44 protein-coding genes and 1 pseudogene are annotated in these 46532 nt (G+C 60.5%); 29 read left to right on the plus strand and 16 right to left on the minus strand.

Translation table 11 applies throughout. From position 1 onward, the window contains the following. Positions 1-159 precede the first annotated feature (159 nt). The 4 genes from lpdA (at position 160) to JZY06_RS04120 (ending at position 4705) form a co-directional block, all read left to right on the plus strand. Positions 160-1578 carry a dihydrolipoyl dehydrogenase gene (lpdA, locus tag JZY06_RS04105; RefSeq protein ID WP_207118530.1) on the plus strand — a complete coding sequence of 473 codons (1419 nt, stop codon included), beginning with the start codon at positions 160-162 and terminating at the stop codon, positions 1576-1578. A 387-nt stretch (positions 1579-1965) separates the two neighbouring features. Then, positions 1966-2772, plus strand: coding sequence for an ABC transporter permease (locus JZY06_RS04110; RefSeq protein ID WP_207118531.1), 807 nt, complete (start codon positions 1966-1968; stop codon positions 2770-2772). Positions 2773-2797: 25 nt separating this feature from the next. Then, a complete protein-coding gene (locus JZY06_RS04115) occupies positions 2798-3607 on the plus strand; it encodes an ABC transporter ATP-binding protein (protein ID WP_207118532.1) in 810 nt (269 codons plus the stop codon). 24 nt (positions 3608-3631) lie between these two features. After that, a complete protein-coding gene (locus JZY06_RS04120; protein WP_207118533.1) occupies positions 3632-4705 on the plus strand; it encodes an aliphatic sulfonate ABC transporter substrate-binding protein in 1074 nt (357 codons plus the stop codon). Between the two features lie 207 nt (positions 4706-4912). On the opposite strand, the gene JZY06_RS04125 is transcribed toward JZY06_RS04120, so the two are convergent. Then, entirely contained in the window at positions 4913-6301 is a 1389-nt protein-coding gene (locus JZY06_RS04125; RefSeq protein WP_207118534.1) for a short-chain fatty acyl-CoA regulator family protein, read from the minus strand. Positions 6302-6885: 584 nt separating this feature from the next. On the opposite strand from JZY06_RS04125, the gene JZY06_RS04130 reads away from it, so the two are divergent. The 10 genes from JZY06_RS04130 (at position 6886) to JZY06_RS04175 (ending at position 17387) form a co-directional block, all read left to right on the plus strand. After that, positions 6886-7662 (plus strand): succinate dehydrogenase cytochrome b subunit, encoded by a 777-nt coding sequence (locus tag JZY06_RS04130; protein ID WP_207118535.1) that lies wholly within the window; start codon positions 6886-6888, stop codon positions 7660-7662. 32 nt (positions 7663-7694) lie between these two features. Beyond that, positions 7695-9713, plus strand: a complete 2019-nt coding sequence (locus JZY06_RS04135; RefSeq protein WP_207118536.1) for a fumarate reductase/succinate dehydrogenase flavoprotein subunit — start codon at positions 7695-7697, stop codon at positions 9711-9713. Continuing rightward, positions 9713-10462, plus strand: coding sequence for a succinate dehydrogenase/fumarate reductase iron-sulfur subunit (locus JZY06_RS04140; RefSeq protein ID WP_207118537.1), 750 nt, complete (start codon positions 9713-9715; stop codon positions 10460-10462). The genes JZY06_RS04135 and JZY06_RS04140 overlap by 1 nt, the downstream gene beginning before the upstream one ends. A 506-nt stretch (positions 10463-10968) precedes the next feature. Then, positions 10969-11319 carry a hypothetical protein gene (locus tag JZY06_RS04145; RefSeq protein ID WP_207118538.1) on the plus strand — a complete coding sequence of 117 codons (351 nt, stop codon included), beginning with the start codon at positions 10969-10971 and terminating at the stop codon, positions 11317-11319. A 539-nt stretch (positions 11320-11858) separates the two neighbouring features. After that, on the plus strand, positions 11859-13199 hold the full coding sequence (locus JZY06_RS04150) for a DUF445 domain-containing protein (protein WP_207118539.1): 1341 nt from the start codon (positions 11859-11861) through the stop codon (positions 13197-13199). A gap of 126 nt (positions 13200-13325) precedes the next feature. Next, positions 13326-13616, plus strand: coding sequence for a DUF2516 family protein (locus tag JZY06_RS04155; protein WP_207118540.1), 291 nt, complete (start codon positions 13326-13328; stop codon positions 13614-13616). 441 nt (positions 13617-14057) lie between these two features. Then, positions 14058-14657 carry a TetR/AcrR family transcriptional regulator gene (locus tag JZY06_RS04160; protein WP_207118541.1) on the plus strand — a complete coding sequence of 200 codons (600 nt, stop codon included), beginning with the start codon at positions 14058-14060 and terminating at the stop codon, positions 14655-14657. Then, a complete protein-coding gene (locus JZY06_RS04165; protein ID WP_207118542.1) occupies positions 14654-15253 on the plus strand; it encodes an MptD family putative ECF transporter S component in 600 nt (199 codons plus the stop codon). The genes JZY06_RS04160 and JZY06_RS04165 overlap by 4 nt, the downstream gene beginning before the upstream one ends. A gap of 32 nt (positions 15254-15285) precedes the next feature. Then, positions 15286-15963 carry an energy-coupling factor transporter transmembrane component T family protein gene (locus tag JZY06_RS04170; RefSeq protein ID WP_207118543.1) on the plus strand — a complete coding sequence of 226 codons (678 nt, stop codon included), beginning with the start codon at positions 15286-15288 and terminating at the stop codon, positions 15961-15963. Then, positions 15936-17387: an ABC transporter ATP-binding protein gene (locus tag JZY06_RS04175; RefSeq protein WP_207118544.1), complete on the plus strand. Its 1452-nt coding sequence runs from the start codon at positions 15936-15938 to the stop codon at positions 17385-17387. Before JZY06_RS04170 ends, JZY06_RS04175 begins: the two co-directional genes overlap by 28 nt. A 140-nt stretch (positions 17388-17527) precedes the next feature. Here JZY06_RS04175 and JZY06_RS04180 read toward each other — a convergent pair whose 3' ends face one another. Together JZY06_RS04180 and purU are read right to left on the minus strand one after the other, a co-directional pair. Next, positions 17528-17998, minus strand: coding sequence for an S-ribosylhomocysteine lyase (locus tag JZY06_RS04180; RefSeq protein ID WP_207118545.1), 471 nt, complete (start codon positions 17996-17998; stop codon positions 17528-17530). A 136-nt stretch (positions 17999-18134) separates the two neighbouring features. Then, positions 18135-19037 (minus strand): formyltetrahydrofolate deformylase, encoded by a 903-nt coding sequence (gene purU, locus JZY06_RS04185; protein WP_207118546.1) that lies wholly within the window; start codon positions 19035-19037, stop codon positions 18135-18137. Positions 19038-19157: 120 nt separating this feature from the next. On the opposite strand from purU, the gene JZY06_RS04190 reads away from it, so the two are divergent. The 3 genes from JZY06_RS04190 (at position 19158) to moaA (ending at position 21313) form a co-directional block, all read left to right on the plus strand. Then, entirely contained in the window at positions 19158-19685 is a 528-nt protein-coding gene (locus tag JZY06_RS04190; protein ID WP_207118547.1) for a MogA/MoaB family molybdenum cofactor biosynthesis protein, read from the plus strand. A gap of 107 nt (positions 19686-19792) precedes the next feature. After that, positions 19793-20221, plus strand: a complete 429-nt coding sequence (locus JZY06_RS04195; RefSeq protein ID WP_207118548.1) for a molybdenum cofactor biosynthesis protein MoaE — start codon at positions 19793-19795, stop codon at positions 20219-20221. After that, positions 20222-21313: a GTP 3',8-cyclase MoaA gene (moaA, locus tag JZY06_RS04200; RefSeq protein ID WP_207118549.1), complete on the plus strand. Its 1092-nt coding sequence runs from the start codon at positions 20222-20224 to the stop codon at positions 21311-21313. Here the strand turns inward: moaA and JZY06_RS04205 are convergent, their stop codons facing one another. The 3 genes from JZY06_RS04205 to JZY06_RS04215 all read right to left on the minus strand — a co-directional run bounded on the left by JZY06_RS04205 (position 21314) and on the right by JZY06_RS04215 (position 22805). Continuing rightward, positions 21314-21556: a MoaD/ThiS family protein gene (locus tag JZY06_RS04205; protein WP_207118550.1), complete on the minus strand. Its 243-nt coding sequence runs from the start codon at positions 21554-21556 to the stop codon at positions 21314-21316. It abuts the gene before it with no gap. Positions 21557-21563: 7 nt separating this feature from the next. Next, entirely contained in the window at positions 21564-21815 is a 252-nt protein-coding gene (locus JZY06_RS04210; RefSeq protein ID WP_207118551.1) for a DUF6457 domain-containing protein, read from the minus strand. A 738-nt stretch (positions 21816-22553) separates the two neighbouring features. Next, a complete protein-coding gene (locus tag JZY06_RS04215) occupies positions 22554-22805 on the minus strand; it encodes a hypothetical protein (RefSeq protein WP_207118552.1) in 252 nt (83 codons plus the stop codon). Between the two features lie 544 nt (positions 22806-23349). Between JZY06_RS04215 and JZY06_RS04225 the strand changes: the two genes are divergently transcribed. Continuing rightward, positions 23350-24006: a hypothetical protein gene (locus JZY06_RS04225; protein WP_207118554.1), complete on the plus strand. Its 657-nt coding sequence runs from the start codon at positions 23350-23352 to the stop codon at positions 24004-24006. 251 nt (positions 24007-24257) lie between these two features. On the opposite strand, the gene mobA is transcribed toward JZY06_RS04225, so the two are convergent. The 4 genes from mobA to JZY06_RS04245 all read right to left on the minus strand — a co-directional run bounded on the left by mobA (position 24258) and on the right by JZY06_RS04245 (position 27384). Continuing rightward, a complete protein-coding gene (mobA, locus tag JZY06_RS04230; RefSeq protein ID WP_207118555.1) occupies positions 24258-24863 on the minus strand; it encodes a molybdenum cofactor guanylyltransferase in 606 nt (201 codons plus the stop codon). Next, positions 24860-25339 carry a cyclic pyranopterin monophosphate synthase MoaC gene (gene moaC / locus JZY06_RS04235; RefSeq protein ID WP_207118556.1) on the minus strand — a complete coding sequence of 160 codons (480 nt, stop codon included), beginning with the start codon at positions 25337-25339 and terminating at the stop codon, positions 24860-24862. The genes mobA and moaC overlap by 4 nt, the downstream gene beginning before the upstream one ends. Continuing rightward, a complete protein-coding gene (locus JZY06_RS04240; RefSeq protein ID WP_330617080.1) occupies positions 25336-26565 on the minus strand; it encodes a molybdopterin molybdotransferase MoeA in 1230 nt (409 codons plus the stop codon). Before JZY06_RS04240 ends, moaC begins: the two co-directional genes overlap by 4 nt. A gap of 78 nt (positions 26566-26643) precedes the next feature. Continuing rightward, positions 26644-27384 carry a HesA/MoeB/ThiF family protein gene (locus JZY06_RS04245; protein ID WP_207118557.1) on the minus strand — a complete coding sequence of 247 codons (741 nt, stop codon included), beginning with the start codon at positions 27382-27384 and terminating at the stop codon, positions 26644-26646. A gap of 112 nt (positions 27385-27496) precedes the next feature. Here JZY06_RS04245 and JZY06_RS04250 point away from each other — a divergent pair, with 112 nt between their 5' ends. The 5 genes and pseudogenes from JZY06_RS04250 to JZY06_RS04275 all read left to right on the plus strand — a co-directional run bounded on the left by JZY06_RS04250 (position 27497) and on the right by JZY06_RS04275 (position 32029). Then, a complete protein-coding gene (locus JZY06_RS04250) occupies positions 27497-27961 on the plus strand; it encodes a macro domain-containing protein (protein WP_207118558.1) in 465 nt (154 codons plus the stop codon). Between the two features lie 72 nt (positions 27962-28033). Beyond that, positions 28034-28786 (plus strand): annotated as a pseudogene (locus tag JZY06_RS04255) (SDR family oxidoreductase). A 561-nt stretch (positions 28787-29347) separates the two neighbouring features. After that, positions 29348-30124 (plus strand): molybdate ABC transporter substrate-binding protein, encoded by a 777-nt coding sequence (modA, locus tag JZY06_RS04265; protein ID WP_207118560.1) that lies wholly within the window; start codon positions 29348-29350, stop codon positions 30122-30124. An 89-nt stretch (positions 30125-30213) separates the two neighbouring features. After that, positions 30214-30996, plus strand: coding sequence for a molybdate ABC transporter permease subunit (locus JZY06_RS04270; RefSeq protein WP_207118561.1), 783 nt, complete (start codon positions 30214-30216; stop codon positions 30994-30996). A gap of 4 nt (positions 30997-31000) precedes the next feature. After that, positions 31001-32029 carry a sulfate/molybdate ABC transporter ATP-binding protein gene (locus JZY06_RS04275; protein ID WP_207118562.1) on the plus strand — a complete coding sequence of 343 codons (1029 nt, stop codon included), beginning with the start codon at positions 31001-31003 and terminating at the stop codon, positions 32027-32029. A 63-nt stretch (positions 32030-32092) separates the two neighbouring features. On the opposite strand, the gene JZY06_RS04280 is transcribed toward JZY06_RS04275, so the two are convergent. From JZY06_RS04280 to JZY06_RS04295, 4 genes are all read right to left on the minus strand, one after another. Then, positions 32093-32230 (minus strand): hypothetical protein, encoded by a 138-nt coding sequence (locus tag JZY06_RS04280; protein WP_207118563.1) that lies wholly within the window; start codon positions 32228-32230, stop codon positions 32093-32095. A gap of 469 nt (positions 32231-32699) precedes the next feature. After that, positions 32700-33158, minus strand: coding sequence for a holo-ACP synthase AcpS (gene acpS, locus JZY06_RS04285; RefSeq protein WP_207118564.1), 459 nt, complete (start codon positions 33156-33158; stop codon positions 32700-32702). 1022 nt (positions 33159-34180) lie between these two features. Continuing rightward, positions 34181-35473, minus strand: coding sequence for a Fic family protein (locus JZY06_RS04290; RefSeq protein WP_207118565.1), 1293 nt, complete (start codon positions 35471-35473; stop codon positions 34181-34183). 644 nt (positions 35474-36117) lie between these two features. Further along, positions 36118-36396, minus strand: coding sequence for a hypothetical protein (locus JZY06_RS04295; RefSeq protein WP_207118566.1), 279 nt, complete (start codon positions 36394-36396; stop codon positions 36118-36120). Here JZY06_RS04295 and JZY06_RS04300 point away from each other — a divergent pair. From JZY06_RS04300 to JZY06_RS04320, 5 genes are all read left to right on the plus strand, one after another. Continuing rightward, positions 36380-37132, plus strand: coding sequence for a TSUP family transporter (locus JZY06_RS04300; RefSeq protein WP_207118567.1), 753 nt, complete (start codon positions 36380-36382; stop codon positions 37130-37132). The genes JZY06_RS04295 and JZY06_RS04300 overlap by 17 nt on opposite strands. An 832-nt stretch (positions 37133-37964) precedes the next feature. Next, a complete protein-coding gene (locus JZY06_RS04305; protein ID WP_207118568.1) occupies positions 37965-39212 on the plus strand; it encodes a sugar ABC transporter substrate-binding protein in 1248 nt (415 codons plus the stop codon). A gap of 150 nt (positions 39213-39362) precedes the next feature. Further along, positions 39363-40958: an ABC transporter permease subunit gene (locus JZY06_RS04310; RefSeq protein WP_207118569.1), complete on the plus strand. Its 1596-nt coding sequence runs from the start codon at positions 39363-39365 to the stop codon at positions 40956-40958. After that, positions 40959-41846: a sugar ABC transporter permease gene (locus tag JZY06_RS04315; RefSeq protein ID WP_207118570.1), complete on the plus strand. Its 888-nt coding sequence runs from the start codon at positions 40959-40961 to the stop codon at positions 41844-41846. It abuts the gene before it with no gap. Between the two features lie 792 nt (positions 41847-42638). Next, entirely contained in the window at positions 42639-42980 is a 342-nt protein-coding gene (locus tag JZY06_RS04320) for a hypothetical protein (RefSeq protein WP_207118571.1), read from the plus strand. Between the two features lie 522 nt (positions 42981-43502). On the opposite strand, the gene JZY06_RS04325 is transcribed toward JZY06_RS04320, so the two are convergent. Further along, the gene (locus JZY06_RS04325; RefSeq protein ID WP_207118572.1) at positions 43503-44024 is read right to left on the minus strand and encodes a GNAT family N-acetyltransferase; all 522 of its coding nucleotides are present in this window, start codon (positions 44022-44024) and stop codon (positions 43503-43505) included. 323 nt (positions 44025-44347) lie between these two features. Between JZY06_RS04325 and JZY06_RS12190 the strand changes: the two genes are divergently transcribed. Then, positions 44348-45448 (plus strand): ImmA/IrrE family metallo-endopeptidase, encoded by a 1101-nt coding sequence (locus tag JZY06_RS12190; protein ID WP_207118573.1) that lies wholly within the window; start codon positions 44348-44350, stop codon positions 45446-45448. Between the two features lie 487 nt (positions 45449-45935). On the opposite strand, the gene JZY06_RS04335 is transcribed toward JZY06_RS12190, so the two are convergent. After that, a partial coding sequence (locus tag JZY06_RS04335) for a transposase (protein WP_207118574.1) occupies positions 45936-46532 on the minus strand: 597 nt, incomplete at its 5' end.

Genomic DNA, 46532 nt, shown 5'->3' on the forward strand with positions numbered 1-46532 from the left:
CTTTCACCGCCGCGGCCACTCCCGGTGGGGACGGCCGGAAAGTGTCCGGGAAAACACCACCGGCCACCGCCGGGGGCGGGCGCGTTTTTTCTCTCCGCACCCCGCCCGGGGGCACCGGGGTGCCGCACGAGATGACCGGCATCCGTATTCTTGGAAGGCGTGAGTGAACATTATGACGTAGTAGTACTCGGCGCGGGCCCCGGTGGCTACGTGGCCGCCATCCGTGCATCACAGCTCGGCCAGAAGGTCGCTGTGGTGGAAAAACAATACTGGGGGGGAGTGTGTCTGAATGTGGGCTGCATTCCCAGCAAAGCTCTGCTGAAAAATGCGGAGCTGGCCCACACCTTCAACCATCAGGCCGACCTGTTCGGGATCTCCGGGGATGTGACATTCGACTTCGGCAAGGCGCACGCGCGCAGCCGCACGGTCTCGTCGAACATCGTCAAGGGTGTCCACTACCTGATGAAAAAGAACAAGATCACCGAATACGATGGTCTGGGTTCCTTCACCGACGACCACACCATCGTCGTCTCCGACGGCAAGGATGACGGCAAGGAAATCACCTTCGACAACTGCATTATCGCCACCGGTTCGGTGGTGCGGTCCCTGCCCGGCGTGGAAATCGGCGGCAATATCGTCTCCTACGAGCAGCAGATTCTCACCGACGAGCTGCCGGGGAAAATCGTCATTGTCGGGGCCGGTGCGATCGGCATGGAGTTCGCCTACGTTCTGGCCAACTACGGTGTCGACGTCACCATCGTCGAATTCATGGACCGGGTGCTGCCCAACGAGGACGCCGACGTGTCCAAGGTCATCGCCAAGGAATACAAGTCGATGGGCGTGAAACTGCTCACCGGCTACAAGACCACCGAAATCCGCGACAACGGTGATTCCGGCTGCGAAGTCGACGTCGAGAGCAAAGACGGCAAGAAAAACGACACCCTTGACTGTGACCGGGTGATGGTCTCGATCGGTTTCGCCCCCCGGGTCGACGGCTTCGGCCTGGACAACACCGGTGTGAAGCTGACCGACCGGGGCGCCATCGCCATCGACGAGCGCATGCGTACCAATGTCGACCACATTTATGCCATCGGCGATGTCACCGCCAAGCTGCAGCTGGCCCATGTGGCCGAGGCGCAGGGCGTGGTGGCCGCCGAAACCATCGCCGGCGCAGAGACCATGGAACTGGGCGACTACATGATGATGCCGCGGGCAACCTTCTGCAACCCGCAGGTCGCCTCCTTCGGCTACACCGAGGAAAAAGCCCGGGAACTGGCCGCCGACCGCGGCTGGGACGTCAAAGTCGCCACCTTCCCCTACTCCGCCAACGGCAAAGCCCAGGGGCTGGGCGAACCGGCCGGTTTCGTCAAAGTGGTCGCCGACGGTGAATTCGGGGAACTCCTCGGCGCCCACATGGTCGGCTCCAATGTCTCCGAACTGCTGCCCGAACTGACCCTGGCGCAGCGTTTCGATCTGACCTGCGAGGAAATCGGGCGCAATGTCCACACCCACCCGACCCTGTCGGAGGCCATCAAGGAGGCCTGTGAGGGCATCGGGGGCCATATGATCAACCTGTAGGTTTTTTGGGCAAAGCCGCCGACAAAAATACCTGCCCCTTCCCCCCGCCCCGGACCATTCGGGACGGGGGGCCTTTTGTCTCAATATGGGGGTAATTTGCAGGTCAGGTCCTGTGTTACCTGCGGCACACATGCGGTATCAGGTGAGCTGGTCAGGGGGTATTTTTCCGCCTGCGAGACGGTAACGTATTGGTAACGGTTGTTGGTTTTTGCAGGAATTCCTCTTCCAGGGGTACCCGGGCGCGCACAATAAAAGACACCGCCAGTGGCACACGGACAACCGGATTACGGCTCTTTCCGTACAAAAAGGCGCCACAGGCTTTGCGCACCCGGCCCGATGCGTCGACGAGGCTGAGTGCACCAGTTTCGGTCCCGAGGAGGAAAGTCGTTGAGTGCTGCCGCTGCTGGCACAGCCAGCAAAACTAACACCAAAGACGTCGAGGCCATCCGGAAACGCAACAAAATGTGGGGTATCAACACCCTGTCGCTGTTTCTCGGGCTGGCGATCTGGTGGGTTCTGCCGTATCTGGGGGTGGTGCTGCCGACCCCGCCGGAAGTCCTGGAGAAATTCATTGAACTGTGCGCATCGGGGTTGTGGTTTTCCGATGTCGGCGCATCCCTGGCCCGCGTGTTCTCCGGATTCATTCTGGGAACCCTGCTGGCTATCCCGGTGGGCTTTCTCATGGGCTGGTATTCCATTGCCCGTGGTCTGCTCGAGCCGTGGATCCAGTTTTTCCGTACTGTCCCGCCACTGGCGATGATCCCGCTGGTGCTGGTGCTGATGGGGATCGGCGAGATGCCGAAAATCTTCGTCATCTTCCTGGCCGCCTTCCTGTCGTGTGTGATCTCGACCTTCCAGGGTGTGATCAGCGTCGACAAAACCCTGATCAACGCCGCCAAAGTGCTCGGCGCCGGTGACGGACGCATTTTCGCCAAAGTGGTGGTTCCCGCATCCACCCCCTTCATCCTGGTGGGCATGCGCATCGGTTTGGGTTCCGCCTGGGCCACCGTGGTTGCCGCGGAACTGATCGCCTCCCAGGGCGGCCTGGGCTACCGCATGCAAAACGCCCAGGTCTACCTGGATACCGCCACCATCATGGTGTCGCTGATCACCATCGGCGTGTTCGGTTTGATCATGGACCGGATTCTGCTGTTCGCGGAAAACAAACTCACCGGCTGGCAGGAACGCCGCTAGAGGCGGAAAGGGGAAGAGAACAAAGATGCTTGATCCGAAGAAAATCTCGATTCAGGACTGCTCGAAGGTATTCCGGCTGGGCAAGGAAACCTTCACCGCCCTGGACCATGTGTCCCTGGACGTCGGCGAAGCCGAATTCGTCACCGTCGTCGGCCCGTCGGGCTGCGGTAAATCCACCATGATGAACCTGCTGGCCGGGCTGGACACCCCCACCACCGGGCAGGCCCTGGTCGACGGCAAACAGGTCGACGGCCCCTCCCCGGAGCGGGGAGTCATTTTCCAGCAGTACGCCCTGTTTCCGTGGCTGACCGTGCGGCAGAACGTCGAATTCGGTCTGAAGGAAATGGTCAAGGACAAAGCGGAACGGCGCAGCATCGCCGAGCACTACATCGAGATGGTCGATTTGAGTGAATTCGCCGATGCCCTGCCGAAGATGCTGTCCGGCGGCATGAAACAGCGCTGTGCGATCGCCCGCGCCTACGCCGTCAACCCGAAAATCCTGCTGATGGATGAACCATTCGGCGCCCTGGATGCGCTGACCCGGGTGCAGATGCAGAACAATCTGCTCAAGACCTGGCAGCAGGACAAGCGCACGGTGCTGTTTATCACCCACGATGTCGACGAGGCCGTCTTTTTGGCCAACCGGGTGGTGGTGATGGCCGCAAGGCCGGGCCGCATCTACGACATCATCCCCATTGACCTGCCCTATCCCCGTGACGACGAGATGAGGCTGTCGCCGGAGTTCGCCACCTTGCGCAACAAGATTTGGCAGGCCGTCTACCACCAGGACGACAGCACCTATTCCGGCCCGCTCGGGCCGCAGAACCTGGGCTAACCCCGACACACAAGGAGAGACACCGTGAGAACAACCGCCAGAAAGATCGCTGCCGTCACCGCCGCGGCCGTTATGATGGCCGCATCCCTGACCGCCTGCGGCGACTCATCGGATTCGGCTGCATCCGACAGCACGGCCGCCTCGCAGGGGGCCGGCAGCGAGCAGGCCAAAGACGCCGACACGTCGAAGAAAGAAAAGATCGACGTCAACTTCGGCTACATCCCCGACCTCAACGGCACCGCCCTGCTGGCGATCGCCAAGGACCAGGGCCTGTGGGAGAAAGAAAACATCAACGTTGATCTCAAGACCTTCACCAACGGTCCGCTGCAGATCACGGCCCTGGGCACCGGGGATTTGGACTACGGCTACATCGGCAACGGCGCTTTCTGGCTGCCGGCCAAAGGCAACGCCGACATCGCCTCCCTGATCGCGATCTCCAATGCCGACCGGCTGATCGCCCAGCCGGGCATCACCTCGGTGGCGGATCTGAAGGGCAAGAAAGTTGGTGTCCCTGAAGGAACCTCCGGTGACACGATCCTGTCGCTGGCGCTGGCCAAAGAAGGCATGACCGTCGATGACATCCAGCGCATCCCGATGGATCCCACCGCGATCACCTCCGCTTTCGCCGCCGGTCAGATTGATGCCGCAGGCATCTGGTACCCGCTGGTGGAAACCATCAAGCAGCGGGTGCCGGATCTGGTTGAACTGGCTGAAGACTCCGACTTCGAAGACCAGATGGCTTTCCCGTCGGCGATCGTGATGCAAAAGGATCTCGCCACCAAAGACCCGGACAAAGCCGCCCGTGTGGAGCGGGTTCTCGCCCAGGCGCTGGACTACCGCAAGGAAAACCCGGACAAGACCCTGGAACTTGTCGCCGACATGTCACAGCAGCCGGTCGACAAGCTCAAGGGTGAGGCCGTTCACATCAATGTCCTGTCCTCCCAGGATCAGGTGGAACTGTGGAAAGACGGAACCATTGAAAAGTGGCTGACCGCCATGGGCGACTTCTTCGTCGAGAAAGGCAAAGTCACCAAGGACGAGCTGCTGCCCCCGGCAGAATACTTCCAGGCGGAGCTTCTCGAGCAGGCAGCGAACTAAACGCTGGATGGTTAAGGCCGGTGCCGTCCCCACCACCACGGTGGGGAGGCACCGGTTTTTCCTGTGCGTTGACCACCATCCCCGCCACCCGGTGGCGCACCCACCGCCCGGCGGGCCGGCAACAGACGTTTTTGTTCCTGACCCACACCCGTGATCTGCGGGAGGTTCGACCACAGCCCGGGTGGGGGACGGTGGGGGAGGGGTCACCTAGTAGGGCGCCACCCGGGAGGTGTGCGGATCAACGGTGATGGTTTGCCCGACCGCCGGGAACGCGCGTTGGGAGCAGTCGGTGCGCGAACAGGTCCGGCACCCGGGCCCGATGGGGGTGGCTGCTGCCGGGTCGGTGAAATCCAGGCCGGTGGCATAGACGGTGCGGTGGGCGTGCCGGGCTTCACAACCCAAACCGACGGCAAATATTTTTCCCGGCTCGGCGAAACTGCTGCGGTGGTGGCGCACGGTGCGGGAAATCCACAGATAGCTTCCACCGTCGGGCATGCGGGTGAATTGCCGCATGATCTCCCCGGGATTGGTGAAGGTTTTGTAGACATTCCACAGCGGGCAGGTCCCACCGGCCCGCCCCAGGTGCAGACCGGTGGCTGACTGGCGTTTGGACATATTGCCGGCCCGGTCGACCCGCACAAAGGTAAACGGCACACCTTCCCGGCCGGGGCGCTGCAGCGTGGACAGGCGGTGGGCGACGGTTTCATAGTTCAGGCCGGTCATCGCCTCCAGCTGCTCAATGTCGTAGCCGCAGCCATCGGCCCGCGCCAAAAAATCCCGGTACGGCATGATGGTGGCGGCCGCGGCGTAACTGGCCAGTCCCTTAAGCGCCAGGGGCCTCGCCCCCGGGGCGCTGAAATGGTGGCTGTCGAGCTGGTCGTTGACAAGCCCGGACAATTCCACCAGCGCCAACTCCGCGGCCAGGCGGAAGGCCCGCTGCCCCTCGGACAGGCCGGCGGTGAGAATGATCTGGTTGGTGGCGCGGTCGAAGCGGTGCAGGAAACCGGTGGGTTGCGGGGCGACAGTGGTTGTGATGCCGTGGTGGAAAAGCCGGTCGGTCAAGCGGTCGGCCAGCCCGCCCGGCATCCCGGAGTGACCCATCTCGCAGGCGATCTGCTCGCAGGCGGTGTCAATGGAATCGAAGTAGTTGCGGTGGGCGTAGAAGAAATCACGGACCTCTTCATGCGGCAGCGCCTGCGGGGCGGCGTTCGAGTGCCCGGAAAAAACCTCCGCCTCCCGCACGTTGCGCAGCCTGGTGTGCAAATCGACCAAAACATGCGCCAGCGCCGGATGGTCGGCGGCCACCCGGATCATCTCTTCCACCCGCCCCGGATCCAGCCGGATTTCCGGGTCGGTGAGAACCTCACGCACCTCCCCGATCAAACGGGAATTGCTGTCCCGGCTGACGAAGGTGGGGTCAATGCCGAAGACTTCCGTCACCTTCAACAGCACCGGCACAGTCACCGGCCGCACATCGTGCTCGATCTGGTTGACATAGCTTGCCGACAGCCCGAGGGCCTGGGCGAGCTCCGCCTGGTTCAGCCCCCGCTCCTGGCGCAGCTGTTTGAGCCGGGAACCGGCATAAATTTTGTCCATGATGCCGTCAAGTGTAAATGCTGTGAAGCGTCGTGAAGTGCACTTTGCATCAGTTTGCTAAACCGGGATGCGGCCGGGGCCGCATTGCAGCGGGGGTGGGCGGCTGTTGTGGGGCCGGCCCCGGCCGGGCGGGCCGCCACCCGGGCCTTGCATGGCTGCCCTAAAAAAGAACACCAATCACAGTAGTGTGATTAGTTTGTGCAGCAGGCGGGGCTTTTTTGGGGGCTGTTTTTTTATCATCCGGACAGGTTGCCGCTGCGGCATTTCTTGGCGGCGCTTCAGGCTCGGCCGGCCGGGCAAACCGGCAACCCCAACTTTCGGTTGACACAGTATGGGGTAATTAAAAAGTGGCCTTAGCTGTCACGCCGCCCGCGGATGAGAAATCGTCTGACGTCGAAGTGAATTTCTGTTTAGTGGCCTGAACGGGGCAAACGTGCCCCGGGCCTATGAACAAAAATGGTAAGCCTACCCTTCAACCTATAAAAAGGGGAGAAAAACACCTTGTGTCGTGCGTCACCTGACACGAATTTGAGTGGTTCCTGGCATGTGCTGCACCGTACAGTTAAAGCGACACTGGAGGTGCCATGACTGTAAAAGACATCGATCGTGACTCAATCCGTCACGGTAAAATTACTGAAAAGCCGCTGCGCGACAAGCCGGGTTTCCCCACGTGGGCAATGAAGCTCACGATGGCGATCACCGGCCTGATTTTCGGCGGCTTCGTGCTGGTCCACATGATCGGCAACCTGAAAATCTTCATGCCGGAGATCGCCGATCCCGCCAAGCACGACGGTTTCCGCTACCACATCGACGAGTACGGGCATTTCCTCCGCACCGTCGGTGAACCGCTGATTCCCGAAGAGGGTGTGCTGTGGATTTTCCGCATCACCCTGCTGGTTTCGTTGATCCTGCACATCTGGTGCGCCTTCGCCCTGACCGGGCGTGCCCACCAGTCCCGCGGCAAGTTCCGCCGGAAGAACCTCATGGGTGGCCTGAACTCGTTTACGGCCCGCACCATGATCGTCACCGGCGTGGTTCTGCTGCTGTTCATCATCTTCCACATCCTGGATTTGACGATGGGCGTGCAACCGGCTGCCGCCGCCGGCTTCGAGCACGGTGCGGTCCACCACAACCTGGTGGAATCCTTCAGCCGTTGGCCGGTGGCCATCTGGTACATCCTGGCGATGGTGGTGCTGTTTATGCACCTGTCCCACGGGCTGTTCACCGCGGTCAGTGACCTGGGTATTACCGGTCACCGCACGCGCGCCGTCCTGCTGTTCATCTCCTATCTGGTGCCTGCCGCCGTGATGGTCGGCAACATCTCGATCCCGTTGGCCGTGGCCTTCGGATGGATCAGCTGACCCAGGTACAAGGCACGTAAGAAGGAATAACAATGAGCAACCACGCAAAAAACGAAGCCATCGACTTCACCGTGACCGACTTCACCCAGCCGGCCAGCTGTGTGCCGGATGTCCGGATCGGTTCGATTCTCGACGATCACGGCCCGAAGCATGTCCGCATGCGCGAAGCCTGGGATGACCAGAAGGACCACTACAATCTGGTCTCCCCGCTCAACCGCCGGAAGTTCCGGATTCTGGTTATCGGTACCGGCCTGGCCGGTGCGGGTGCGGCTGCGGCGTTGGGCGAGTTGGGCTATGACGTCAAGGCGTTCACCTACCATGACGCCCCGCGTCGTGCGCACTCGATTGCCGCCCAGGGTGGCGTGAACTCCGCCCGCGGCAAGAAAGTCGACAACGACTCGGCGTACCGCCACTGCAAAGACACCGTCAAAGGCGGCGACTACCGCTGCCGGGAGATCGACTGTTGGCGCCTGGCCTACGAGTCGGTGCGCGTGATCGACCACATGAACGCCATCGGCGCCCCCTTCGCCCGCGAATACGGCGGCACCCTGGCGACCCGTTCATTCGGTGGCGTGCAGGTCTCCCGCACCTACTACACCCGCGGCCAGACGGGCCAGCAGCTGCAGCTGTCGGCGGCGTCCGCCCTGCAGCGCCAGATTCACGAGGGCACGGTCGAAATCTTCACCCACAATGAGATGGTTGATCTGATTGTGGTGGAAGAAGACGGCAAGAAGGTGTGCAAGGGCGCGGTGATGCGCAACCTGATCACCGGCGAGCTGAGCGCCCACACCGGGCACGCGGTGATTTTGTGCACCGGCGGCTACGGCAACGTCTACCACATGTCGACCCTGGCGAAGAACTCCAACGCCTCGGCGATCATGCGCGCCTACGACCGCGGCGCCTACTTCGCTTCCCCGTCGTTCATCCAGTTCCACCCGACCGGTCTCCCGGTCAACTCGGAATGGCAGTCCAAGACCATTTTGATGTCGGAGTCGCTGCGCAACGACGGCCGTGTCTGGTCGCCGAAGGAACCGAAAGACGACCGGGATCCGAACACCATTCCGGAAGAGGAACGCGACTACTTCCTGGAGCGCCGCTACCCGGCCTTCGGCAACCTGGTGCCCCGCGACGTGGCCTCCCGCGCCATCTCCCAGCAGATCAACGCCGGTCTCGGTGTGGGCCCGATGCACAACTCGGCCTACCTCGACTTCCGCGACGCGATCAACCGGCTAGGCAAGGACAAGGTCAAGGAACGCTACTCCAACCTGTTCCAGATGTATGAGGAGACCATCGGCGAGGATCCCTACACCACCCCGATGCGTATCGCCCCCACCTGCCACTTCACCATGGGTGGCCTGTGGAGCGACTTCAATATGATGACCTCGATCGAGGGGCTGTTCGCCGGCGGTGAGTCCGGTTGGACCTACCACGGTGCGAACCGTCTGGGCGCGAACTCCCTGCTGTCGGCCTCCGTTGACGGCTGGTTCACCCTGCCGTTCTCGGTCCCGAACTACCTGGGTCCGCTGCTGGGCACCGAGCGGCTGGCGGAGGATGATCCGGCCGCCACCGCCGCCATCCAGCGCGCCCAGGCCCGCATCGACAAACTGATGGGCATCCAGGGCACCCACGGTGCGGAGCACTTCCACCGCAGGCTCGGTGAAATCCTCTACTTCTCCTGTGGTGTGGCCCGCAACGTCGAGGATCTGAAAAAGGGTATCGACAACATCCGGAAACTCCGCGAGGACTTCTGGTCGGACCTGTTTATCCCCGGCGGCAAAGAAGAGATGAACCAGCAGCTCGAGTACGCCAACCGGGTGGCCGACTACATCGACCTCGGTGAGCTGATGTGCATCGACGCCCTGGACCGCGACGAGTCCTGCGGCGCGCACTACCGCGACGACCACCTGTCCGACGACGGTGAGGCCGAACGCGACGACGAGCACTGGTGCTTCGTCTCCGCGTGGGAGCCCGGCGAGAACCACACGTTCATCCGCCACGCAGAGCCCCTCGCCTTCGATTCCATCCCGCTCATGACAAGGAACTACAAGTAATGAAACTGCATCTTGAGATCTGGCGTCAGGCAGGACCCAACGACGAAGGGCACTTCGAGTCCATCGACGTTCCCGACGCTGTCGAGCAAATGTCCATCCTGGAGCTGCTCGACCACGTCAACTCCGGTCTCGTCGAGGCCGGGAAAGAACCCTTCGCTTTCGCCTCCGACTGCCGTGAAGGCATCTGCGGCACCTGTGGCCTGTACGTCAACGGCCGTCCCCACGGACCGGAGAAAAACAAGCCCGCCTGCCAGCAGCGTCTGTACAGCTACTCTGACGGCGACACCATCAAACTGGAGCCGTTCCGCTCCAAGGCCTACCCGGTCATCAAAGACATGATTGTGGACCGTTCCGCACTGGACCGGGTCATGCAGCAGGGCGGTTATGTCACCGTCAACGCCGGCACCGCACCGGATGCCGACACCCTGCACATGAACTTCCAGACCGCGGAAGCCGCCCTGGACCATGCCGCCTGTATCGGCTGCGGCGCCTGTGTCGCCGCCTGCCCCAACGGTGCCGCGCACCTGTTCACCGGCGCGAAACTGGTTCACCTGTCGATGATGCCGATGGGCAAGGAAGAGCGCGGCAAACGCGCCCGGCAGATGGTTGACGAGTTGGAAACCAACTTCGGCCCCTGTTCGCTGTACGGCGAATGCGCCGATGTCTGCCCCGCCGCGATTCCCCTGACCGCTGTTGCGTCGATCAACAAGGAACGCGCCCGGGCCGCTTTCCGCGCCAAGGACGACTAGGCCACGACGGTTCGTCCACCCCGGCGGCATGTGCGGGAGGCTGCACACACCGTATCCCCCCTTCCCGCCGCCGGGCTGGCCCCACTGTCTCCCACAGGCCGGCATGACCGGTTTCGTGTGCACCGCCGGCGGCGGATGGTTTCCCACCCGCCCCCGGCAGGCCACCGTAGCAGGCAGCCACCTCCAATGCGGTTCCCCGGCACCATCGTCACCAGGTGCCGGGGAACTGTCATCTTAGCTGTGTGCCCCCGGACCGCCGGGAGCGCACCGCGGTCTTGTTCCCACCCGCCGGAGGCTTCACTATTTTCCCGTTATGATGCGCGTTTCCGGCGCAGACAAACTATACTGTTACTAGCCGTATCCATGATCGGCACCGCGCCGCGGCGCACAGCGGACAACCGGATACAGCACCTGTGACAGATTCACATCCATCAGGCAGTCGGCCGGTCCAGCCGGGACGGCTGCGATGGGCCGATGACGATGTAAGAAAGGGCGACCCCAAGGACATGTCTTCCCACGCAGCAGCGGACAACCGCGACGCCACCTACCCCGCTTTCGACGGCGAACCCCACTACCTGGAGGGCTACCGTCCCTCCTCCTACGATTCCCCGCACTCCTCGTTGAATTTGGCGGGAACCTGGGTTGGTATGGGACTCATCCTCAGCTCGGTTGTCGGTATCGGCATCTGGGTTTTTGCCCTCGGCGCGAAAAGCGTCGGCTCCCAGGACAGCTGGGGACTGTTCACCATCATCGGTGTCATCTTCATGCTGGCCTGCTGGATCGTCGGCGCAGCGTTGATCCACCACTCCCGCCGCCACTTCCGCGCCTACCGGGCACGCACCGGGCGGACGATGTAGCAACCCGGTAAAAAACCGGTTGCCGTCACGCCCTGCGGACCGGGTCCTCCGGTCCTGTCGCACCCCGGTGGACCGCCGGATGGAAAACCCCGACCACACACCGGCTGGACGATATCTGCCACAGCAGTCGTGTCTGACCGCTGCACCCCTCCCCACGAGGCGGCTGCAGCGGTTTTTTCATATCTGCAGTTAAAAAAAACAACACCGGACAGGCCACCCCGCATGTCGGACACCGCCCTCACCGACACGTGTGTTCCCACCTATCCGGGGGAGAGGTGTGTCACAGGCGGCGCCCCGCGGCCGGATATGGCCGGTTGTGCGGCGGGCGCCGGCCGGTGGGGCCGCTAGGGTGGGCGGGCATGTCGCGAAATATTATCTATGTGCTCATGACCATTCTCACCGTGTTGGTGGCCGCCGGGTTTTTCAAAGCGGGGCTGGCCATGATGTGACGCACCCGGCGTTTCGCCGGGGCTCCGGCGCTGCCCGCCGGTCGGCGGGGTGCCGGTATCCGGGGCACCGGCGATGGGGATAATGGTTGCATGGGCGCCGATTACCGCAACAGCAACCCGAAACCCGCACTGTCGACAGTGCCCGGCCCACCGCCGGCCGAACAGGCCCGCCGCCGTGACGAGCTGACCCACCACAAGCGGCTGGCCTTGGGGCTGCTGATCGTGGCCGCGGTGGTCTACATCGCCTGCCAGGTCATCGCGCACACCGCCGAGCTGGGGGCCGGCGCCAGTTGGTGGGTGGGGCTGATCCGCACCGGCGCGGAAGCAGGCATGGTCGGCGGCCTGGCCGACTGGTTTGCCGTGACCGCTTTGTTCCGGCACCCGTTGGGGCTGCCGATTCCGCACACCGCGATCGTGAAAACGAACAAGGACCGCATCGGCCGGTCACTGGCCGGATTCGTCGGCGAGAACTTCCTCAACGCCGAGCTGATCATTGACCGCCTGCAGAAGATGAACGTTCCCACCGACATCGGCAGGTGGCTGGCCACCCCCGGCAATGCCGAGCTGTGCAGCCGGAAAGTCGGGGAAGCCATCGTGTGGGCGGTCAACAACACCGACGAGAAAGAAGTGACGGCCATCATCAAGTCGGCGGTGGTCGACAAAGCAGCCGAACCCGCCTGGGGCCCGCCCGCGGGCCGCCTGCTGGAACAGCTGATCGCCGAAGGGCACACCGAACCGGTCATTGAACAGTTCGCCGCCTGGCTGCACCGGCAGGCCCTGCGCAACCCGGGGTTTTTCGACCGGATCGTCGACGACAAACTGCCCGGTTGGGCGCCCGGATTCATGCACACCATCGCCGCCGACAAGCTCTACCGGGAAGTCATCGGCTTTACCGAGCAGATCGCCACCGACCCCACCCACGAGTTCCGCCGCCACCTGGCCCGCATCATCGCTGAATTCGCCGATGATCTGCAGCACAACGACCGCACCATCGCCAAGGTTGAACAACTCAAACAAGAGGTCCTGGCCAGCCGGGCGGTGACCGATCTCCCGGCGGTGATGTGGCAGTCCATCGCCGGCAACCTCAACACCCAGGCCAGCGACAGCACCTCGCTGCTGCGCACCAAAATCACCGCCTGGCTGGTGACATTCGGCAATGCTTTGCTCGATGACACCGCACGGCGCAGGTGGCTGGACACCCTGATCACCAAAGGTGCCAGATTCATCACCGAAAACTACGGTGACAATCTCACCAGCCTGATCAGCGACACCATCGCCGGCTGGGACACCGACGAAACCGTCGACAAAATCGAGCTGATGGTCGGCAAGGACCTGCAGTACATCCGCATGAACGGCACCATCGTCGGCTCCCTGGCGGGTGTGGCCATCTACCTGTTGTCCTCCCTGGCGGTCCTGGTGGCCGGTGCCTGAGATGCCCAACCTGGGTTTCCCGGCGGCGATCACGGCGGCTACACTGGTCGGACGCGGCCGGTGACCACCGGCTGGGCCGATACAGTCAACGACCAAATTTTTTCGGTGAAAGGCGGGCTGAGCCACATGAGCGACATCATTGCCTACATGTTCCTTCTCCGGGGGGTGATCCCGTACATTTTCGCCGTCGCCGGGGCCATTGGCGCAGCCCAGATCGCCGCCACCCGCGAGGATGCCTTTGAAGCGGCCAACCGCAAACCCAAATGGTTCTGGTTCGCCATGGTCGCCGGTTCCTCACTGGCGATGGTTTTGGGTGTCTGGCTGATCAACATCATCGCCCTGGTGATCCTGGGCGTCTATTTCTTCGACGTGCGCCCCCAGATCAAATCGATCCTCGACGGCAGTAGCTCCTGGTAGGACAGCACCGGCCGCCAACACTTCACGCAACACCACCAAGCCTGCTCCCCGCTGTGCGGGGCGCAGGCTTTTTGCGTACCCGGCTGCCGGTGCGGGCGCCGTTGCACCGCGGGGCGGGGACATGCCTGATAAGACAGCGCGCGCAGGTGGTAGCACTGTCATTCGGGCTGTGCCGCATCACTGCTGCTTATTTTCCAAGCTGTGCGACACCCTGGGGGAGCTGACATCCGGGCTTTTTAAAGCCGAATCCGGATGCGCCGGCCACACAGCGCCCGGGGCGGAGGCACCCCGCCTTCTTCCATCTTCCCCACGGAAGTGCCGGATCAGTTGTCCGCGGGCGCACACGGCACCAGCGGCAGCGAATTCCTGAGAGATTGACAGCAAAGGTAAGGCACTGCTACTTTTCTTATCGAGGGAACAGTCGATAAGGGGAGCAGGGAAATGACCAGGCGACGATTGTCCAAAGAGGAAAGACGAAGTCAGATTCAGCGGGCAGCCGCAGACATCATCCTGGAAAAGGGCTACGAGGCGACCACGATGGATGACGTCATCGAGAAAACGGGTATGTCCACCGGGGGTGTCTACCACTACTACAAAAACGTGCACGACATCTTCTTCGACATCATGTCCGAGGGCCTTGACTACGCCGAGCACCGCAGCTTTGGCAATGAGCCGAAAAACGCGGGGACCTTCATCAACTATCAGATGGAAAAAATCTACGACGACAACGAGTACAAGGAACTTTTTTCCATCCTGCTCCAGGGACTCGGCCGCAATGCTGAACTGCGGGCGATGTACCAAAAACTGAACCGCAAGTACGGAAGTATCGTGCACAGCGGTCTCGGGGGGAGCGGGATTGCGCCGGAGCTGTTGGAGGACCGTTTTCTGGTCTTTTTCGTTCACTCGCTCATGTTGGGCTACCAAGCCTTCGCACCACTGGGTGCGAAAGAAGAATTCAACGACAACAAAGACATCGTCGAAAAAATGCTCACCGTCTACGTGGAAGAAAAACTTCGGGAAAAAGGAGAAAAACAGCCATGAAGTTGAAAGATATCGTTATCGTCGCATTGCTTTCCGTCGTCGGCTTTGTCCTCAGCATGGCTGCCGGAATGGGCACGCAGGCACTGGGCACGTTCGGGGTATTTGTGCACGTCTCACTCGGAAGTATCCTGGTTGGCCCCATTTACTTTGTGATGTGCCACAAGGTTCCGGCACGTGGTGTCGTGGTGATCTACTACACCCTGGCCGGCATCATCTACAGCCTTATCGGGTTTGTGCCGATGCTCCCGGTCATGATTGCAGCTGGCCTGGTCGGTGAGCTTTGCATCTGGAGCCGTGCCAACTACACCGACGATCTGCGGCTGGGAATTTCCTACGTGGCTTCACAGGTGATCTACGCTCTCCACGGGTTTTTCTTCATTCTTGTGCTCGGGGTGGAAGGCCTGGTCGATACGTTTCCGAATCTGTTCACCGAGGAGGCTGCCCAGCACGTCAAAGACACGTTCTTTGATCCGGCAACCATGGCGATCATCCTCGTGATTGAGCTTGTTGCCGCCTCGTTTGGTGCGTGGCTCGGCAGTGTCATCAACGCCAAGTTTTTTGACGGCACGGGTGAACGGGAAAAGATCCTGTCATGACGGTCACTGGCAGTTGTCCTCCAAAACTGCCGGTGAAACCAATCACGATCGGCGTACTCATTGTGGTCTACACGGCCATTGTGTTTTTCAGTTCAACGCTGCTCTATGTGATGATGCTGGCCTTGAGTTTTATGCTGCTTGGTCTGCTGCGGGGAAAGACAACACTACTGGCCTATGGGCTGGCGTACGGGGTGCTGTATGCCGGGGTCCGGCTGACTTCGGAGTTGTTGCCCATCACCGGATGGATCGGTTCCGTCTACACCATGGCGCTTATCGCCATGAAACTCTATCCGTTGTGGATGCTGGCTGCCGTGCAGGCCAACTACGACACCTCCGTGCTCATCCACTCGTTGAAAAAGCTCCGCCTGCCCACCGGGATGTGCATTGCGGTGGCGGTGTTCTTCCGCTTCGTTCCCGAATACAAACGCTATCTGCTCGCTATCCGGGAGGGAATGCGGGCGCGGAACATCACCCCGAACCCGATGCACCCGGTGGGGGCTGTTGAGCTGTTTCTGGTTCCCCTGATCTACAAGGCACTCGAAACCGGGGAAATGTTGACCTGTGCACTGATCACCAAGGGGATCGACTACGACTGCGAGAAGACATCGTATGTTGATCTCGGTTTTTCCTGGCGGGATGCTCTCGTGCTGGCCGCCGGTTTCTCACTCGCGGGAGGTGCACTATGGCAGAATCTGTCCGCGTTGGTTTAAAACAGTTTTCCTACGCCAACACCACAATTGTCCACGATATCGATCTGGTGGTTGAACGCGGCGAGTGCATCGTGCTGACGGGATCCTCGGGCTGTGGAAAAACCACTCTGATCAGGCTTATCAACGGTTTGATACCGGCTTTGTATGACGGTGATGTCGACGGGAGCATACATATCCGTCAGCGGCGGATGGACGAGTATCGACCGGGTGAAATCGCGAAATATGTCGGCAATGTCTTCCAGAACCCCAACGACCAGTTTTTCTCCAAAACCGTCGAGGGGGAAGTTGCGCTTATCGGGGAAAACATGGGGATGCCCGTGGGCAAGCTGCGGCACCGGGTCGACTGTGCGCTGCACCAGACAGGGATTGCTGCTCTGCGCAACAGAGAAGTCAGACAACTGTCCGGGGGACAGAAACAGAAGGTGGCTGTCGCCTCGACCCTGGTGTTCGACAGTGGGATTCTGGTGTTGGACGAACCCTCCGCGAATCTTGACTACACGGCCACCCACCAGCTCGGTGACATACTGGGCCGGCTGAAACAGCAGGGAAAGACCATCATCATTGCCGAACACCGGCTGGCTTACCTGGCGGGCCTGGCAGACCGGGTCGTTGTCATGGAAGCGGGGCGGATCAGCGACATTATTCCCGCCGGGGAGCTGGCACACGGGTTGGAACGCAGGCACGGCCTTCGCTGCCTCAACGAGGACAATCTCACAGCCCTGATGCCGCCACCGTCCGGTGAGCCTGCGGTGACGGTGGACAATCTCCGGATTGACAACGGTTCGTATTCGTTCCCGTCGTTGGTTGACTTTGTGGTGCACCGCGGTGAATGCATGGCGGTCATAGGTGACAACGGGGTCGGGAAAACGACGTTGGCCAAACAGCTCAAGGGGCTGTTGCCCTTGCGGCAGGGGCGCACAAGCTACGGGCAACGGCAACGCGCACGGCGAAAAAATGTATCTATTGCGCTGCAGAACTGTGTCGATATGTTTTTCAGCGAAACCGTGGAGAAAGAACTGATCCCCCGGGACAAAAGAAACGACCCGGATTATCTGGCACGCGTGAAACAGTATCTGATCGATTTCGAGTTGTGGGACAAACGCACCCTCAACCCGCATGATCTGTCCGGTGGGGAGAAACAGCGCCTGGCTGTGCTCATAGCTTTGCTTGAACCATCTGAATTGGTCATCCTGGACGAACCCACCGCGGGATTGGACTACCGGCGGATGGTTATTGTTGCCGACGCGATCAGGGAAAAAATCATCACCACCCCGGTTATCCTGATCACCCACGACCTGGAGTTGCTGTACAGAACCTGCAACACCGTTTACATGCTGTCGCGCAAGGGAAACAGCAAACACCCTGTCAGCGGCAATGAACGCAGGATCCTCGAGTTTTTCCAACACGCCGGGAAAAAGCTCTGACAACACCGGCACAGGAGTCGGCGCCACCGTGATGAAACAAACAGGGCGGCACCCCACAGGGATGGGTGGGTGCCGCTGGTTTTTTCGGGGGTGACACGATTGCGCGCACCCCGACTGAAGCGGAGTGCGCGTGGTGCGTGCTAGTCCGCCATCACGGTGGCCCATTCATCTTTGTGGTCGAGCATCATCTGCGCCTGTTTTTTCGCGCCCGCAAGATCGTGGTGGGCGCCCCAGCCGCACTGGATTTCGTTGGCGGCGGGAACCTCATCACTGGTGAGGATATCGCGGAAGGTGGCTTCCAGGATGGGGAAGAACTCATCGGGTTCCAGTCCGAGGGTGATGGCGTAGAAACCGGTGCGGCAGCCCATGGGGGAGAAATCGATGAGCTTGTCGGTGTGGTTGCGCATCAGTTCGGCGGTCATGTGCTCAATGGCGTGGATGGTCTCTGTTTCCAGATGCTCCACATTCGGCTGGGTGAAACGCACATCGTATTTCACCAGTTCGTCACCGCCGGGGAGTTTCTTCCGGTCGGCGATACGCACATAGGGGGCAGCCACTTTGCGGTGGTCCAGGTTGAAGGATTCGACGTTCATTTTCTTCTTGTCAGCCATGGTCTTCAGGCTACCGCCTGCAGGTTGTCTGCCGCGTGCCAGGCCCCGCCGGCAGCAGCCGCATCGTGACAGGTGTCAAGAAAAAGCCTGCAGCCGGAAATAAGCTGCAGGCCGGAAAACAAAAAGCCGGGTGGGGCTAGTCGAAGATGACCGTCCGGTTGCCGTAGACCTGCACCCGGTCTTCCAGGTGGTAGCGCAGGCCACGGGCCAGCACAATCTTTTCCGCGTCCCGGCCCAGCCGCTGCATATCGGACGGGGTGTCCTTGTGGCTGATACGGATGACATCCTGCTCGATGATCGGGCCGTCATCCAGGTCGCTGGTGGCGTAGTGGCAGGTGGCGCCGATCAGTTTCACGCCCCGCTGGTAGGCCTGGTGGTAGGGGCGCGCCCCCATGAAGCTGGGCAGGAAGGAATGGTGGATGTTGATGGCTTTGCCCTCCCACATCTCGCACAAATCCGGCGGCAGGATCTGCATGAACCGGGCCAGCACCACCGCATCCGGGTCATGTGACTGCACGATCTCGGATACCTTGTCGAAGGCTTTGCGTTTGCCGACCGCATCTTTCGGGAAGGGAATGTGGTGGAAGGGCACATTATGGTTTTCGGCGGTGCGGCGCAGCACATCGTGGTTTCCGATCACCGCGGCCACTTCCATCGGGTAGTCGTTTTGGTCGACTCTTCCCAGCAGATCATGCAGGCAGTGCCCTTCCTTCGACACCAGGATCACGGCTTTTTTCGGCCGTGCCGTATCCCACACCCGCCAGCGGACATTGTGCCCGAGTTCTTCGGCGATCTCACCGATACCGGTGGTGAAATCATCCACCGGGATCTCCAGGCTGTCGGCACGGACTGCCTGCCGGGTGAAAAACCAGCCCGAGTGCGGGTCCGTGAAATAGTGGGCCTCGACGATGCAACCGCCGGAGGTGGCCACATAAGAGGCCAGTTTCGCCACGATACCGGTGGCGTCCGGGCAGCCCAGGGTGACAACGATCTGTCGTTCAGCCAGGGGGGAAGAAGATTCGATTGCATTGCTCGTCATGCCAGATGATCCTAGCCAACAAACCCCCGGCGCCATAACCTGCCCCGGCATCCTTTTACAGTGGTGGGGCAACAGCAGCCGGGGATGGGAAGAAAAATATTTCGCAGAAAGGTGGCGCCGGTGGCCGCACACAGCAGTCCGTCAGAGGTGGGAGCACATGTGGTGTGCATCTCCGACAGGTCGGCCCGCGGGGAGAGAACCGACACTTCCGGTGCGGCGGCGAAAAGGATTCTCGCCGCCGCCGGTTTCCGGCTTGACCCGGTGACCATCGTCCCCGATGATCCGGAACGTATCCGCGGCGCTGTCACCCGGGCGATTGACGGTGGCTGCACGGTGGTTGTCACCACCGGGGGAACAGGCATCGGCCCGCGGGATGTCACCTTTCCGGCACTGTGCGGCATCATCGACTATGAACTTCCCGGCATAGGGGAGAAGCTGCGCCGGATGGGGGAGGACGCCGGTGCCCCGGGCGCGGTGCTGTCCCGGGGTTTCGGTGCGGTCATCACAGTCAACGGCAGACGGGCTTTGCTGGTGTGTGCCCCCGGTTCCACCGGTGCGGCCACAGATGCCGCCACACTTGCAGCCGCCATCGCCCCGCATGCCGTCGATCAGCTCACCGGCGGCGACCACCACCCACCCGGCACCTGATCAGCTGGAAACAGAAAACCCCGTGTTTTAGAGTTTCCCTAAGACTTGATACCGTGCCGATAACCGTCGCCTTCGCTTGATTCCCCTTCACACCCCAAGGAGCCGTTGTGACCGTTGTTCGTGCTGAAGTCACCGACAGCCCGCTTGATGTGGCCGCCCACATTGCTGCGGTGACCTCGGCTACCGCCGGTGCGGTGTCGACGTTCATCGGCACGGTCCGCGACCACGATCCGCAGGCGGAAGGCACAGTCACCGGGCTGGACTACGAGGCCCATCCGGCCGCCGGGGAGTTTATGGCCGCCATTGCCGGTGAGATTGACCGCGAGTGGGCCGACAGTGATGTACGTATTGCCGTCACCCACCGCCACGGTCACCTGGCGGTCGGCGATATCGCGGTGGTGGTCGCCTGTTCCTCGGCGCACCGCCGGGAAGCAATCGACGCCTGCAGCGGGCTGATCGAAAAAATCAAAACGGATCTGCCGGTGTGGAAAAAACAGCACACCGACACCGGATCCACCGCCTGGGTGGGGATATAGGTGAGCCGGATTCTACTGCCCACACCGACAGTCAAGCAGTCCCGAAGCGATGTCGTGTGGGATGGCAGCGACCCTTTTTCCGCGGGCCCGTTAACCGACCGTTTCGGCCGCGTCCACAGGGATCTGCGGATTTCGGTCACCGACCGCTGTTCGCTGCGGTGCACCTACTGCATGCCGGCGGAAGGCGTTGCCTGGCTTCCGAAAGCCGACATGCTCACCATCGACGAGATCGTGGAGGTTGCCCGGGCCGCCTGCCGTCTGGGTATTACCCAGGTGCGTCTGACAGGCGGGGAACCGTTGATCAGGCCCGATATCGTCGACATCGTCGAACGGCTGTCACACCTGCCCACCGACACCGGCACCCTGCGGCTGTCGGTGACCACCAACGGCCTGATGCTGCCCGGCTTGATCGATGATCTGAAAAACGCGGGCCTGGAAAGAATCAACATTTCCTTGGACACCGTCAATGCGGGCACCTACCAAAAACTCACCCGCCGGGACCGTTTCGCCCGGGCGGTCGCCGGTGTTGAGGCGGCCCGCGACAGCGGACTCAGGCCGCTGAAAATCAACGCGGTGGCGATGCGGGGAGTCAACGACAAAGAACTGTCCGATCTGGTGTCCTTTGCCATCGACCACGATGCGCAGATGCGGTTCATCGAACAGATGCCGCTTGACGGGGGACACACCTGGAACAGACAGAAGATGCTCACCGCCGATGAAATCCTTCAGGAACTGTCCACCCGTTTCGACCTGGAGCCACTGGACGGGCGGGGAAGCTCCCCGGCGCAGCTGTACCGGATTGACGGCAGTGACCACACGGTCGGGGTGATTGCCTCTGTCACCCGTCCGTTCTGCGGGGACTGCGACCGGGTGCGGCTGACCGCCGACGGGCAGCTGCGCAACTGTCTTTTCGCCCGGAAAGAACAGGATCTGCGCACCATCCTGCGGGATGGGGAACTCGATGAAAACGACCGGCAGATGGCCATTGCCCGGGTGCTGCGCGGTGCGGTGGCCGTGAAAAAACCGGGCCACGGTATCGATGAGCCCGGTTTCATTCAGCCCGACCGGCCGATGTCGGCCATCGGCGGGTAGTTATCCGCCGGCAAAAGGCGGCAGTACATCAACCACCGTGTCATCACCGATGGGACGGTTATCCCCCATCGGTACCCGAACCCCGTCCACCAGCCACGACGACTGCTGGAGAACCCGGGAAAAACCATCGCCGAAACTTTTCTCCAGCTGCTGCTTTAGGCCGACAAGATCGGTGGCGGGGACAGTCTTTTCCCCGCACCGGGCCGCTTCTTTGGCGGCGGCGAAAAAACGCACGGTTGCCACGGAAAAATCAGTCCTCCTGCTGCGGGGAAAACTCCAGGGCGGCCTTTTCAGCCACTTCGACTCCTTCAGCCACTGACCCAAGCTGCCCGCGGCCGGCCGCCAAACCGACCATGAAAGCGGCGATCGGCGCGCCGGGCCGGACTGCCTGGTGGGCCACTGTTTTGGTCATGCCGAGCAGTTGTTCAAGCGGCACATCGGCAGGGTTGACACCGAGTTTTTCCCCGAGAAATTCAACCCAGGACCCAAGATCGGGATGCATGGACACGTTTGTCCCCTTCAAAAAGATCGACATCAATAAAGCTTTTCACCGACATGGTAGTACCGGGAGATGGTAAGCCGCAGTGGTCCTAAAGACTGTGAAACAACTTGAACAACACCCAGCTGTCTGCCCGCGTGCCGTGGTTGAAAGCGCCACTCCAGACAAAATCGGGTTGCTGTGAGTCTAATTTAGCTCTGCGCACTCTAAAATACGGAGAGCCTGTTATATCTATCAGCGTGTGCTTTGCGCACAACAGGCTAACCCCAGCGTCGAAAAACTCCAGAATAAAATGTGGAAGATTTTAGAGGATATTAGAAACCGTGGTGCTGGCAGGATGTGGCCACCAAGCACGAAAGCCCCCGCGTGGTGGCGAGGGCTTCAGCAATGTGGAGTTGCGCGCACAACGCAATCTCTACAGCTTCAAAATAACGGGCATTGCGGTTTCTAGTCACCAAGTTTCGTGATTTTTCATGTCCGAGAGCCTCTCACGGGGTTTACACCCGAGCGCACGAATGTGGTGTCTCTGAATGCCCACTTACTGTTAGGCGCCAAGTTATTGTGGATGTGTAGCGGCACATTTTTTTTCGAAAGGCCGCGAAGTGGTGGAGCCTGCCGCCGGGCGGGTGTCGTGTGTAAAAAAATCAGCGGTACGGCCGCCGGTTGCATGGGAAAGCCGCTCTGAGGGGATGGGATCGGTTTTTCAACCGGATCACTGGCAACGACCGGCGCCGTTTTTTGTCATGATTGTGCCCGCTGCTGTTTGTGGCGCTGTAGGTCTGTTCTGCCACGGGTGATGGCGTGGCGTTCAACATCAGCGGGTGTATCAATGTCGTCGGTGACGGTTGGGTCGACGTCAATCATCTTGAAGTTGATGGCTGCAAGGTGTTTTTTCAGCGAATCGTTGTCCGTGGCGCCGACAAAAGCTGCGGCAAGTTGGTTTAAAGGGGCGACGAAAGCGAGGAACTGGGTTCTGCCGCCGAAGACCAGCATCAGAGGTAACCAACCATAACAACCGACGGCATTGACGTCCTCCGTGCCCTTATCTACAGACCCGGTGACCGGGACGCCGTGAGCTACCAACGGGCCGAGGCTGATGGGGCGACCGCGCCCAAGCGACGACCCCGGTGTCGCCACCACCGATAACCTAGGTGGCCAAGGCAACAACACGCTCGGCTTGGTCGGTTTTGACTATTGGACTCGGCCACTAGCTGACCCCTAAAGTTAAGCGGGGGTAGGAACATTTCCACCCTTCTGTCGAGCTGGCACGCCGACCGATTAGCCAATAGAATTAACTCACGTTCTTGATTCTATTCCCCCAAAGATGGCAGTAAGGAGGCATCATGTCGGCACCGTTATTAACTCCCCGTTCAACAAGCGAGCTTCGTTCCGAACGTAACGGGGTTGAAAGAGACATGCTTCCCTATACCGTGGAGCTTTTGAGAAGACTCCGTGTAGCAGGTGCCCTCGAATTCAAAGAAGAGCAACTGCTCGACCGCTACGAGACACTTTCGTGGCTCATTGATGAATAGTCTCTATGGACTCCGATCAATTCGTTACTGAAGTTGATAAATTCTTTACCGAGATAAGAACGCTGCTCGAATCGACCCTCGAAGGCGAGACAAGAGTGGTCTTTTACTCAACCAACGAGGAAAAAAAGAGGGCAGCGTTTACCATCGACAAAACGCTCAAAATCGGTAAGCCACAATCGGACCGTCTCCATTTGAAGTGTGTATACCGCCTTTGCACTAATTCAACTGGCAACCACCTCGCCATCGAGTTGAGCACTTTCAAAGTCGAGTTCAAGTCAGTGAAGAAATTCGTTCCAGTTGTGCGATTCGAATATGACCGAAATGCGCGCAATAAACCCGCTAGCCATTTTCAGTTCCATGCTGATTCTGTCGAACTAGGCTTGTTGCTCGCGCGAGCTGGAAGATACAAAACCGCCGCCCAACAGCAAGATGTACATTTTCCAATGGGTGGCGACCGATTCAGAGTATGCCTAGAGGACGTCATTGAACTCTTGGTTCGAGAATTCTGCGCAGTTCCTAAAGAAAATTGGGAAAGCCTGGTTCAAAAAGGAAGGCAGAAATACGAACTCCAGCAAGCAGAGACAGTCATTAGACAGAACCTCGCACTTGCGATAAAGCTCTTAGAGAAATCGGGATATGTGGTTACGCCTCCAAACTCCTAGCCCTCCAATCCTAAAATTAAAATTAGGTGACCATCAACTCGCTATTGTGCCTTGTTAGGCGCCAAGTTATTGTGGATGTGTAGCGGCACATTTTTTTTCGAAAGGCCGCGAAGTGGTGGAGCCTGCCGCCGGGCGGGTGTCGTGTGTAAAAAAATCAGCGGTACGGCCGCCGGTTGCATGGGAAAGCCGCTCTGAGGGGATGGGATCGGTTTTTCAACCGGATCACTGGCAACGACCGGCGCCGTTTTTTGTCATGATTGTGCCCGCTGCTGTTTGTGGCGCTGTAGGTCTGTTCTGCCACGGGTGATGGCGTGGCGTTCAACATCAGCGGGTGTATCAATGTCGTCGGTGACGGTTGGGTCGACGTCAATCATCTTGAAGTTGATGGCTGCAAGGTGTTTTTTCAGCGAGTCGTTGTCCGTGGCGCCGGCAAAAGCTGCGGCAAGTTGGTTTAAAGGGGCGACGAAAGCGAGGAACTGGGTTCTGCCGCCGGAGACCAGCATCACCGGTTGACCGCCGCCCGGTGCAGCCAGTGACTGTGCCACTGTGTGCGGGTGAGCCCAGTCGCAGGCTGTCACCAGTACCGGGGTTGATCCATCCAGATCCGACAGTGCGTCCAGTCCGGCTTTGACCGCCACAGCCGGTCCACCGAAGCGGGTTTTTTCGACTGCATGCCGGGAACCCAGGACAGCGTGGGCCGTGGGTCCCACCACCACACCGGGGCCGGGAAAGTGGTGTTGAATGGCCGATACTGTGCGCACCACCAGGGTTTCACCGTCTTTTTCAAGCGCGGCTTTGTCGCATCCGCCCAGCCGTGAGCCTTTCCCGCCGGCCAGCACAATGTAGCTTGCGGTCACGTGTCGTCCGGACGGTGCCAGTCGCCGGATTTTCCACCGGTTTTGTGAATCAGTTTGATCTCTTCGATGGCGGTTGCTTTGTCCAGGCCCTTGACCATGTCGACAATCGCCAGGGCGGCCACACTGACGGCGGTCAGTGCTTCCATCTCAACACCGGTGCGGTCGGCGGTTTTCACCGTCGCTTCGATGGCCACGCCACTGTCGGTGACCTGAACATCCACACTGGCGCCGTGAACACCGATGATGTGGGCCAGGGGAAGCAGGTCGGCGCATTTTTTCGCCCCACTGATGCCGGCGATTCTGGCCAACGCCATCACATCACCCTTGGGAACTGATTCATCGCGTAAGGCTGCAACCACATGTGGTGCGCAGCGCACCATTCCCCGGGCGGTCGCGGACCTTACGGTGGGCTTTTTTTCGGTGACATCGACCATGCGGACATGCCCGCGGCTGTCGGTGTGCGTCAACTGTGTCATTGCGTGATCTCCCAGACTTCGACTGTGTCGCCGTGATGGACCGCATCGGTGGTGGCCGGAACAAAAGCCAGGGCCTGGGCCGCGGCGAGCCGGCCAACCAGATGGGAACCCGATCCCATGGCGGTTGCCGGTCTGACAGTACCGTCTTCGATCACCACCGGCATGAACTGGGCGCGGCCCTGCGGGCACTTCCAGGCCTGTGCCGCGGTGGCGGTGAAGGTTCTGCGCACCGGATCAGTGCGGCCCGATAAAGCATGCAGCGCCGGGCGGACGAAAGCCTCGAAAGAAACGAAAGCACTCACCGGATTGCCGGGCAGGCAAAACACCAGGGTGCCGTCGGGGGCGCGCCCGAAGCCCTGCGGTTTACCGGGCTGCATCGCAATTTTGTCGAAGCGGATGTCCCACCCGGAGCGTTCCATCTCCAGGCGGACCACATCGAAAGCACCCACAGACACCCCACCGGTGGTGATCACCACATCCGCCAAAATGGCCGCCTGCTCCATGACGTCGATGAATGATCCGTCGACATCGTCGGCATGGAAAGTAGCCGACAAGTCACAGCCGTTTGCCGCCACCAGGTTGGCGATCAGCGGGGTATTCGAGTTGTAGATTTGCCCCCGTTCCAGCGGACCGTAGCCGGGTTCGATCAGCTCACTTCCGGTGGACACCACCGCCACCCGGGGCAGCGGATGGACCGCGACTTCCTCCACCCCGCAGGCCACCAGCGCGGAGACCGCCCTGGCACCCAGCAGCTGCCCTTTTTCGGCAACCACTTCCCCGGCGTGGACATCCTCCCCGGCTTTCCTGATGTGGGCGCCGGGCCCGGGGGTGGCGGTCACCGTGACAGTCGACGGCGGTGTGCCGGTCACCGCCGTTCCCAGTGTTGTTTGTTCCAGCGGCACAACCGCATCCGCGCAATCGGGTACCGCCGCGCCGGTCATAATCCGCGCGCACTGACCCGGGCCGAACACCGGATTCGCCGGGGAACCGGCCGGAATATCGGCCACAACCTCAAGGGTGGCGGGAACGGACACAACATCCCCGCGGCGCACCGCGTAGCCGTCCATGGCAGAGTTGTCGAACACCGGCATGGGGGTTCCGGCCGTGGCATCTTCAGCCAGCACCATTCCCCGCACAGCCGAAGTGTCGGCGTACACCGGGGCAAGCGGCCGGGCACAGGCCATAATGCGGCGGATGTGGTCGTCAAGGTCAAGCAGGGCTGCCACGGGACACAAACTCCTTGGGGGAAAACAACCGGTGCGGTTGTTTTCGGATGGGAACCAGGAAAAGGAAAAAGAGAAAACCTACCTGCCCAGTGTAATTAAACGCACCGTTGAATCGGCGGTATCCCACACCTGCAGGCGGCGGTCAAGTATGGTTCCCGTACCGGTGACAAGTTTGACGACCTCCCCTGCCATGGCGGATCCGACCTGCCCGCACAGGGGTGAAAACGTGCCCTCCACACCACCCTGGCGCCCGGGGGCGGCCAGCACACTGTCCCGGTCAACAACATCATCAATGGTCGCACCGCCGGGAACAAACACGGTGCACATGCCGTCGAACGCGACCACACTTCCCCACACCAGGGCAAGACCCAACCGGGTGCAGGCATCGGCCACCGCGAAGCGGGTCGGCCAGTTGTCGGAGGTATCGACCACCACGTCGCTTCCCCCCAGCAGCCGGTCAGCATTATCCGCGGTGATTGTTTCCGCGATCCCGGCAACCGTCCCGCAGGGCATCATCGGCTGCAGTACACCGGCCGCCACCACAGCTTTCCTGTCCCCGAGATCAGCTTCCCGGTAGAGGGTCTGGCGGGCCAGATTGTGCCGCTCAACCACATCGTCATCGATGATCCGCAGCACCCCCGGTTCAGCGGCGGCAAGAAGCGTCAGCAACGGGCAGGCCAATCCGCCGGCACCGACCACCGTCACAGTCGATGAGGCGAGACGGTCGATACCCGCTTGCCCCCACAAAGGGCGGTGCCTGAACTGTCTTTCTGCCCGCGCCCCGGGGCTGTCCGGTTGATCAGGGTGTTTGTGGTGCATGCCCCAACCGTAGAACACCCCGGGCACGGCTGTGCGGCACGCCCCGTGTCCCCGCCGCCCACCCGGCACAAGCCGCCCGGAACGGCACCGGCGGTCTGATAGTCTCCGGGGCATGAGTTGTGAAATAGTCACCGGTGACATCACCACCATCGCAGCCGATGCCATCGTCAACGCGGCCAACACTGATCTGGCGCCCGGTGGCGGTGTCTGCGGGGCTATTTTTGCCGCCGCCGGGGCGGAGCAACTGGAACAAGCCTTAGCCGGTCTGGGCCCGATTGCCACCGGCGAAGCCGTGGCCACCCCGGCTTTCGGTTTGAACGCAACAATCATCATCCACGCCGCAGGACCCATCTACTGCAACCACACCCCGGCGGAAGCCGAACGGCTGCTCGCCGACGCCTACCGCAACAGCATTGAACTGGCGGCTGAGAAGGGATGCTCCTCGATTGCGTTCCCGTTGATCTCTTCCGGTATCTACGGGTATCCGAAAGACGAGGCACTCAAGGTAGCCCAACGAAGTATCACACAGGCGCTTGCCGACCGTGATATGAGGGTTATGCTGGTCCTCTACGGATAGATAAGCCGTGGTTTACCCGCGGGGTGCCGGCGGGGGGAGCTGTCAGTCATCCGCACAGCCCGCACCCTGAACGTGACCGGCGGCAACACCGGAATCGGCGCCGCCATCTGTCCGGCGGCCGGGCGCGCCGGGGCCAATGCTGTTGACGACTACATGTGCAATGACGCCGCCGCGCACGAGGTGGGGGAACAGGTCCGGCAGGCGGGCGGCAACGCCATTGCGGTGAAAACCGATGTCCTGCGGCCTGCGGAAGTGAAAAAACTGGTCACCACTGCCGTCGGTGCTTTCGGCAGGATCGATGTGGTGGTCAACAATGCGGGGATTGTGACCGGCAAAAACATCCTCGACTCCGACGAGGGGGATTTCAACGCGGTCATCGGCACCAATCTGAAAGGACCGTACTTCGGCTGCAAATATGCCGCCGAGCAGTTCATTGTCCAGGGATGCACCGCGGCGGATCCCGGAGTGGTGATCAATATCAGCTCCGTCCACGAATTTTGGCCGATGCCCGGCAACAACGCCTACTGTGTCGCCAAAGGGGGCTGCGGATGCTGGCCAGAAACGCCGGTGTGGAACTCGGTGGTCTCGGGGTGCGGGTGGTCAATATTGCCCCGGGTGCTGGTGATACCCCCTTCCACCAGCAGACTGCGGCAGACCCGGTGACATTGGGGCGGCCAGAAAAAAACCATTCCTCTGGGGCGTGCGGCCAAACCGGAACAGATCGCTGAAGCGGTCCTGTTCGCTCCGTCGGCAGCCGGGTCCTATCTCACGGCCACCACCATCACCGTCGACGGCGGAAGATCGGTCTATTCCACCGGACTGTAGAACACACCACCCGCCCTCAGGTATCGCCCGGTGAAAAAACAGTGCTGTGCACAATGTGTGCACAATGCGTGCAGATTAGGGCCGCTATTCTGCCCGCTGCAGGTCACAGGTGGTGTAAAACGACAGTGATGATGCCGCGGCCACAGCAACGTGTCACACCCGGCGCGGTGTTGTCCGGCACTGTAGCCGACAACCCGCCGGTACACTGACACCGCCGGGGTCCGGTGGGCAGCCGCCCCTGTGTTTCGGGTCCACTGAGCCGTGGACGAATATTTCCGTCAGCCGGATCACGGATGCATGCAGTGCACAAACCCTTAATCTTCGGCGGTGTCGGCAGTGTGTGTTGCCCCGCTCTGCGTGACAGCGCACACCGGGCAGATTTGTGGTGCATCTGGCGGGTGCGGTGGACGTGGGTTGGGATTCATCCCGCTAGGGTGGTTGCGGACAGTCGGTCGCTGGATCGGCGAGAATGAAAAAACCGCTGAAAAAGCAGCTGTGCCGGGCGTGGGTCGTGCTGTGTACCGGTGGTGTTGTTTGAGGTAACGATTGAGGAGAATGGGCATGCGTGGATTGCGTGCAACTGCCGCGGTACTGACCTGTGTCGCTGTTATGGGAAGTGGGGGATGTTCCCCCCGGTCATCGGATGATGGTGCCCCGGCTTCGCTCACAGACGCCCCGGTGCGGGTTCTTGCGGCCGCATCGTTGACCGATGCTTTCCAGACCATGATCGACAGTTTCACAGCCGAACACCCGGAGGTGGAGTTTGCGCCGCTTGTCACCGGTGGTTCACAGAAACTGGTGCAGCAGGTCAACGAAGGTGCTCCGGCGGATGTGCTGGCACTTGCCGGGGAGGAAAACCTTAAGGCGCTCACAGCCCCGGCAGCGGATGCCGATTTCCGGATCTTTGCCACCAACACACTGGTGATCGTCACCCCGAAGGGAAATCCGAAACACATCTCCGGTTTGTCGGATCTGGCGGCCGATGATGTGCGGGTGGCGGTCTGTGTCAGGCAGGCACCCTGTGGACGGGCCACCGGAAAACTCCTGGATACATACGGCATTGCTGTTCACCGGCCGACAGAGGAAAACAATGTGCGGGCCACCCTGGCGAAAGCGGAGATCGGGGAGGTTGATGCGGCCGTGGTCTACCGTTCCGATGCCCTGGGAAACGATGCTGTCGATACCGTGGTCGTTGCCGAGGCCGCCGATATTGTCAACCGCTACCCGATTGCGGCTTTAAGCGACAGTGACGCCGCGGAGCAGTTCGTGGACTATGTGGTCTCTGACAAGGGGCAGAAAATCCTGGCGGATAAGGGCCTGGGCGGGCCGGTCCGGTGACCGGCACACAACGTGCCCGGCCGGCGCTGTCAACTGTCACCGGGGCACGACGGGAACGAAAAAGCATGTGGGATTAAGGTGTGTCGCTGATGAGAATTCCCTGGCCGGTGACAGCCGCAGCCGGAGTGTGCCTGCTGTTTGTGGTGCTGCCGCTCGTTTCACTTTTCACCCGCGTCAACTGGGCGGAGTTTTCGTCCGTGGTGTCCTCGTCGGCGGCATTATCGGCGCTGCTGCTGTCTTTTGCCACAGCTTTGTCAGCCACGTTGCTGTGCGTGCTGCTCGGCGTTCCGCTGGCCATGGTCATTGCCGCGGCGGGACCGAAACTGGCCGCCGGGCTGCGCTGTGTGGTGATGGTTCCGCTGCTCATGCCGCCCCTGGTCGGTGGTTTGGCGCTGCTGGCGTTTCTGGGGCGCCACGGCCTGGCCGGCCGGGCGCTGGGGTTTGTCGGGATCACCGTTCCCTTCACCACCCCGGCGGTGGTGATCGCCCAAACGTTTGTGGCGCTGCCTTTTCTGGTGATTCTTGTCGAACAGGCCATCAGAAGCATTGACCCGCGGCTGGCCGGTGTTGCCCGCACCCTGGGCGCCGGGGATGCCACCGTCTGGTCACGGGTGACACTGCCGCTGGTGGCCCCGGCCATCACCGCCGGGGCAACGTTGAGTTTTTCCCGGGCACTGGCTGAATTCGGGGCCACGGCCATGTTCGCCGGCAATGTGGAATCAACAACCCGCACCATGCCGCTGGCGATCTACACCGCTTTTTCCGGCGGCATGCTTGATGTGGAACAGGCCTACGCGCTGTCGGTGATTCTGGTGGCCGCTGCCGTCGGTGTCCTGGTTGCCCTGCGCGGCTGGCGGGTTGGTGGGGTGTAGAACCATGTCACTTCCCTTGACCGGGCAGGTGGTCGTGCAGCGGGGTGATTTCATGCTCGACTGCAGGCTGAATACCGCTGCCGGTGAACGTCTGGCCGTGATCGGGCCGAACGGCTCCGGAAAATCCACTCTGGCTGAAGGCCTGGCGGGCATGGTGGCCATGGATCCCGGATCCACTGTTGCTTTGGGGGGAATGCCACTGGCATCCACCCCGGCAAGAAAACGCCGCATCGGATATCTGGCACAGGACTCCCTGCTGTTTCCGCACCTGGACGTCCGAAAAAATGTGGCATTCGGACCCCGGTGCAGCGGTATCGGCACACACCAGGCACACGCAATCGCCGACACAGTCCTAAAGCAGGTTGCTGCCGGGCACCTGGCGGGAAAGAAACCGGGGCAACTGTCCGGCGGACAGCGGCAGCGGGTGGCCCTGGCACGATCCCTGGCAGTCAAACCTGAACTGCTGGTGCTTGACGAGCCTTTTGCGGCCCTTGATGTGGAAGCCGCCGCTGATATGCGGGAACTGGTATCCGACCTGTGCGGGCGGCACAACCTGGGGCTGGTGCTTATCACCCACGACATGATTGATGCAGTCCGGCTCTGCGGGAAAGTAGTGGTCATGGAGCAGGGAGCAGTGGCGGAAAAACTCACCACCGATCAGCTGCGGCGTGCACCAGCGACTGCTTTCGCCGCCGCATTCGCCGGACTGGCACGGGTCGAGGGAACCATCGCTGCTGGAGTATTTACTGCAGATGCCCCGAATCCCGTCACTATTGCGGTGGATGCTGCCACAGACATTGATTGCGGCGACGGGCCGGCAGTACTTCTTGCGGGAGGCGACGAAGTGCAGCTGGCTGGCCCGGCGACACCCGGCGCCATTGACACACAGGTTGCCCGGATCACCGGTGACGGCCCGCAGCTGAAAGCACTTCTCGACTGCGGGCTGGCCGCACACATTCCGGTCGGCACCACCCTGCAGCCCGGTCAACGGGTGTCCGTGCGTCTTAGTGGTGGACGGATAAGACACAGGTAGCAGTGCCCGGGCGTTTTTTCCGGATATCGGTGATACCCGCCAGCTTTGCGGAGCCGCTCCCGGTCAGGCAGCCCGGCGCAGGCATGCTGCGGCCACGGTCTGAACATCCATTCCGGATACATCCGCCGACAGATGCACCACCGGGCTGTCCAGCATTCCGGGGAAGTCGTCGACGGTGGTGCCATCACAGACTTTCCGCACGGCACAAAGAACCTGACTCAGGTTTTTCCGGCAGCACCGGGCGCGCCGGGAACAAGCCGGTCAAGGCACCACCAAGATCCGGGTTGCCCGCGCATTCACCAAGCAGTTCCGCCCGTGCCCGCTGGGTATCCCGGTCATCGGGCAGCCGGTCGACAGCTGTGTCCGCCACAGTGGCGGCCTGCGTGATATCCAACTCGACGGGAACCGGCAATGAAGCGAACAGCCTGGTATGCCGCCGGACAATCCCGGTGGCGGCAAGATCGATCAGTGCCGCCCCGGTTGACGCAACAAAAACCGGTGGTCCCCGGTTTCAGACCGGCCTGCTGGTCAACCCATCATGGGTCAGCATCCCGGTGCCGCCGCATGCGGTAGGCTTCACGGACGCCTGTCCGACTTTTGCGGCGGTAGCCGGATCAGTGTGTGACTTCATGGTCGGCGCTTCCGGAAGAACAATAAACTGTACTGTCGTCTATCGCACAAGGCGGTCTATTCCGTCGGCCAGCACCACTATTGCGGTGGCATAGTCACCGTCATGGCTGATTGACAGTGAACACTGCACAGGCCCAATTGAATCATCGACCGCTTGCCTGATGTGTCCTGCCAGGTTGATGGCCACCCGGCCGAAAGCATCGGGGATGACCTCGATCTCCGTGAAGTCGACTTTTTCCTCGGCTACCACCGGCGGGCAACCGTAGAGTGCCTGTGACCACGCTTTGATGAACGCTTCTTTCGCCGCCCACCGGCCTGCCAGATGCTCTGTCCGGGAAAAGGGTGGCTTGCGGTTGGCGGTGCGCTGTTCCCGTGCGGAAAACACATCCATGAACCGGGTGCCGGGCTGGGCGAGCTGTTCGCCGAAAGAGGGAATGTGCACCAGGTCAATACCGGTGGCGGGAAGAAATGGCGAAGCGCTGCCCTGCAGGTCGCTCATGTGGCTGCCTCCTTCGGGTGTGAACCGTGGTGCCTACTGTCACTGTAATAGCAACTGCACGACGGGGCAGCGGCTACCGGTTCAACCGGTAGGTGGTGGGCTTCCCACGGCCGTCTTCCATATCGACCAGCCCTTCGTCCACCGGGTATGCCAGCCGTAACACACATGCCCCAGTGACAAACCGGTTATCTCACTCAGGTCCCGGACGCTGAGCCTGCCGCTGGATTGGGAAAGCCCTGAACTGTCTGCCGAAGAAACGGGGTTCCTTATGTAGCGGGCAGGCTTTTGGGTGGCTGGGGGCAGCGAAACACGCGCGATCACCAGCTTCTTGCCGTCGATGTCGACCGTTTGAAAAACCAGATCCGGTGAAGAGGTAACACTGTTGCGGGGCGGTTAAAGATGGTGTGCTTTCACATTGTTCTATGTCATCTACACCCACCACGTTGAAACGGCCGCCGGCCTCATCCACACCAAGAATGATCGACCCGCCGTTGGGCATGTTCGCAAGAGCACCGAGTGTGTGCCCGAGTGTTGGAAGGTCTCTGTTGGAAGATCTCACCTCTGTCGAGGTGGTGTCTCCTCGCCCCATCCTCATCTGATCGAGGATTTCACGCACCTTGTTGATGGCCAACTGCACAAGTGCAGTCTATCGAGTAGGTGGAAAACCGGCTTTTTCGGCCTGTAAAAATTCGGCTGAACGATCTTCCTGCAAGAGTTGTTGATTTTTGTACGGAACATGGCGAAGCAACCACCATTTCTTCCGCGGGTGACAACACCTCCCCGCGGGGAAAGCGATTTTTTACGCCTTAAGCTGCTGCGAGAAAAAGGTTCCTGCCAACTTAAGTCTTATGTTGTCGTCAAACGTGCCGACGGATGTACTTAGTCGCTAAATGGAGTCTACGGTCGGGCTCGCTCCATCTCCATCCCGGATTTGGTGAGTGTTTGTGAATCAGGACTGGTTGAGTCTTGCAACAACCTCGGCTTGGGTTGCACCGTGTCACTGCTGTGTTTTCGCCGTTTGCTTACCTCTTATTGATTGCGGGAACCGGAAACGCGGGTGGTGCAACGGATGTGTCGAGAGCAGGTGAAGCCAGCCTGCGTTCCGTCATTGTCATCAGGTCGAATAGCTCAAGTGTAAGGTAGGCGTTTGTCCGTTTGGCAATGGATCGTTTGGTGAGGATTCCGGCTTCCACAAGTGTCGTGAGGGCTCTTCGGGCTGCGGTGGCAGTTATTTCAAGTCTGTCGACAGCAAGATCGACGGTAACAAGGGGCATTTCTGGTAGATTCGCCAGAATGCGTGCCTCAGCTGAATCGGACCGGAGCGCGCGAGTTTTACCGGATGTTGTGCGATGGGTAAACAGCTTGTCCTGCCAGCTCAGTCTGATCTTTTCGATGGCATCGTTGAAGACGGTGACCTGGTCGATGGCACAGTCCATGCTGTCCAAGAAGTAACTGCACCAATCGTCCAATCCTTGTGTTGGGTTTCTGACGTCCCGAAAACTGGATAAAGCTGCAATGTAAGCATCCTTGTTATTGGCAAGAACAAGACTCACCGGGATGATTGTCGTGCCGCACAACCCGGAGCCACTCAGGATGGTGTGGATGAGCGCACGGCCGATGCGTCCATTTCCATCGGCGAAGGGGTGAATCGTTTCGAACTGGGCATGGGCGATCGCAGCCTGGGCAAGAACGCTGTGGTGTGCACCGTTGACGTAGTCGATGAAATCAGCCATGAGACAGGGAACTTCCTCTGGTGGAGGCGGCACAAATGCGGCACCTATGGGATTGTGCTGGTTGCCACCGATCCAGTTTTGTACAGTGCGAATTCCATGCAGGTTGCGTTGTGGAACGAGAGAGGCCTGACACTGTTGAAGATCTTCCACAGTCAAATTGCCGGTTCCTTTACGGACAAGCGTGCTGAGCACTTCCATATTGGCTGCTACCTGTTCCGCTACTGAACCAGGTAGTTTGTCCGGCTGCTTGCTCCGCAGGAATTCAGCTACGGCAACTTTGTCTGCGCCCGGGGCCATTCCCTCGATGTGGGATGAAGCGATCGATTCACTGCGTGCAAGGAAACGAGACAGGTCTTCCAGTACGCCTGTGTCCGGTCTGGTGGCCAGGCGTGTGAGCTGTTGTTGGACCCGCAGTGCTTGTGCGGCGACGTCTTGGCTGAGCCGAAGGTCCCTTTTTGAGAGACGCTCCGGAATGAATGCCTTGAACGTTCCTGACAAGCGAGAGCGCTTTGAATAACCACTTTGATCCGGGGCGCTCCAAGTCTGGTCAATCCAAATGCCTGCAGTGGGGTGGGAATTCATGGGACTCCATGGAAAATCTGTAGCCTTCTGGGGCTATCTGGCGGACCTAGCGGGGCTGCATGATCAAGATCAAGGGATAGTTTCATGACAACTTAATCCTTAAGTTGTCACGAAATATGAGTTTATGTCAACTTAGTGTCTAAGTTGGTGCGAACCGTGAGTTCGCGACAGCTGAAAGTTTAAGTTGTCACCAAACTAGTTCGTGGGCTGGTTTGTCCTCGCATCGGGTTTCGGTCCAGTTTTTCCATCGTCGAAAAGACCATCGCAATGGAAGCTTATGGGGAATCACTGCGTTTGACATGCGTGGCTGATACATCGGGAAATCGTGAAAAGTTCGGTTCGGTTTGTTCTTTGTTTTCAATTTCGGAATGTGAAGGCTGCCGGGGGTAGGTTTCCAGTCTCCGGCTGCTGGGGATGTTTGTGCAGTTAATGATGGATTTTCGGCAGTTTCGGCTGGCTGCCTTTGCCGGGTGGTGAAAATTTAGAAGGTTGCGCTTTTCAGGGCTATTTAGCCTTTCACCTTGCTGATGATCTGGTCGTGTTACCTCCGGGTTGGGCAGAAAAGTCTGTTTACGATCCCTTTTTCTAGGAGGTGGGCGTGGTTGGGGTGTCAAATGAGAAACGTGAAAGTGTGGATCGCTTTACTATTTGTTTCGTATTTCAGGTTTCCCGGTCAGCATTTCACACCCCATCGACGCGGCTGATAGATGCTTGTTATTGCAGGTAGTGGTGGGTTCTGTGATCGGTGTATGGGAAATTGCGAAAGTTTGACTTTTTTTGCGATTTGTTTTGACTTTGTGGTCATCGTTTGTAGTTTCCGGTTTGGTGGGCGGGCGCTGAGCTGCCGGGGCAGTGGCAGAACGCGTCACATCATCTGTCGTTGAGTTTTTGGTAGCGTCGTTGGCTATGTCGCCTTCTGTCATGCTGCTTATCGTGGCACTCACCGCTGCGACCGGCGCCATGATCCAACGCCTGTCCGGCATGGGGTTCGGATTGTTGTCCGTACCGGTGCTGGTGGTTGTTTTGGGGCCTGTCGACGGTGTTCTGGTCGTCAACGCGCTGGCCGTGATCAACGCGGCACTGACCACCTGGACAGTGCGCCAGTTCGTTGACTGGGCAAAGTTCCGCATTATCGCCCCGGCACTTTTTGTCGGTGCTTTTCCCGGGGTGTGGCTGATCAGGGTTCTTCAGCCGGCACCCCTGCAGATCACTGTCGGTGTGCTGCTCCTGGTTGCTCTGGCCGTGGTGATCGGCGGGGCGAGGTTCTTCCCGCCGGTTGAAGGAAAGATTCCGGCTGTCATCGGCGGATTGTGCGGTGGTTTCATGAACACGATTGCCGCTGTCGCCGGCCCGGCGATCACCGTCTATGCGCAGGCGGCACGGTGGCCGCACGCCACGTTGGCCGCCACCTTGCAGCCGCTGTTCGTGGTCAGTGGGGCGGTGAGTTTCATGCTGAAGATTCTGCTCGGCGCCGGATCGGTTGAGTCGGTCAACCCCTGCCTGTGGCCGGCGGCGGTTGCCGGGATGTTCATCGGTATCGCCACCGGGGCGGTCCTGTCGCGTTATGTGCCACGGCAGTGGGCCAGGCGGGTGGCGCTTGTTGTGGCGGGAAGCGGCGGACTGGCCGCGGTTGTCCGCGGAGTCGTGTCCCTCGGCTAGCCGGGGGCAGGTCCTGCCGCACAAAGTGGTGCGCGCGATTTTTCGTCACACAAGACCGTCACCGGTTACATGCCGCCCGCACCAGCCGGAAAACGGAAAAATCACACAACCTGATGCGTCGCACCACCCGTTGCGGGCTGCTGCGGCACACGGGTATCCACGCCACCGTCACCGTTGATGACTCGCCCCGTCCGGTCAGATGCCGGGGAATTATTCGCCGGCACCCCTAAGTGTTTGTGCGTCCCGTCTGCGTGCATGCAGACAACCTGCAGCTGTCCCTGACTAGGTTTGTTTTTTTGCTCCGGGTGTCCCGGCGGGACAGGGGAAGGTATGTGGGAACGGGCACTGTGGGCGGCTGGGGGGCATTTCCGCACCGTGCGATGGTTAAAAAACAGCACCGTGCCGGTGTGTTGCGGGCCGGGAAGACGGCCGGACACCGGGTGGCTCAGGCAGGGCAGGCTAACCCGCAGGTTGGCAGCACGTGTTCTAGATGCCCGCGGGCCGGGCGGCCCGCGGGCGCGCCCGCCGGGGCGCAACCGCCGCATCGTATCGGGCTGCCGGCACGGCCGGTGTGCGCCGCTGCCGTCTCCGCCCCCGGTGGTGCCGTATCCGGCACGCCGCCGACAGCGGGTGAAAAGTCACATTTTTATTGCGATTGTTTCCTGTGACACGTAAGTTGGGAGGGGATATCCGGGCGGAGATGCCCGGTTATGTGTCACTGCCCCGCAACCGGTGCACACAGTGCCAGCAACAGGGCTTGTGTGCACTGTAGCTTTATCCGGTGCGGGCGGCACCATTTCCGACGACCTTGAAAAGGATCCGGTTGATCAACATGAAAAAACTTTTGGCAGCACTGTCCGGCGCCGCGCTGACGGTCAGCCTCGCCGCCTGCGGCGGCGGGGCCAGCGATGATGCGGCTGCGCCCGCCGAGTCCCCGGCAGACAAGACTGCGGAAGCCTCCGCCGACGGTGAACTGGTTATCTGGGGCGATGAGACCCGCGGTGACGTGGTCAAAGCCCTCGGCGATATCTTCGAAAAAGAAACCGGCGTGCACGTGAAATTCGTGCAGAAGTCCAACGACAACATCTCCGACGACTGGACGAAGCAGGTCGCTGCGGGCCAGGGGCCGGATCTGATTGTCACCGCGCATGATCACCTGGGCGGCTGGGTCAAAGACGGCGTGGTCGGCACGATCGATTTCTCCATGAAAAAGGACAAGTTCCTGCCCGTGGCCGTGCAGGGTGTCACCTACAACGGGCAGACCTACGGCGTGCCCTACGCCATTGAAAACGTGGCGCTGGTGCGCAACAACGCGCTGACCCAGGCGGAACCCGCCACCTTCGACGAGATGATCGAGGCCGGTCAGCAGTCCGGTGCGAAATACCCGCTGATCGTCCAGTCCGATCCCACCAACGGCGATCCGTACCACATGTACGCCTTCCAGACTTCCTTCGGCGCGCCGGTGTTCAAGTCCACCGATGAGGGTTACACCGACGAACTCGGCATGGGCGGCCCGGAGGGCCAGGCGTTTGCCGGATGGCTGGCCGAACAGGGTGCCGCAGGGCAGTTCGATGTCAATATCACCGGTGACAAAGCCAAGCAGGAATTCGGCAACGGGGAAGCGGCCTTCACCATTACCGGCCCGTGGAACATTCCCTCCTTCAAGGACAAGGGACTGGATATCTCCGTCCTGCCGATCCCGTCGGCCGGCGGGGAAACCGCCAGCCCGTTCGTCGGTGTCCAGGCGTTCTTCCCGAACCCGAAGTCGAAGAACCCGCTGATCGTCAACAAGTTCCTGACCGATGTGGTCGCCAGCGAAAACGGCCAGATCGCCGCCTACAAAGCCGGTGAGCGTTCACCGGCATGGGTCTCGGCCGCAGAGCAGGTCGATGATCCCATCGTCAAGGGATTCACTGAAGCCGGCGGCAACGGCGCCCCCATGCCCGCCATTCCGGCGATGAATGCCGTCTGGCAGTTCTGGGGCTCCACCGAAGCCAACATCACCCAGGGCAAGCAGCAGCCGCAGGAAGGCTGGGACGCCATGATCGGCAACGTCGAGAAGGCCATCGCGGACAACTAGAACACCGCCCACCCTTATCTTTTCCCCAAAGACACCGGGCCCGCCACTGGTACTGCGCATTCAACCCGGCGTGTCCACGCATCCCGCGTGGACGCGCCGGAGCACACAACACCACAGTGGCGGGTCCACTTTCATTCGCGAGGACCCCCTATGGCGGCTACAACCACCACCGATACAGACACCTCCGTGAACACATCCACCGACCACGGCCACGCCCGCAGATACGGGCCGGGTTTTCTGGCCAAGCTTGCCGTTATGGCCCTGATCAACGCCCTCGGCCTGTACGGCATCTGGGCTGCCTGGGCTGTCGAGTCCTACACAATCGTCGCCGTGATGATCGTCGGGCTTGTGGTCATCGACTGGATCTACTTCACCCCGCGGGCACTGCCCGCCAAATACCTGGCCCCCGGAATGGCGTTTTTGCTGGTCTACCAGCTGTTCGTCATGGGCTACACCGGCTACATCGCCTTCACCAACTACGGTTCCGGGCACAACACCACCAAAGAAGACGCCATCAGCCAGATCATGGCCCAGAACGAAATCCGCACCCCTGATGCGGTGACGCTTCCGGCTGCGGTTGTCGAAAAAAACGGCACCCTCGGGCTGGCGGTGGTTGACGCGGACGGAAACGTCAGCGTCGGCGATGCGGACCATCCCATGAAACCCGCTGACGGAGCCACCGTCGAGGGAACGACAATCAAAGACATACCCGGCTGGGAAATGCTTGGTCTTGCGCAACTGCAGGACAACCAGTCGGCCATCACCGGGCTGCGGGTTGCCGCCGGTGAAGATGCCAATGCCGGGGCCTGGAAAACAGAAACCGGATCATCTGCGTTCATCGCCTCGTCGGTCTACACCTACGACAAGCAGGCGGACACCCTGACCAACACGCAAACCGGGGAAACCTTCCGTGACACCGGCACAGGGGCCTTCACCTCTGACGGGGGACAGGAACTCTATCCCGGATGGCGGGTGCCGGTGGGACTGCAGAACTTCAAGGACATGGTTGTCGGCACCGACATCGCCGGGCCATTTTTCAGGGCCCTGGTGTGGTCGTTTGCGTTCGCCATCCTGTCAGTGCTGACCACCTTCGCCCTGGGACTGTTTTTGGCCATCGTATTCAACGACGAACGGATCAAAGGCCGGAAAATCTACCGCAGCCTGCTGATCCTGCCGTACGCGTTCCCGGCCTTTTTGTCGGCGCTGGTCTGGCGCGGGATGATGAACGAAAAATACGGCTTCATCAACCAGGTGCTGCTCGGCGGGGCCGACATCCCCTGGCTCAGCGACGGATTCCTGGCCAAGATATCGATTCTGATCGTCAACCTCTGGCTCGGTTTCCCCTACATGTTCCTCATCTGCACCGGCGCGCTGCAGTCGCTTCCCGGTGATGTGGTTGAAGCAGCCAAAATCGACGGGGCCAGCGCACTGCGCCAATTCTGGTCGATCACCCTGCCGCTGGTGCTGGTGTCCACCGCACCGCTTCTGATCGCCAGTTTCGCCTTCAACTTCAACAACTTCTCGTTGATTTACATGCTCACCGGCGGCGGCCCCAACTATCCGGGGATCTCTGTCCCGGTCGGCCACACCGACATTCTGATTTCCCTGGTCTACGCCATCGCATTCGAAGGCGGTTCCCAGCGCTACGGACTCGCGGCAGCCATGTCGATCGTCATCTTCCTCATGGTGGGTGTGATCTCCTGGCTGGGATTCAGGCAGACCCGCAAACTCGAGGAGATGGTGTAAATGGCGACGACGCACTCGACGCACCGACAAGTCAACAAACCGTCCGCCGCCAAATGGTGGCGGGAAGTCGGCTGGCGCCACATCGTCGGCGTGGTCATGATTGTTTTCTGCATCGTGCCGCTGTTGTATGTGGTCTCCACCGCCCTGCAGCCGAACGCGACCCTCACCGGATCGAACAAGCTGTTTTCCACCGTCAGTTTCACCAACTTCGTCGCCCTCAACGACACCCTGTTTTGGCGGTGGGCCATCAACTCGCTGGTGGTGTCATCGGTGACGGCCATCGGAACCGTGCTCATGGCCGCTGCCGCCGCCTACGCGTTCTCCCGGTTCAGGTTCACCGGTCGGCGGGCCACCCTGACGTTTCTTCTGCTGGTCCAGATGTTCCCGCAGATGCTCGCCTTTGTGGCCATCTTCCTGCTGCTGCTCGGGCTGCAGGAGGTGTTCCCGGTTCTCGGCCTGGATTCGCTGCTCGGACTGATCTTCGTCTACCTGGGCGGGGCACTGGGCGCCAACACCTTTTTGATGTACGGCTTTTTCAACACGATCCCGAAATCGTTGGATGAGGCGGCCAAACTCGACGGGTGCACGCACGCCCAAATCTACTGGCGGATCATCGTCCGCCTGGTCACCCCGGTACTGGCGGTGGTGGGGCTGCTGTCGTTTGTCGCCACCTTCGGTGACTTCGTGCTGGCCAATGTGGTGCTCCAATCAAACGAAAACTACACCCTGGCGGTGGGCCTGTACCAGTGGGCATCCGACGAACGGACAGCTCCCTGGGGTCTGTTTGCCGCAGCCAGCGTCCTGGCCGCCGTCCCGGTGATTCTGCTGTTCCAGTTCCTCCAGAAATACATTGTGACGGGACTGACCTCCGGTGGCGTGAAGGGATAGCGGCGCCTAGTGAACACATAAAATCCATCGGCTGCCGCCGGGTGCGCAACCACCCGGCGCCCGCGGCACCAATGAGCGTGACGGCCCTGTGTTTTTTCGGTTCCACCGAAAAAACACAGGGCCGTTGCATTGGGCGCTACCCGGGCAGCCGGCACCGTCACACATTGCCGGGGTGATGGAATTGACGCGGCGATGGCAAACCCCGGAAAAGGGGGAGAGTCATTCGGGTGAATGCGTGGTCCGGCGGACCATGTCCGGCTTTTCAAAAAACCCGTGGGCAAGGAAGAAAAGAGACGCTCCCCGCGGCCTTCAATGGTCAACAAGGGGTTCATGGTGTTTTGTGTTGTTGGTTTCGATGGTGCGGAACCCCCGGTCAGGGGGGCTGGTGCCCGTCGTACGCCAGCTATACAATCCAGCTATACGATCAACCCATCGAGGTCGAAAAATTAAAACATGCCCGTGAATGTCGGTTTTCAGGGCACATAGTGTGGGCGATGACGCCGCTGGCCCGGATCGGTGCACTGTGTCTGGTTGTGCAGCGGATTGTCCCGGCTGTTTTTCCCCTTATGTCTGATGCACTGGCCGGACCGCTGGGTATCAGTGGGCCGTTTGGATTCCGGGTGGCGGCGGGAGCTGTTGCGGCAGGACGTGTCGCGTGGCGGTCGTGGGCCAGGCTGTGCCACGGGATGGTTGCCGGCATCGTCCGCCGTGTGCGGCATCGGGGACTTGTGGCTGACGGGGCGTGCCCGTGACGGGCACATACATTGATTCTGCAAAGGAGTGGTTCTTCTTATGGGTACACACCAACAATGCGCCCGCCGTGCCCAGTGGGCGATGACGCCGCTGGCGTGGATTGGTGCAGCAGTGTTTGTCCTGTACTGGGCAGTGCTGATCAGCGATGTTTACGACATTGGGCCTGAGGCCTTGAGTACACCCCTGGATCTTTTCGGTGAGGTCGCCTATTTCCTGTTTTTCCTCCCCGTTACAGTCGGCCTGGTTATCAGTGGTGTTGTCGGCTGGCGGACGTGGAAACACAGCCGGTGTGAAGTGCCCGCCGGAATCGCCGGGATCCTGTTGCTGCTCAGCTTCCCGATGGTGCTCGTCTTGACCGCCGGTTCCCTGATGAGCCACTAGTTCGCTGCCGGCAGCTGTCCCGATTGTGCGCGATCCACCGGGGCCGCGCAGTTCCGTTCCGCCGGAAATCTATCCGGCAATCCGTGGGGCGGCACAGCGGGCGCTGTGTGCGGGCCGATTCCTGTACGCTGCCGGCGACGAAGGAGATGGCCAATATCTGTCTGGTGCTGAAATGGACAGAAAAACCACCGTGACGGTTGCCTTGCACTGGACAGCGTCGGCAAAAAAGATCCGGCCGTCACGGTTTCCCGCCCGTGGCCACAGGCCACGTTCGTCAGCTGCAAGCTCCCCGGACACACAGCCTGATGCCCGGCACTCACCACCAGTCCGAGAACAAAAAGCACCGTGTTTTTCACCATGACATCCTTTGCGGTTTCGGGTTGCAGAGAACTCTCACCGTCGCAGGAGAGCCGTCTACGGGACACCGGACCAGCCCCGCGATATCGTGTGGCGTCCTTTCCTGCCGCAGGCCAGGACCGTCCCCTGCCGCTGAATCGTTGTGGCCTTCTACCGACGATGAGTTCACGTTTTCTTGTGGTCGATCTTCCCGCGCGGCTTCTGGCGCAGCTCCCGGAGCATCACACCGTGTGCCTCCAGGCCCGCAACGTCAGCAAAGCCACAGGACAGGTAGAGGTTTCTGGCGGAATTTCCCTGTTCAACCGAGAGGCTTAAACCGGGGAGTTCCCGGTCGGTGCCTGCAGCGATGAGCCGCTGCAGCAGCGCACGCCCCACACCCTGTCCGCGGCTGGTTGCGGATACCCACAGCCCGATTTCCGGGATGTGTCCGTCAACGAATCCGTATCCGGGATCGTCTTCGGGCAGGAACAAAGCCCATCCGACCCCGATGGTCTGGCCGTCGACTTCCGCCACGAACCCGAAGTCGCCCCGTCCCGGAACAAGCAGTGTGTAGTGGGCAAAATCCGGGCGCGCGCGAATATCGTTGATCGTGAAACGTTGCCGGACCGCATTCAGATTCTCCAGGGTTGCCTGTTCCAGCAATCCGGTTTCTGAAATGCGGAGTTCACGGATAACGCAGCTGGGCATGTCACGAACATACACGAACGGCTCTTCGTCGTGTCGTGGGAAAAGCGTTCGTGTCGTCCACTGCCCGACCTGCCGGAATCACTGGTCTGCTGGAGCAGGTGCCTCCCGGCGCTGAAGCGGTGAGTGGAACAAGAATACGGATCGTTCCTGCCGCAACGGCGGTATTGTTTCGGCAACATTCAGCCGCCGGTGCGATGCTTTTGTGAAGCTGCAGGGCGGTTGAGTCGAAACGCGGTGTGCTGTTGACCGTCCCCGGATTTGGCGGCCCCGCGTCAGACTACTTTATGGACACAACTCTGGTGCACGAGTCGCAAAGACATACTGTGATTGATGGATCCGCCCATGGCATCGAGCATGAGGAGGTTACGGTGGCGGCAGGACCCCGGGTGACGGTTGCTCCCGGAATTCTCGAATGGGCGGTCACGCGTGCCGGCATACAACTTCACGATGCAATAAATGAGTATCCGAAACTCAAAGACTGGCTTGACGGACATCGTCAACCCACCATTCGTCAATTGGAAGATTTTGCCCGGCGGTTTCATGTTCCCTTCGGTGCACTGTTTCTCGACGAACCTCTTGACGACGACCCAGGCATTCCCGATATGCGGACGCCCGGCAGCACACCGGTAGCGGCCCCGTCACTGGATCTGCGCGACACGATCACGTTGTGCCGTCAACGGCAGTCCTGGTACGAGGAATACGCAACCACGCAGGGACATGCGCTGCCTGACATTCCCCGGCACACAACCGATGATGACCCGGTGGAGGCGGCAGAAAAATTCAGGCTCTCCGGTCGTCTGCCACTTGACCCGGAACAGCGTGCACGACCGGTCGGGCGGTTCCGGAGTGAGCTTATCCGCGCACTTCAAGATCTTGGGATTCTCGTGATGATCAGTGGTGTTGTTGGAAATAACTCCCGTCGGCCGCTGTCAAAAGACGAATTTCGTGGCTTCGCCCTGTCGAGCACCATGGCGCCTTTGATTTTCGTCAATGGTAAAGACACCCGAAACGCCCAGGTTTTCACCCTGCTTAACGAACTCGGGGCTCTGCTTTTGGGGCACAGTGCGCTGTCTGGTGGTGACCTGGCAACAGACAAGGGGGTCCTGCCGGAAGAACAGTGGTGCAATGCGTTCGCGGCGCAGTGCCTTGTCCCCGGGGAAAGCCTTCGCTCGCACTCGGACGGAAGTACAGCGTCAGGGGAACTGGATGCCTTGAGTTCGTACTACTGTGTTTCCTCCCTGGTGATCCTTATCAAAAGCGAAGCAACTGGGTCTGGTAAGCCCAGAAGAGTTTTCTTCTGTGTGGCGGCGGGAAGCCCGCCGAGTGGAAGAAAATGCCCAAAGCATGCCGTCACCGGATGGCGGCAACGCGATTGCCGACATGACACAGCGGCTCGGACACCGTTTCGTCAGCGGTGTTGTTAGAAGCTCTGTGGAGGGGACCACCGGTTGGGCCGAAAGCTACCGGTTGCTGTCGGTGAAGTCCTCCGGGACATTGAACACGGTGGCTGAACAGGTGCTCGGCTAGGGGGCTGTGTCATTGACGCGACTATTTTTCCCCATGCCAGCAACGATTGTTTCGGTTTCACCACAGCCCCGGGATTTTGGGATTTCCTCGATGAACAGCTCCCTCAAGGGAACCGGTGAGTCGATCAGCGGATGGTTGCCCCGTCCCGGAATTCATCGGCCTGGGGGACAAGAAGCCACGTGGGGTGGACCGGGCCACGCCCGCCCGCTGCTTGCTGTGCACGGTCGGATGGGGGGTGCTTCTATCTTGAATACAAGTCTTTGACTGTGTGAATGTGGTCACATTGTCTTGTCTTGCATTGTACTGCTGGTCTTGTGGCTTTGGGGACGTGGGTGGGAGCCGATTGTCGCTGGGGCAATCGGCTGGGGGCGTTGCGGGCCGGGTTTAAACGGCTTGTTTTTGCCGCTGGGCCGGGTGTTGCTCGTGATAGTAGGTCATATCTTTGAGCATTCGGAATATGACGTTACAGCGTCTTCGTGCCAGGCACATGACAGCGGCGTTGTGGCGCTTGTGTTCGGCTCGTTTCCGGTCATAGTATTGGTGTGAACGCTCGTGGAATCTGATGCTCGCGAAAGCCGATTGCCATAGGGCGTTCTTTAATTTTTTGTTGCCGCCCCTGTTCGGCCCGGAACTGTTGATTGATGTTCCTGATTGTCTGTCCTGTGGGCACAGGCCGGCGTATGAAGCCAGTTGGGCTGGTGTCCGGAAGTGGGATATGTCCCCGATGCACATCAGGATTGTTGCGGCTGTCTGGGGTCCGATTCCAGGCATGCTCAGCAGAATGTCGAACTGTGGTAGCTGACAGGCTAATGCCTCGACTTCACGGTGGACTGCCTCGCGTCGGCGGCTCAGTTCCAGGATCTGGTGGGCGTTGATTTTGATGCCGATGATCAGCTGTTTGGTACCGGGCATGGCTATCTTTTGGGCTTTGGCCGCGGCGATGATGCGCTCGATCAGGCTGCTGTAGCGTACAGCGCCGTG

The sequence above is a fragment of the Corynebacterium mendelii genome (genome assembly GCF_017307055.1).
In the GTDB taxonomy this organism is placed as follows: Bacteria; Actinomycetota; Actinomycetes; order Mycobacteriales; family Mycobacteriaceae; genus Corynebacterium; species Corynebacterium mendelii.

Bases quoted from the DNA above. Each gene is read 5' to 3' on its own strand.
- JZY06_RS04115 (WP_207118532.1), top strand. From the start codon at position 2,798: ATGCTTGATCCGAAGAAAATCTCGATTCAGGACTGCTCGAAGGTATTC.
- JZY06_RS04125 (WP_207118534.1), bottom strand. From the start codon at position 6,301: ATGGACAAAATTTATGCCGGTTCCCGGCTCAAACAGCTGCGCCAGGAG.
- JZY06_RS04130 (WP_207118535.1), top strand. From the start codon at position 6,886: ATGACTGTAAAAGACATCGATCGTGACTCAATCCGTCACGGTAAAATT.
- JZY06_RS04135 (WP_207118536.1), top strand. From the start codon at position 7,695: ATGAGCAACCACGCAAAAAACGAAGCCATCGACTTCACCGTGACCGAC.
- JZY06_RS04140 (WP_207118537.1), top strand. From the start codon at position 9,713: ATGAAACTGCATCTTGAGATCTGGCGTCAGGCAGGACCCAACGACGAA.
- JZY06_RS04145 (WP_207118538.1), top strand. From the start codon at position 10,969: ATGTCTTCCCACGCAGCAGCGGACAACCGCGACGCCACCTACCCCGCT.
- JZY06_RS04150 (WP_207118539.1), top strand. From the start codon at position 11,859: ATGGGCGCCGATTACCGCAACAGCAACCCGAAACCCGCACTGTCGACA.
- JZY06_RS04155 (WP_207118540.1), top strand. From the start codon at position 13,326: ATGAGCGACATCATTGCCTACATGTTCCTTCTCCGGGGGGTGATCCCG.
- JZY06_RS04160 (WP_207118541.1), top strand. From the start codon at position 14,058: ATGACCAGGCGACGATTGTCCAAAGAGGAAAGACGAAGTCAGATTCAG.
- JZY06_RS04165 (WP_207118542.1), top strand. From the start codon at position 14,654: ATGAAGTTGAAAGATATCGTTATCGTCGCATTGCTTTCCGTCGTCGGC.
- JZY06_RS04175 (WP_207118544.1), top strand. From the start codon at position 15,936: ATGGCAGAATCTGTCCGCGTTGGTTTAAAACAGTTTTCCTACGCCAAC.
- JZY06_RS04180 (WP_207118545.1), bottom strand. From the start codon at position 17,998: ATGGCTGACAAGAAGAAAATGAACGTCGAATCCTTCAACCTGGACCAC.
- purU (WP_207118546.1), bottom strand. From the start codon at position 19,037: ATGACGAGCAATGCAATCGAATCTTCTTCCCCCCTGGCTGAACGACAG.
- JZY06_RS04210 (WP_207118551.1), bottom strand. From the start codon at position 21,815: ATGCATCCCGATCTTGGGTCCTGGGTTGAATTTCTCGGGGAAAAACTC.
- JZY06_RS04215 (WP_207118552.1), bottom strand. From the start codon at position 22,805: ATGCTGGTCTTCGGCGGCAGAACCCAGTTCCTCGCTTTCGTCGCCCCT.
- JZY06_RS04225 (WP_207118554.1), top strand. From the start codon at position 23,350: ATGGACTCCGATCAATTCGTTACTGAAGTTGATAAATTCTTTACCGAG.
- moaC (WP_207118556.1), bottom strand. From the start codon at position 25,339: ATGACACAGTTGACGCACACCGACAGCCGCGGGCATGTCCGCATGGTC.
- JZY06_RS04245 (WP_207118557.1), bottom strand. From the start codon at position 27,384: ATGCACCACAAACACCCTGATCAACCGGACAGCCCCGGGGCGCGGGCA.
- JZY06_RS04250 (WP_207118558.1), top strand. From the start codon at position 27,497: ATGAGTTGTGAAATAGTCACCGGTGACATCACCACCATCGCAGCCGAT.
- modA (WP_207118560.1), top strand. From the start codon at position 29,348: ATGCGTGGATTGCGTGCAACTGCCGCGGTACTGACCTGTGTCGCTGTT.
- JZY06_RS04270 (WP_207118561.1), top strand. From the start codon at position 30,214: ATGAGAATTCCCTGGCCGGTGACAGCCGCAGCCGGAGTGTGCCTGCTG.
- JZY06_RS04275 (WP_207118562.1), top strand. From the start codon at position 31,001: ATGTCACTTCCCTTGACCGGGCAGGTGGTCGTGCAGCGGGGTGATTTC.
- acpS (WP_207118564.1), bottom strand. From the start codon at position 33,158: ATGAGCGACCTGCAGGGCAGCGCTTCGCCATTTCTTCCCGCCACCGGT.
- JZY06_RS04290 (WP_207118565.1), bottom strand. From the start codon at position 35,473: ATGAATTCCCACCCCACTGCAGGCATTTGGATTGACCAGACTTGGAGC.
- JZY06_RS04300 (WP_207118567.1), top strand. From the start codon at position 36,380: ATGTCGCCTTCTGTCATGCTGCTTATCGTGGCACTCACCGCTGCGACC.
- JZY06_RS04295 (WP_207118566.1), bottom strand. From the start codon at position 36,396: ATGACAGAAGGCGACATAGCCAACGACGCTACCAAAAACTCAACGACA.
- JZY06_RS04305 (WP_207118568.1), top strand. From the start codon at position 37,965: ATGAAAAAACTTTTGGCAGCACTGTCCGGCGCCGCGCTGACGGTCAGC.
- JZY06_RS04310 (WP_207118569.1), top strand. From the start codon at position 39,363: ATGGCGGCTACAACCACCACCGATACAGACACCTCCGTGAACACATCC.
- JZY06_RS04315 (WP_207118570.1), top strand. From the start codon at position 40,959: ATGGCGACGACGCACTCGACGCACCGACAAGTCAACAAACCGTCCGCC.
- JZY06_RS04320 (WP_207118571.1), top strand. From the start codon at position 42,639: ATGGGTACACACCAACAATGCGCCCGCCGTGCCCAGTGGGCGATGACG.
- JZY06_RS04325 (WP_207118572.1), bottom strand. From the start codon at position 44,024: ATGCCCAGCTGCGTTATCCGTGAACTCCGCATTTCAGAAACCGGATTG.